41 protein-coding genes and 1 riboswitch (2 of these 42 cut by a window edge) are annotated in these 57,671 nt (G+C 40.0%); of the genes, 30 read left to right on the top strand and 11 right to left on the bottom strand.

What is annotated here, in order from left to right:
* The 19 genes from IGK70_RS13185 to IGK70_RS13095 all read left to right on the top strand — a co-directional run.
* Positions 1-753 carry the 3' portion of a PTS sugar transporter subunit IIC gene (locus IGK70_RS13185; RefSeq protein ID WP_002391542.1) on the top strand. 555 nt of this gene lie to the left of the window's left edge, so only the last 753 of its 1,308 coding nucleotides appear in the window; its start codon lies off the left edge, out of view; it ends in the stop codon at positions 751-753.
* Entirely contained in the window at positions 731-1,960 is a 1,230-nt protein-coding gene (locus IGK70_RS13180; protein WP_002387604.1) for an aminotransferase class I/II-fold pyridoxal phosphate-dependent enzyme, read from the top strand. The genes IGK70_RS13185 and IGK70_RS13180 overlap by 23 nt, the downstream gene beginning before the upstream one ends.
* Positions 1,961-2,264: 304 nt before the next feature.
* Complete coding sequence (locus IGK70_RS13175) at positions 2,265-2,732, top strand: CtsR family transcriptional regulator (RefSeq protein WP_002354715.1); 468 nt, start codon at positions 2,265-2,267, stop codon at positions 2,730-2,732.
* Positions 2,733-2,734: 2 nt separating this feature from the next.
* Positions 2,735-5,230, top strand: a complete 2,496-nt coding sequence (locus IGK70_RS13170; RefSeq protein ID WP_002378875.1) for an ATP-dependent Clp protease ATP-binding subunit — start codon at positions 2,735-2,737, stop codon at positions 5,228-5,230.
* A gap of 133 nt (positions 5,231-5,363) precedes the next feature.
* Positions 5,364-6,398 carry an FUSC family protein gene (locus tag IGK70_RS13165; RefSeq protein WP_002354721.1) on the top strand — a complete coding sequence of 345 codons (1,035 nt, stop codon included), beginning with the start codon at positions 5,364-5,366 and terminating at the stop codon, positions 6,396-6,398.
* A gap of 179 nt (positions 6,399-6,577) precedes the next feature.
* Positions 6,578-7,498 (top strand): peptidase U32 family protein, encoded by a 921-nt coding sequence (locus tag IGK70_RS13160; protein WP_104855528.1) that lies wholly within the window; start codon positions 6,578-6,580, stop codon positions 7,496-7,498.
* A 27-nt stretch (positions 7,499-7,525) separates the two neighbouring features.
* Positions 7,526-8,773 (top strand): peptidase U32 family protein, encoded by a 1,248-nt coding sequence (locus IGK70_RS13155; RefSeq protein WP_002368523.1) that lies wholly within the window; start codon positions 7,526-7,528, stop codon positions 8,771-8,773.
* A gap of 23 nt (positions 8,774-8,796) precedes the next feature.
* A complete protein-coding gene (locus tag IGK70_RS13150) occupies positions 8,797-10,359 on the top strand; it encodes a PucR family transcriptional regulator (protein ID WP_002354724.1) in 1,563 nt (520 codons plus the stop codon).
* Positions 10,360-10,750: 391 nt separating this feature from the next.
* Positions 10,751-12,025 carry a cytosine permease gene (locus IGK70_RS13145; RefSeq protein ID WP_002381011.1) on the top strand — a complete coding sequence of 425 codons (1,275 nt, stop codon included), beginning with the start codon at positions 10,751-10,753 and terminating at the stop codon, positions 12,023-12,025.
* Between the two features lie 19 nt (positions 12,026-12,044).
* A complete protein-coding gene (locus tag IGK70_RS13140; protein WP_002408411.1) occupies positions 12,045-13,139 on the top strand; it encodes a DUF917 domain-containing protein in 1,095 nt (364 codons plus the stop codon).
* Positions 13,140-14,693: a hydantoinase/oxoprolinase N-terminal domain-containing protein gene (locus IGK70_RS13135; RefSeq protein WP_104855529.1), complete on the top strand. Its 1,554-nt coding sequence runs from the start codon at positions 13,140-13,142 to the stop codon at positions 14,691-14,693. It begins immediately after the preceding gene.
* 74 nt (positions 14,694-14,767) lie between these two features.
* Positions 14,768-15,166: a hypothetical protein gene (locus IGK70_RS13130; protein ID WP_002411275.1), complete on the top strand. Its 399-nt coding sequence runs from the start codon at positions 14,768-14,770 to the stop codon at positions 15,164-15,166.
* A gap of 86 nt (positions 15,167-15,252) precedes the next feature.
* Positions 15,253-16,602, top strand: coding sequence for a glutathione-disulfide reductase (gene gor / locus IGK70_RS13125; RefSeq protein ID WP_002354732.1), 1,350 nt, complete (start codon positions 15,253-15,255; stop codon positions 16,600-16,602).
* 197 nt (positions 16,603-16,799) lie between these two features.
* On the top strand, positions 16,800-17,162 hold the full coding sequence (gene folB, locus IGK70_RS13120; RefSeq protein WP_104855530.1) for a dihydroneopterin aldolase: 363 nt from the start codon (positions 16,800-16,802) through the stop codon (positions 17,160-17,162).
* Entirely contained in the window at positions 17,163-17,648 is a 486-nt protein-coding gene (gene folK / locus IGK70_RS13115) for a 2-amino-4-hydroxy-6-hydroxymethyldihydropteridine diphosphokinase (RefSeq protein ID WP_104855531.1), read from the top strand.
* Complete coding sequence (folE, locus tag IGK70_RS13110) at positions 17,642-18,211, top strand: GTP cyclohydrolase I FolE (protein WP_002381007.1); 570 nt, start codon at positions 17,642-17,644, stop codon at positions 18,209-18,211. The genes folK and folE overlap by 7 nt, the downstream gene beginning before the upstream one ends.
* 3 nt (positions 18,212-18,214) lie before the next feature.
* Positions 18,215-18,808, top strand: a complete 594-nt coding sequence (locus IGK70_RS13105; protein WP_002354736.1) for a non-canonical purine NTP pyrophosphatase — start codon at positions 18,215-18,217, stop codon at positions 18,806-18,808.
* Positions 18,801-19,592, top strand: coding sequence for a dihydropteroate synthase (gene folP / locus IGK70_RS13100; RefSeq protein WP_104855532.1), 792 nt, complete (start codon positions 18,801-18,803; stop codon positions 19,590-19,592). The genes IGK70_RS13105 and folP overlap by 8 nt, the downstream gene beginning before the upstream one ends.
* Positions 19,593-20,045: 453 nt before the next feature.
* The gene (locus tag IGK70_RS13095; RefSeq protein WP_438775332.1) at positions 20,046-22,094 is read left to right on the top strand and encodes a hypothetical protein; all 2,049 of its coding nucleotides are present in this window, start codon (positions 20,046-20,048) and stop codon (positions 22,092-22,094) included.
* Positions 22,095-22,683: 589 nt separating this feature from the next.
* Here the strand turns inward: IGK70_RS13095 and IGK70_RS13090 are convergent.
* Positions 22,684-23,418 carry a trypsin-like serine protease gene (locus IGK70_RS13090; protein ID WP_202550955.1) on the bottom strand — a complete coding sequence of 245 codons (735 nt, stop codon included), beginning with the start codon at positions 23,416-23,418 and terminating at the stop codon, positions 22,684-22,686.
* A 276-nt stretch (positions 23,419-23,694) separates the two neighbouring features.
* On the opposite strand from IGK70_RS13090, the gene IGK70_RS13085 reads away from it, so the two are divergent.
* Positions 23,695-25,230 (top strand): Ig-like domain-containing protein, encoded by a 1,536-nt coding sequence (locus IGK70_RS13085; RefSeq protein WP_101008638.1) that lies wholly within the window; start codon positions 23,695-23,697, stop codon positions 25,228-25,230.
* A 700-nt stretch (positions 25,231-25,930) separates the two neighbouring features.
* Here the strand turns inward: IGK70_RS13085 and IGK70_RS13080 are convergent.
* The 4 genes from IGK70_RS13080 to IGK70_RS13065 all read right to left on the bottom strand — a co-directional run bounded on the left by IGK70_RS13080 (position 25,931) and on the right by IGK70_RS13065 (position 30,098).
* The gene (locus IGK70_RS13080) at positions 25,931-26,917 is read right to left on the bottom strand and encodes a polyprenyl synthetase family protein (protein WP_104855533.1); all 987 of its coding nucleotides are present in this window, start codon (positions 26,915-26,917) and stop codon (positions 25,931-25,933) included.
* Between the two features lie 37 nt (positions 26,918-26,954).
* Entirely contained in the window at positions 26,955-27,512 is a 558-nt protein-coding gene (locus IGK70_RS13075; RefSeq protein ID WP_002354743.1) for a Gx transporter family protein, read from the bottom strand.
* Positions 27,513-27,523: 11 nt separating this feature from the next.
* Positions 27,524-27,946: a NusG domain II-containing protein gene (locus IGK70_RS13070; RefSeq protein ID WP_002354745.1), complete on the bottom strand. Its 423-nt coding sequence runs from the start codon at positions 27,944-27,946 to the stop codon at positions 27,524-27,526.
* Between the two features lie 217 nt (positions 27,947-28,163).
* The gene (locus IGK70_RS13065; RefSeq protein WP_104874157.1) at positions 28,164-30,098 is read right to left on the bottom strand and encodes an NAD(P)/FAD-dependent oxidoreductase; all 1,935 of its coding nucleotides are present in this window, start codon (positions 30,096-30,098) and stop codon (positions 28,164-28,166) included.
* A gap of 277 nt (positions 30,099-30,375) precedes the next feature.
* On the opposite strand from IGK70_RS13065, the gene pplA reads away from it, so the two are divergent.
* The 6 genes from pplA to IGK70_RS13035 all read left to right on the top strand — a co-directional run bounded on the left by pplA (position 30,376) and on the right by IGK70_RS13035 (position 41,669).
* Positions 30,376-31,305: an extracellular electron transfer flavoprotein PplA gene (pplA, locus tag IGK70_RS13060; protein WP_002367507.1), complete on the top strand. Its 930-nt coding sequence runs from the start codon at positions 30,376-30,378 to the stop codon at positions 31,303-31,305.
* A 255-nt stretch (positions 31,306-31,560) separates the two neighbouring features.
* The gene (locus IGK70_RS13055; RefSeq protein WP_002354751.1) at positions 31,561-32,628 is read left to right on the top strand and encodes an FAD:protein FMN transferase; all 1,068 of its coding nucleotides are present in this window, start codon (positions 31,561-31,563) and stop codon (positions 32,626-32,628) included.
* 13 nt (positions 32,629-32,641) lie between these two features.
* A complete protein-coding gene (gene menA, locus IGK70_RS13050; RefSeq protein ID WP_002415402.1) occupies positions 32,642-33,589 on the top strand; it encodes a 1,4-dihydroxy-2-naphthoate polyprenyltransferase in 948 nt (315 codons plus the stop codon).
* A 385-nt stretch (positions 33,590-33,974) separates the two neighbouring features.
* The gene (locus IGK70_RS13045; RefSeq protein WP_010826817.1) at positions 33,975-34,358 is read left to right on the top strand and encodes an LPXTG cell wall anchor domain-containing protein; all 384 of its coding nucleotides are present in this window, start codon (positions 33,975-33,977) and stop codon (positions 34,356-34,358) included.
* Positions 34,339-37,407 carry a WxL domain-containing protein gene (locus tag IGK70_RS13040; protein ID WP_104874158.1) on the top strand — a complete coding sequence of 1,023 codons (3,069 nt, stop codon included), beginning with the start codon at positions 34,339-34,341 and terminating at the stop codon, positions 37,405-37,407. Before IGK70_RS13045 ends, IGK70_RS13040 begins: the two co-directional genes overlap by 20 nt.
* A gap of 479 nt (positions 37,408-37,886) precedes the next feature.
* Positions 37,887-41,669, top strand: a complete 3,783-nt coding sequence (locus tag IGK70_RS13035; protein WP_104855534.1) for a WxL domain-containing protein — start codon at positions 37,887-37,889, stop codon at positions 41,667-41,669.
* A 198-nt stretch (positions 41,670-41,867) separates the two neighbouring features.
* Here IGK70_RS13035 and IGK70_RS13030 read toward each other — a convergent pair whose 3' ends face one another.
* Both IGK70_RS13030 and IGK70_RS13025 read right to left on the bottom strand, forming a co-directional pair.
* On the bottom strand, positions 41,868-42,008 hold the full coding sequence (locus tag IGK70_RS13030; RefSeq protein ID WP_104855535.1) for a putative holin-like toxin: 141 nt from the start codon (positions 42,006-42,008) through the stop codon (positions 41,868-41,870).
* 335 nt (positions 42,009-42,343) lie between these two features.
* The gene (locus IGK70_RS13025) at positions 42,344-43,960 is read right to left on the bottom strand and encodes a phosphatase PAP2/LCP family protein (RefSeq protein ID WP_104855536.1); all 1,617 of its coding nucleotides are present in this window, start codon (positions 43,958-43,960) and stop codon (positions 42,344-42,346) included.
* A gap of 91 nt (positions 43,961-44,051) precedes the next feature.
* A riboswitch (M-box (ykoK) riboswitch) is annotated at positions 44,052-44,218 on the bottom strand.
* A 428-nt stretch (positions 44,219-44,646) separates the two neighbouring features.
* Between IGK70_RS13025 and IGK70_RS13020 the strand changes: the two genes are divergently transcribed.
* Entirely contained in the window at positions 44,647-45,285 is a 639-nt protein-coding gene (locus IGK70_RS13020) for a lytic polysaccharide monooxygenase (RefSeq protein ID WP_173961900.1), read from the top strand.
* A gap of 303 nt (positions 45,286-45,588) precedes the next feature.
* Here IGK70_RS13020 and IGK70_RS13015 read toward each other — a convergent pair whose 3' ends face one another.
* Positions 45,589-46,581 (bottom strand): biotin--[acetyl-CoA-carboxylase] ligase, encoded by a 993-nt coding sequence (locus IGK70_RS13015; RefSeq protein WP_002358973.1) that lies wholly within the window; start codon positions 46,579-46,581, stop codon positions 45,589-45,591.
* A gap of 138 nt (positions 46,582-46,719) precedes the next feature.
* Between IGK70_RS13015 and IGK70_RS13010 the strand changes: the two genes are divergently transcribed.
* A complete protein-coding gene (locus IGK70_RS13010; RefSeq protein ID WP_002354768.1) occupies positions 46,720-46,935 on the top strand; it encodes a zinc ribbon domain-containing protein in 216 nt (71 codons plus the stop codon).
* A 125-nt stretch (positions 46,936-47,060) separates the two neighbouring features.
* On the opposite strand, the gene IGK70_RS13005 is transcribed toward IGK70_RS13010, so the two are convergent.
* Together IGK70_RS13005 and IGK70_RS13000 are read right to left on the bottom strand one after the other, a co-directional pair.
* A complete protein-coding gene (locus IGK70_RS13005; protein ID WP_225560886.1) occupies positions 47,061-48,464 on the bottom strand; it encodes a hypothetical protein in 1,404 nt (467 codons plus the stop codon).
* A 235-nt stretch (positions 48,465-48,699) separates the two neighbouring features.
* Positions 48,700-49,428: an ABC transporter ATP-binding protein gene (locus IGK70_RS13000; RefSeq protein WP_002394777.1), complete on the bottom strand. Its 729-nt coding sequence runs from the start codon at positions 49,426-49,428 to the stop codon at positions 48,700-48,702.
* A gap of 451 nt (positions 49,429-49,879) precedes the next feature.
* On the opposite strand from IGK70_RS13000, the gene rpoB reads away from it, so the two are divergent.
* Both rpoB and rpoC read left to right on the top strand, forming a co-directional pair.
* Positions 49,880-53,494 carry a DNA-directed RNA polymerase subunit beta gene (gene rpoB, locus IGK70_RS12995; protein ID WP_002389470.1) on the top strand — a complete coding sequence of 1,205 codons (3,615 nt, stop codon included), beginning with the start codon at positions 49,880-49,882 and terminating at the stop codon, positions 53,492-53,494.
* Positions 53,495-53,660: 166 nt separating this feature from the next.
* Entirely contained in the window at positions 53,661-57,314 is a 3,654-nt protein-coding gene (rpoC, locus tag IGK70_RS12990) for a DNA-directed RNA polymerase subunit beta' (RefSeq protein ID WP_002354777.1), read from the top strand.
* 48 nt (positions 57,315-57,362) lie between these two features.
* On the opposite strand, the gene IGK70_RS12985 is transcribed toward rpoC, so the two are convergent.
* Positions 57,363-57,671: the end of a prepilin peptidase gene (locus tag IGK70_RS12985; protein WP_104855538.1), read on the bottom strand. Its footprint extends 384 nt past the window's final position; only the last 309 of its 693 coding nucleotides appear in the window; its start codon lies beyond the right edge, outside the window; it ends in the stop codon at positions 57,363-57,365.

Below are 57,671 nucleotides of genomic sequence, written 5' to 3'. Positions count from 1 at the left end.
ATTCCTGGGATTTTTGTGGTAGCGGTGGCTTTATTGATTAATGGGATTGGGCTTTCGTTTGCGGATTCCTTCCCACAATTAATTTATGCGGTGATTCAAGCGCCACTGCAAGGTTTAATCGGAACCCCTTTTGCAATTATTATTGTGGCTGGCTTAAATGGACTGTTCTGGTGGTTTGGAATTCATCCAACTGTCATCAATTCCATGCTATATCCTATTTTATATGCGAATGCAGACAAAAACCAAAGCTTAGCGGAATTAGGACAATTAACTGCTCAAAGTGGCAACTTTGGCACGGTCCAAATGCTCGATCAATTTGCTACAATTGGAGGCGCTGGTTGCACGATTGGCTTGGCTATTGCAATGGCCATCGTCGGACATTCGTCTAGAATGAAAGCCATGTCGAAAATTTCGTTTGTTCCAGCATTTTTCAACATTAATGAACCCTTGATTTTTGGACTCCCAGTTATTTTTAACCCTTTATTATTGATTCCGATTGCGGTCGCGCCGATTGTATCGGTCTTGATTGCCTTTCTGTCAATGAAAATTGGGTTCATGCCAATGTTTACAAACATTCAAGCACCATGGGCTACGCCCTTTCTGTTTTCGGGCTTTTTAGTAGGAAAATGGCAAGGTGCAGTGACGCAAGTTTTAGCTGTTGCCGCTAGTGTCGTTATTTATTATCCATTTGTAAAAGCCTTAGATCGACAATATCAAAAAGAAGAAGCCCATGAAGTACCAGAAACATTGTAGAGAAAGAGGAGTGAAGGAAATGCATGTTGAGAATGATGAAAATATTTGCTGTGAAGTGGAAAAAGGAATGGAAAAAATGTATCATCCGATGGTGCCCGAGTTGGTTCAAACCTCTTCCTTTTATTTTCCAACTTACGAAGAATTTATGGCAGCGAGTATAGATGAAAAAAATAATTATGTTTACACACGTGGTACCAACCCCACAACAGAAATTTTAGAGAAAAAAATTGCTCGTTTGGAACGTGGAGAAAAATGTAAAGTTTTTGCCTCAGGAATGGGCGCTATTTCGGCAACGCTGTTTACGTTGCTCCAACAAGGTGATCATGTTTTAATGGTCAACACAATTTATGGAGAATCTGTTTCGTTTGTGCAATATTTAGAGAAATTTGGCGTATCCTTGACCAAAGTAGACGTTGCAGAAACAGAAGAACTTTTTCAATTTGTTCAGGAAAACACCAAAGTCATTTACTTTGAAAGTCCGTCCTCACAAAAGTTTGAACTGCTAGATTTAGAAAAAATAACTGCGTTAGCACAAAAAATTGGCGCATACACTGTCATTGATAACACGTGGGCGTCACCGTTATTTCAGCATCCTTTATGCCATAATGTGGACCTGGTGATTCATTCTTGTTCCAAATATATTGGTGGTCATTCGGATATTGTAGCAGGGGCTGTCATTGGCAAAGCAGCGCTTGTAGATCAAATTTTTGAACATGGTCATCAAGCTTTAGGCGCAGTCAATAGTCCCTTCAATTCTTGGTTAGCGTTACGAGGTATTCGTACCATGCCCGTTCGGTTGGCGCATCAGTCTCAAGCCATCCAAACGGTGCTGTTGGCTTTGCAAAAGGATCCGCGAATCAGCCGCTTATATCATCCTTTTGTAGGAAATCAACAACAACAAGCGTTAGCAGAAAAATATTTAACAGGTTATGGCTCATTGTTTGCGATTGATTTAAAAGATACCGATTTTGAACGTTTGAAAACATTTGTGAACGCATTGACGCTGGTCACAATTGGGGTCAGTTGGGGTGGCTTTGAAAGTTTGGCTTTGCCTGTATTCAAAGGTAATAACTTGGCAGCTGTTCAGAAAAGAGGCTTGTCGCCAGCGCACATTCGCATGTACGTTGGTTTGGAAGAGCCAACATCTATTATCGAAGATATTCAACAAGCCTTGGATCAAGCCTATGGCGAAGAATCGCTTTTGTGAGACATTAAGATAATCAGCTGAACAAAAGCAACTCCTTCGGAAATAAGCCGAAATTCTCCAAAAATTAAAGAACAATTTTCGGAAATTTCTTCTTATTTCTTGGAGCTAAACACTTTTGTCTCAGCCTCTGTGATTCAATAACATATTTTCAATTTTAGGAGGGGAACTTAAGTCAGTTTGACTGAGGTTGCTCCTCCTGTTTTGCATTTTTTTATTAAAGTCAAAGCGTTCCTCTTTATTTAATAGGCAAAGTTCGATATAATAATGGTCAATATTAGTCAAGAGAGAAGAAGGATGGAAGACTATGAGTAATCAAAATACGTCAGATTTAATCGAGGCTTATTTAAAAAAGATTTTAGAAGAAAGTAATAAAATTGAAATCCGTCGGGCGGAAATGGCTAATTTATTTAATTGCGTTCCTTCACAAATTAACTATGTAATTAATACACGTTTTACCATCCAACGAGGCTACGCAGTTGAAAGTAAACGTGGTGGAGGCGGCTATATTCGCATTGTCAAAGTACAAATTTCAGATAACGATCAATTACTAAAACAAATGGATCAATTGATTGGCGCAACCTTAACAGAAAAAGATGCGCTAACATTTATTCAAACATTGTATGAAGAAGAAGTGATTACGAAAAAGGAAGGCAATTTAATGCTAGCTGCTTTAAGTAAAAGCACATTGAATGGTCTGGGGAATCACGAAGATTTTCTAAGAGCTCAAATAATGCGTTCATTTTTAGAGCGCTTGAGCTATGAGGAGGAATAACTATGGATGAACTATTTACAGAAAGTGCGAAAGCCGTACTGGCGATTGCCCAAGAAGAAGCGAAGTATTTTCGTCATCAATCCGTCGGTTCTGAGCATTTATTATTAGCACTCGTTTTAGAACCGAATGGGATTGCCGGAAAAACATTACGACAATTGAATACTGACACAGAAGACATCCGTGAAGAAATTGAGCATTTAAGTGGCTATGGCACCATGCAAAGTCCAATGGGGAATAACAACTTATACTTACCTTATTCACCAAGAGCCAAACAAATCTTTGCCTATGCTGGAGATGAAGCGAAGCGCTTAGGGGCTCAAAAGATTGGTACCGAGCATTTATTATTAGGCTTGTTAAGAGACGAAGAAATTTTAGCGTCTAGAATTTTAGTGAATTTAGGATTAAGTCTATCCAAAATGCGTCAATTATTATTGAAAAAAATGGGCGTTTCCGAACCCAATGGTGCACAACGTCGTCGGAATGGTCAAAATAAAAATGCGCCACAAGGGACGCCAACATTGGATTCTTTAGCGAGGGATTTAACCAAGTTAGCACGAGAACAAAGCTTGGATCCAGTAGTTGGTCGCGGGACCGAAGTTCGTCGTTTGATCCAAATTTTGAGTCGCCGTACCAAAAACAATCCTGTCCTAGTCGGTGAACCAGGTGTTGGGAAAACAGCGATAGCAGAAGGCTTAGCTCAGAAAATTGTCAACCGGGAAGTCCCTGAAGATATGCAAGGCAAACGTTTAATGATGCTAGACATGGGTGCCTTGGTTGCTGGAACCAAATATCGAGGTGAGTTCGAAGATCGCTTGAAAAAAGTTGTCGATGAAATCTATCAAGATGGACAAGTCATTTTATTTATCGACGAATTGCATACCTTGATCGGTGCTGGCGGTGCAGAAGGGGCGATCGATGCTTCAAATATTTTAAAACCTGCTTTAGCACGTGGTGAGTTGCAAACCATTGGTGCGACAACTCTGGATGAATACCAAAAATATATTGAAAAAGATGCCGCTTTGGAACGTCGTTTTGCCCGTATTCAAGTAGCAGAACCAACGCCAGAAGAAGCAGAAGAAATTCTAAAAGGCTTGCGTTCACGCTATGAAAAACATCATGGCGTAGAAATTACAGATGAAGCTCTACATGCGGCGGTTCAATTGTCGATTCGCTATTTAAATGACCGCCAATTACCAGATAAAGCAATTGATTTAATGGACGAATCTGCAGCAAAAGTTCGTTTAGATAAGGCAGATCAACCTTCAGAAATTAATGAATTGCGTACCGAAATTTCTCAATTAATTACGGAAAAAGAAGAGGCCATTCAAAACCAATCATTTGAAAGTGCTGCTCGGATTCGTCAAAAAGAAAAACAAGTGATGGAAAAACTAGAAGAATTGATTGCAGTGAAAGAAAAAAGTCTGTCTGGTTACAGTACACAAGTAACAGAAGAAGACGTGGCTGGAGTCGTTTCACAATGGACAGGCGTTCCTTTGCAGCAGCTAGAGAAGAAAGAAAGCGAACGATTGATGGAATTAGAAACCATTTTACATCAACGGGTCGTTGGCCAAAATGAAGCAGTTGAAGCTGTTTCACGCGCTATCCGTCGTGCGCGTAGTGGCTTGAAAGACCCAGCAAGACCGATTGGTTCCTTCATGTTCTTAGGACCAACTGGGGTTGGGAAAACAGAACTTGCCAAAGCCTTAGCCGAAGCAATGTTTGGCAGCGAAGAAGCCTTGATTCGCGTGGACATGTCTGAGTTTATGGAAAAATACAGTACTAGCCGTTTAATCGGTTCTCCTCCAGGTTATGTCGGCTACGAAGAAGGCGGCCAACTAACTGAAAAAATTCGTCAACGTCCTTATTCCGTTATTTTGCTAGATGAAGTAGAAAAAGCCCATCCAGATGTCTTTAATATTTTATTACAAGTCTTAGATGATGGCCATTTAACGGATGCCAAAGGACGAAAAGTCGATTTCCGTAACACGATTTTAATCATGACCTCCAACTTAGGAGCAACAGCGATTCGTGAAGAAAAACATGTCGGCTTCAATGTGAAAGACATTTCTAAAAATCATGAATTAATGCAAAAACGAATCATGGAAGAATTGAAAAAAGCCTTCCGTCCAGAATTCTTAAACCGAATTGATGAAACGGTTGTATTCCATTCCTTGAAACAAGAGGAAATTCATGAAATCGTAAAAATTATGAGTCAATCTGTCGTGAAACGGATGGCCGAACAAGAGGTTAAAGTGAAAATCACACCAGCTGCAATTGAAGTTATTGGTAAAGTCGGGTTTGATCCAGAATATGGCGCACGTCCAATTCGTCGGGCCTTGCAAAAAGAAGTGGAAGATCGTTTAAGTGAAGCCCTTCTTTCTGGTCAAATTCAGTTAGGGGATAAAGTAACTTTAGGCGCTAGCAAAGGTAAAATCACGTTAAATGTGCGGGCACCAAAAGCACCAAAGACAGAAGCGAAAGAATTACAAACTGTATAGATGAGATGCGAAGTCTGGTATAAAAACCATTTAGGGTTTTTATACCAGGCTTTTCTATTTTCCAGTGGCGATTTCTTTTTGAGAATTGCCAGATTGATTTTTCTGTGCTACGTTAATAAGGAGGGGTGATGGAATGGAACAATCTTTTTTTCGAGAATTACTACATTATCAGCGTCCAAAGGATAATCCTTTTCGACTAGTGTTTGCTGGCTTGGTTATGTTCAGCATTCTTTTTTTGGGCTATATCAATCATCAATTATTGATTTCAAGCTTTGGCTCGTTAGGTATTTTTACTTTTTTATATTATCAGCCGCTACCATTAAAACAGTTAATGACTCGTTTATCTGTGGTCGGTAGTTACCTTTTTTTAGGAAATTTGTTAGGCATGTTATCGACCCATATTGCATGGCTTATTCCCATTGTTGTTGCACTGGTCGGTTTTGGTGGCCGCTTTTTCTTTGAAGTCTACGATATTTCAAAACCAGGGGCCTTCTTTGGTGTGATGGTGACAGCGATGGGTGCCAGTACGAGTATTCCGTTAGCAAAAATTCCGTTCATGAGTGGCTGTATGTTATTAGGTATTGGCTTTTCTATTTTGTTTGCACTAGTGTTGCATTTTACAGAGAAGGAAATCAGTGCCCCGCTAGCTAAGCGATCATTACGGGAACGAATTTATCGGCATCCAGAAGCGCCATTAGATAGCATATATTATAGCTTTGTCTTATTTTTTGCTGTATATATCAGCGAAAGTTTACATTTACAGAATCCGTATTGGTTAGTCGTTTCCTGTGCATCCATTTTACAAGGAGACAATTTACGTGCGATTAAGCAGCGAAATATTCAGCGAATTTTTGGCACAACAATTGGTTTGGTTATTTCCGCTTTTCTGCTTAATTTAGCTTTGACAACTTTTGAATCGATTGTCGTGATTACAATCTTATTTGTGACCGTTGAGTATTTTATTCGTCGTAATTATGGATTGGCACAATTTTTCACAACGCCTATGGCTCTGATGCTTTCATTGCTCGTTCGTCAGCAGTACGTGATAACGTTGATTCAATTCCGCTTTTTAGGGATTGTTTTAGGCAGCTTGTTAGGCTTAGCAGCAGCGTGGCTATTTACCGTTGTAGTAACGTTTTATGAACGAAAATATCACTTGAACGAGTGACCAAAGAATAGATGACCAGTAATTAAAAAAGAACATTTGGTAGGTAAGCGGATGGTGCTTCTCTACCAAAATTTTTTTCGGAAACATTGTGAAAAATGTACGTTTAATACAGATAGGCTCTTTTAAAGTTTGTGAACGTATGATACTATTAAACGGTCATAAAGAAGGAGGCTATATTTATGATTGAACTGATTGCAACTGCAGAATCTGTTGAGCAGGCTGTAGAATTACTCGCAACAGGTGTGGATACATTATATATTGGAGAAGAAACATTCGGGTTGCGTTTGCCCGTATCTTTTACACGAGATGAACAACGCGAGATTGTGAAACGTGCACATGAAATGGGCAAACAAGTGCTAGTTGCAGTAAATGGCATTATGCACCCTGAAAAAATGAAATTAGTCCCAGAGTATCTGACATTTTTAAAAGAAATCAACGTCGATAAAATTACTTTGGGTGATCCAGGTATTGTGTTTATTATGCAGCGAGATGGATTAGAAATTCCTTACGTTTATGATGGCGAAACCTTGGTAACGAGCTCACGTCAAATCAATTTTTGGAGTAAACGAGGAGCCATCGGAGCTGTCCTAGCTCGGGAAGTACCTTTTGAAGAAATGGTAGCAATGGAAGAAAACTTAGCAGTTCCAGCTGAAATTCTTGTCTATGGGGCGACGTGTATTCATCAATCGAAACGCCCATTAATTCAAAATTACTACAATTACACAAAGAACGACAAAGGGGTTACGAAAGACGAAGGGCTGTTTATTTCTGAACCCAAAAAACCAGAAACCCACTATTCCATTTATGAAGATAGTCATGGTACGCATATTTTTGCCAATAACGATGTGAACTTGATGAATGAGTTAACAAACTTGTATGACCATCACTATCGTACATGGAAGCTCGATGGCCTTTACACGCCAGGTGAAAATTTTGTCGCGATTGCTCGCTTATTTGCTGAAGCGAAAGCAGCACTTGAAACGGGAACTTGGTCAGAAGATCAAGCAGCTCATGCAACAGCTGAAATTGAAAAATTACATCCAACAGGTCGTGGCTTAGACAATGGTTTCTTTGATTTAAGTGCCGATGCAATAAAATAAATTGATTCATTTAAGGGGAAGAAGAACATGAAAGTAATGACAGAACGAACATTGAAGCGTCCCGAGGTGTTGGCTCCAGCCGGGACGCTAGAAAAACTAAAAGTCGCAATTCGTTACGGTGCCGATGCCGTTTATATCGGAGGGAATGCCTACGGTCTGCGTAGCCGCGCAGGAAATTTCACGCCAGAAGAAATGGCGGAAGGCGTAGCCTTTGCCCGCGAACATAATGCGAAAGTTTATGTCGCTGCCAATATGGTCACTCATGAAGGAAACCAGGAAGGGGCAGGAGCGTTTTTCAGAGAATTGCGAGACATCGGAATTTCAGCTGTGATTGTTTCCGATCCAGCTTTAATCGAAATTTGTGCGACAGAAGCACCAGGTTTACCTATCCATTTATCGACACAAGCTTCAGCAACCAACTATGAAACATTAGAATTTTGGAAAAATGAAGGCTTAGAACGTGTGGTATTAGCGCGCGAAGTTTCAATGGAGGAAGTTGCAGCGATTCGTGAAAATACGGACATTGAGATTGAAGCCTTTATTCATGGAGCAATGTGTATTTCATATTCAGGACGTTGTACTTTGTCCAATCATATGTCGATGCGGGATGCCAATCGTGGCGGTTGTTCTCAATCTTGTCGCTGGAAATATGAGTTATTTGATATGCCTTTTGGGACAGAACGTCGGAGCAAAACCAGTGAAGGGGAAGTTGAAGAAGAGTTTTCAATGAGCGCCGTAGATATGTCTATGATTGAACATATTCCAGAATTAATTGAAAATGGTGTCGATAGTTTTAAAATTGAAGGCCGCATGAAATCCATTCACTATGTTTCGACAGTCGCTAATGTGTATAAAAAAGCCGTCGATTCTTACATGGAAGACCCTGAAAACTATGTCTGCCAACAAGAGTGGATTGATGAATTATGGAAAGTAGCACAACGTGAATTAGCAACTGGTTTTTATTACAATACACCAAGTGAAAATGAACAATTATTCGGCGAACGTCGTAAAATTCCACAATATAAATTTGTTGGCGAAGTGATTGCGTACAACGAAAAGACGCAAGTCGCGACAATTCGTCAACGGAACCTTTTCAGTGTCGGCGATGAAATTGAATTTTATGGTCCCGGGTTTACCCATTTCCACCAAACCGTTAAAGAGATGTATAATGAAGACGGTGAAGCGATCGATCGGGCACCTAATCCCATGATGTTATTAACAATGGAAGTGACGCAACCTGTTGCAGTCGGCGATATGATTCGTAAGAAAAAATAAACCAGCCAAAAGGAGGAGTAAATATGAGTGTCCGCGTGAATGATTTATTAAAATTACCGTCTTTGCGAGAAGCAACGGTACTTTCTGGTAAAAACCAATTGGACACATCTGTTGCTTCTCTTTCTTTTTTAGAAGTCTCTGATATGTCTTTGTTTTCGGAAAAACTTCACAAAACAAATGAATACCATGCTGGCGAAATTTTGATTGGTTCATTTTGTGCCATTCGTCATGATGTGGTGAAGCAATGTGAAACGATTCGGCATCTCCATGAATTAGGCGAAGTAGGCCTAATCTTGTACTACGTTGGGATTATCGTACCGAAAGTTGCAGAGGAAGTGATTCAATTAGCGGATTCTTTAGGTTTTATTTTAATCCAAATGCCTAAAAATGATCCCACATTACGCTACAACGAAGTCATTTATGAAGTCATGAAATTGTTAGTCAATAAAAATAAAATGGCTTCTTTTGCAACGGACCTCTTGGAAAAAGTTTCCCTTTTGCCTGAACAAAACCGCAGTGTGGAAATGACCTTGAAAATCCTATCCGATTTTTTAAAAGTCAACATTGCGTTAACCACATATACCAATGAAATCATCAGCACCATCAATTGGCCGCGAAGCACGAAATTACCCTTAACCAAGTTACTTTATCAATCACAAGAGAAAGTAGCGCTGGGAGAAACGACCTACTTCATTACCTCGCAAAAACTTCCTCAGAAAGATGGACAAACATTGAAGCTTTACTTCATTCGAGAAGAAGAGCAGTTAACCTCTTTTGAGATGAATCAAGCGGTGGAAGTCGTTCAGATGGCTCTAAATTTATGGGGGAAAAACTATGACGAAGTCAGTGAGTATGCCTTAGTCCAAGCAATCATTAACGACGAAAGTGATAAGATGTACCAATTAGCCAAAAAATTAATGATTGATATTTCTTCTGTCGAAACGATGTGGCTTTTGCCCATTTGGCAACAAGGACAAGAAATCCACGCTATTCAGCAAGATTTGAAAGATTTCCTACGTTACTATTACCAAACAACGATTGTCCAGCAAACAGAAAATTATCTGATTGTTCTCTTAGGTAATTATTTACACAAACAGCCTGAAGCCACGATTAGTAAAGAATACTTGCAAGCCACAGACTATCAGGACTATTTAGGTGAAATCATCCTTTGTCCGAAAGTTCGTAACACGACTGAAGTGCGTGTCAGCTACCAAACCGCTAATCAAGTCGCGCCGTTTTTAAAGCGCGTCTATCCACAAAGAAAAGTGTTATCAATCGCGGAAATTCGTACAGTTCAACAAATGATGACGTGTCTCCAAGCAGGAGAAGAAGCAATCCAACAACGCTTAGCAGTTATCCAACCTCTCTTAAAAGAATCAGAGCAGTTAATGACATTAGGAACGTTTTTACTAGATGCAAGTAGTGATTTTAAAGAATGCGGCGAACGCCTATTTGTTCATAAAAATACGGTCAAATATCGTATCAGTAAAATTAATGAAGCGCTCGGCTATGATATGACCAACGCCGCCGAAGCCTATGAAGTCTATTTGGCGATGATCTTATATCGCTTGGTCACGAATGAATGAAAAAAGCAGACAGAGGTCGGGACAGAAGTGTTTAACTCCGAGAACCAAGTAGGTACTGTTTAACATCTATTTGCTTTGCAAATAGTGTTTCTCAGCAATAAGAAGGAATTTCCGAAAATTGTCATAAAACACAACGAGGAACGAGTTGATGTTGCATGATACCTACCCGGTGTTCTTTAATTTTTGGAGAATTTCGGCTTATTTCCGAAGGAGTTGCTTCTGTTTCCGCCGTTTATCAATTTTTAAGCCTGGGACAAAAATCCAAAGTGATTTTTGTCCCAGGTTCTTGTCTCTTTTTTATTTTTAGCCAAAACTTCCTTGATATTTTTTTCAATTTGAAAAAGACCTATGACTGATTTTTCGTTATAATTGAAAAAATAATTAAGGAGGAATGAGAATGAAATTAAAAAACGAGCAACAACAATCGTGGCTTAGCTTAGCATTTGTTTGGGCGGGCGCAATGATTAGCGTGCCAGGATTAATTATTGGAGGAACGTTAGTTGCAGGCATGCCTTTATGGGAAGCTTTGTTAACAGGATTTATTGGTTATGGTATTATTGTTATTTTAATGATTTTACAAGGAATTCAAAGTTCCGACTTACAAGAACCTTCTGTCAAAGTCGCTTCTCAAGTGTTTGGCATTCAAGGTTCGCAAAAGATTATTTCCATTATTCTAGCGATTGCTTGCTTAGGTTGGTTTGGTTTGCAAGCCAATGTCAGCGGCGGCGCCTTCACGAACTTTTTAAAAATTTACGGCATTGATTTACCTGTGTCGCTTTCTTCCTTAATCTGGGGAATTATTATGCTTATTTCGGCTCTTTATGGCATAAAAATATTGAAAATTCTGAATTATTTTGCGGTTCCTGTGTTAGTTCTGGTTTGTCTTTATGGCTTGGTGGCTTCGTTAAGAAACAACGGTTGGGCGGCTGTTAGTCAATATACCCCTCAAACAGCAGGAAGCTTTATGTCGGGTCTTTCAATGACTGTCGGTTCTTTTGCATTAGGCGCAGTAATTGCTGGAGATTACTCTCAATATGTTTCTTCTCGTAAAGATGTGGTCAAAGCGGCCACCTTAGGGATTTTACCGACAGGCTTGTTGATGATTGGCGTTGGTGCGGTCTTGACCATTGCTTCGAACACCGCAGATATCACGGAAGTTTTTATGAATCTCGGTTTTCCAGTTTTAGGAATTATTGCGCTGATTTTAGCAACTTGGACCACGAATGCCGTGAATGCTTTTTCTGGCGGACTGGCCTTGATTAATGTCTTTGATATTCCAAAAGAAAAAGAAAAAGTCGCTGTCGGTGCGGCCGGCGCCATTGGGACCTTATTAGCAGTTGTGGGGATTTTAAATTACTTTACGCCGATTATGTCCGTCCTTTCTGCGATGGTTCCACCAGTGGCTGGTGTAATGATTGCTGCCTATTGGTTGATTAACAAAGGCGATCGAACCAAATGGCAGCCAACGCCTGGCGTGAATAAATTAGGTGTTTTTTCATGGCTAATTGGTGCTGCAGTGGGGGGCATTCCGGTGATTATGAGTTTCTTTCCCAATGCCCCTCAATTGCCTAACCAACCGCTAATTGGCATTGTTTTATCGTTTGTTATTTATTATTTCGGTGCAAAACGTCAACAGACGAACACCGAATCATTAGAAATGGAATGAAGAAGAGGAGTGTCGGAGAATGCGTTATTTAGATGCAGAAGCAATTGAGAATATAGCTACAGGAGCAGCTTTTTTAGGGACAGGAGGTGGCGGTGATCCCTATATTGGTAAAATGATGGCTTTGTCCGCCATCGAAGAAAACGGACCTGTCAAACTGGTTTCTCCAGAAGAAATTGCCGCGGAGGATTTTTTCCTACCAGCCGCAATGATGGGTGCCCCATCTGTCGCAATTGAAAAATTTCCCAAAGGCGACGAATTCGTCCGTGTCTTTGAGAAGTTAGGAAAATATTTAGACCAAGAAACGATTGCGGGGACCTTTCCAATGGAAGCTGGGGGCGTCAATTCAATGATTCCAATTGTTGTTGCAGCGAAGCTAGGCATTCCCTTGGTGGATTGTGATGGTATGGGTCGGGCCTTTCCAGAATTGCCTATGGTAACGTTCCATTTGAATGGGATGTCAGCGACCCCTATGGCAATTACCGATGAAAAAGGAAATATTGGCATTATGGAAACGATTGATAATACTTGGACAGAACGTCTTGCTCGTGTTCAAACGGTTGAAATGGGCGCCAGTGCTTTAGTGAGCATTTATCCCGCGACAGGCAAACAATTACAAGACTATGGTATTCACAACATCGTGACATTATCAGAAGAAATTGGCAAAGTGATTCGAGGTACCTATGCAGATGAACAAGAAAAACGCCAAGCATTAGTAGAAGTTACGGATGGCTTTGAATTGTTCCAAGGAAAAATTTTAGATGTGGAACGAGAAGTAAAAGGTGGCTTCAATTTGGGACGTGTCAAATTGAGTGGCTTAAACAGTGATGTTGGTTCAGAAGCAGTCGTCCATTTTCAAAATGAAAATTTAATTGCCGAGAAAGATGGTCAGGTAATTGCGATGACGCCTGATTTGATTTGTATGGTAGATTTAGAAACTTTAACGCCTGTGACAACAGAAAGCTTGAAATACGGCAAACGTGTCCAAGTAATGGGCTTGAAAGCGAATGCCGCTTGGCGAACGAAAAAAGGTATCGAAACAGTGGGTCCTCGGTATTTCGGCTACGAAATGGATTATCAACCACTAGAAAACTTAGTAGCGAAGGAGGACAAATAAATGTATAAAATCGGTATCGATGTCGGCGGCACAAATACAGATGCTGTTATTTTAGATCATCAATTAAACTTGATTCATTCAGTGAAAGTTCCAACAACCGATGATATTCAAACAGGGATTGCCGGTGCCTTAAATAAAGTCTTGGCAGAATCAGCAGTGGACCCAACTAAAGTCACACATGCAATGTTGGGCACGACCCAATGTACGAATGCCATTGTTGAGCGAAAAAAATTAGCAAAAGTTGGGGTCCTTCGTTTGGGCTATCCAGCAACCGCTTCGGTCTTGCCTTACACAGCTTGGTCCAAGGATTTAGTGGCCACTCTTTCAGAAACGTATGCTTTAGCACATGGCGGCTACGAATATGATGGACAACCATTGACTGCACTGGACGAAGAAGAATTACGTGGGATTTTGGCCTCTTGGCGAGGAGAAGTAGAGGCAATCGCAGTAATTGGCGTTTTTTCTTCTTTAAAAAATGACCAAGAATTGTTTGTTCAAGCACTTGCGAAAGAAGTGTTAGGGGCAGATGTTCCTGTATCTTGCTCCTCAATGATTGGGTCTGTCGGTTTAATCGAACGGGAAAATGCGACAATTTTGAATGCTGCGTTGCACAAAGTAATTAAAGTGACCAGCGAAGGCTTTGAACAAGCCTTAGAACAAGAAAAAATTCATCACGCCCAAGTGTACTTATGTCAAAATGATGGTACGTTAATGTCGTTAACTTATGCCAAACAGTTTCCTATTTTAACCATTGCTTGTGGACCAACCAATAGTATTCGTGGCGCTTCATACTTAGCTGGCTTGAAAGATGCGGTTGTTTTAGATGTTGGTGGCACAACGTCAGACATTGGCGTGTTAGTGGATGGCTTTCCAAGAGAATCTTCACTGGCCGTTGATGTTGGCGGAGTACGGACCAATTTTAGAATGCCAGATATCGTGTCAATCGGTGTCGGCGGCGGCAGTCTAGTGCGTGAACAACCAGATGGTTCTGTGACAGTTGGCCCCGATAGTGTCGGCTACCGTATTACACAAGAGGCCCTTGTTTTTGGCGGCACACAATTAACGACCACTGATATTGCGGTTCGCTTAGGTCATGCCCAAGTCGGTGATCCTAGCAAAGTGGCTCATTTAGACCAAGCGTTTGCGGAAAAAGTGTACCAAAAAATTGGCGAATTAGTCAGTGAAGCGATTGATCGCATGAAAACCAGTTCCGCAGACGTGACGGTCGTTTTAGTTGGTGGTGGGAGTATTATCATCCCCGAAGAATTGACAGGCGTTAAAGCGCTAATCCGCAACGAAAACGGAGCAGTGGCGAATGCCATCGGTGCCTCTATCGCTCAGATTAGCGGACAATACGAACAAATTTATGTCTATTCAAAAATCCAACGAGACGCGGCGTTGACTGATGCCCAAGAAAAAGCCGTCCAACAAGCTGAACTTGCGGGTGCAGTCCCTGGCACAATCGAGTTAGTCGAGGTGGAAGAAACACCACTCGCCTATCATCCAGAAAATGCAACCCGCTTACGAGTAAAAGTGGTTGGGAATATGTACTAAAAGAAAGGGAATCCTCTGGCATATGAGGGTTTCCTTTTTGTGCTATAGTAAAAGAAAAAGAAGGAGGAATAACTATGGCTAAATTATTCGCCTACCAAATTGGTCAAAACCCTCGTATTCAAACGGACCTTTTGGTAGATCCTCAGCTGTTTGAAGATGAGCATGGCTGTATGGGTGCAGTGGGCTTCGGGTTAGCAGATTGTGTTCAAACCGGAATGTTTACAGATATTGAAGTGATAAAACGGTATCTTCACGAAGCAACCTACGTTTTTATTAATGGTGACTTTGACCGACTAAGTTATTTAGAAATTGGGATTGCACTTTCCTTAGGCAAAACACTTTACGTCATTACAATGAACCCAAACGTAACCAAAGAAGATTTAGGAATTCCCTTCGACAATGCTACGATTGAATTCCTTTCCCCCAGCGCTTTTATGGAACGAATCCATAAAACAGAAGCAGCAGAAAACTAAACAAAAGTAAGTAATACGACTGTCTTTTTTTGCTATTTTTTGCGATAATAAAGGAGAAAGTTCAAATTGAAAGGGAGCCAGAATAAATGAAAACCTATGATTATATTGTTATTGGTGGCGGTAGTGGCGGGATTGCTTCTGCTAACCGCGCAGGAATGCACGGAGCTAACGTCCTTTTAATTGAGGGCAACGAAATTGGTGGGACCTGTGTCAACGTTGGTTGTGTGCCTAAAAAAGTCATGTGGCAAGCCAGCAGCATGATGGAAATGATGGAAAGAGATACAGCAGGCTACGGGTTTGATGTTGAAATCAAAAATTTTAGCTTTAAACAATTAGTTGAAAATCGTGAAAAATATATCGACTTCTTACATGGTGCGTATAATCGTGGTTTAGACAGTAACAACATTGAACGTATCCATGGTTACGCTACGTTTACTGGGGAGCAAACAATTGAAGTCAATGGGACAGAATATACGGCGCCGCACATTTTAATCGCGACAGGTGGTCGTCCGAAAAAACTAGGTATTCCAGGAGAAGAATATGCCTTAGATTCAAACGGCTTCTTTGCATTAGAAGAAATGCCAAAACGTGTGGTCTTTGTCGGTGCAGGTTACATCGCAGCCGAATTAGCAGGAACCTTACATGGCTTAGGCGCAGAAACACATTGGGCCTTCCGTCATGAACGACCATTACGAAGCTTTGATGACATGCTTTCTGAAAAAGTCGTAGAACGCTATCAAGAAATGGGCATGCAAATTCATCCGAATGCAACACCAGCTAAAATTGAAAAAACGGCGCAGAATGAGTACGTTATTACATTTGAAAATGGTGAATCAATTACGACAGATGCCGTGATTTTCGGGACAGGCCGTCAGCCGAACACGGATCAATTAGGCTTAGAAAATACGAAAGTAGCTCTTGATGAAAAAGGCTACGTCAAAGTAGATAAATTCCAAAATACCACGCAAAATGGCATCTACGCAGTCGGCGATGTCATTGGGAAAATCGACTTAACGCCAGTCGCGATTGCCGCTGGTCGGCGCCTGTCTGAACGCTTATTTAACGGACAAACCGATTTATATTTGGATTATAACTTGGTACCAACGGTGGTCTTTACCCATCCACCAGTTGCGACAATTGGCTTGACGGAAAAAGCAGCGCTTGAAGAATATGGTGAAGACCAAGTGAAAATCTATCGCTCTAGCTTTACACCAATGTATTTTGCTTTAGGAGAATACCGTCAAAAATGCGACATGAAATTAATTTGTGTCGGTAAAGAAGAAAAAATTGTCGGTTTGCATGGCATCGGCATCGGTGTTGACGAAATGCTACAAGGCTTTGCAGTCGCTATTAAAATGGGCGCGACCAAAGCAGATTTTGATAATACTGTTGCGATTCATCCAACAGGCTCAGAAGAATTTGTAACAATGCGATAAAAGGCGAATAAACCCCAAAAAAGAGCGTTGCATCAGCAACGCTCTTTTTTGAATACACGAGTTATATTATTTGATTCGTAAAAAGTAATTTTTTATATCATACCAATAACCACTTTTCCATCTTTTAACTACTGACTTTTCCAAGAAATATGCTATGATTAAAAAAATCAGCAAAACAGAGGGTAGGGAGTTAGAGGATGGATAAAATTAGAATTAACAACTTGAAATTTTTCACAAAAAATGGTGTTTTGGCAGAAGAAAAACGTCTAGGACAGCAAGTAGAAATCGACCTTGAAATGCAGTTGTCGCTAGCCGAGGCAGGGCGAACAGATGATGTCACCCAAACCGTCAATTATGCCGAAGTGAATGAATTGATTACCCAACGAGTAAACAATCACTCGTACGATTTAATCGAAGGTTTAGCGAGTGCTATTTTAGATGATATTTCCGCAGATTATCAAGAACAATTGAACAAAATTATCATTAAAATTAGAAAATATAGTGTGCCCATGCCCGGTCTTTTTGACAATATTGAAATTGAAATGGAGCGAGAAGTATAGATGATTGGCTATGTAGCATTAGGTAGTAACGTCGGCGATCCGTACGAAAATTTAGTGAAAGCCCGCAATTATTTAAACGAAGACCCGCAGATTCAGGTCGTGGCTTCTTCAAAACTTTATGAAACGGATCCTTACGGCTATACAGACCAAGATGATTTTTTGAACGCCGTATTGAAAATTGATACTAGCTATACCGCTGAAGAGTTATTGGCTGTTACCCAAGGGATTGAGCAAGTAATGAAACGTAAAAAATTAATTCACTGGGGTCCGCGGATTATTGATATTGATATTTTATTATTAGGGGAACAGTCAGTCACGTTGCCCCACTTACAAGTTCCTCATCAAGAATTAACAAAACGGTCATTTGTTTTGATTCCCTTAAGTGATGTTTACGCAGAGGAACAACTATTGGGCACGCCAATAGCTACGTGGATTCAGCGCAGTGGCAATCAAGAAGAAGTGCGAGTAAGCGAAAAGGAATGGTAGAGATGGAGCAGGAAAAACAAGCGCAAATTGAGCAGGCAGTTACCACAATCTTAGAAGCAGTGGGGGAAGATACTCAACGATCAGGACTCATTGATACCCCCAAACGTGTAGCTAAAATGTATGCAGAAGTTTTTAGTGGCTTAACCGAACCTGAATTTGACGATTATAAATTATTTGATAGCTTAAATGAAGGCGAAATGGTTCTAGTAAAAGATATTGCCTTTTATTCAATGTGTGAACACCATTTATTGCCATTTTATGGAAAAGTACATGTCGCTTATCTGCCAGAAGGTGGCAAAGTATTGGGACTAAGCAAGTTACCAAGATTAGTAGAACATTGTGCCAAACGTCCCACAGTTCAAGAAGATTTAACAGTGACAATTGCCCGCAAACTCCAAGAAAATATTCCCGTCAAAGGCATTGCAGTAGCCATTGAAGCGGAACATATGTGTATGACGATGCGCGGCGTGAAAACACCACAAAGTAGCACCAAAACATTTCAATTTACCGGACTATTTAAAGAACAAGAGTGGAAAAATCAATTTTTAATGGAGATACGTTAGAAAATGGAAATCATTGTTGGCACGAATAACCAAGGTAAGTTAAAAGAAATGCAATCAGGACTTAAGGACCCCGCTATTCAACTTGTCTCTTATCGAAAGTATACAACCAGTCAAGAACAACCTGCAGAAACTGGCACTACGTATGCTGAAAATGCTTATCTAAAAGCTCGCTTTTTCCAACAATTAATTGGCCGCCCAGTGTTAGGTGATGATGGCGGCTTAACGTTAACTGCTTTTCCTGATTTATTAGGTATTCATACAAGCCGCTTTTTCCATTCAGCCAATCCGGAAGAACAGAACCGCGAACTGTTGCACTTATTTGAAGGGCAACAGTCGACCCGAGAGTTAACCTTATCAGCCACGTTGGTCTATGTACTCGATGACGACAAACTGTTGCAAACGGAAGCCACTTTGACTGGTGAATTAGTTGAACCGCGCGGTACAGGTGGTTATGGCTTTGATCCGATTATTTATTTACCGGACCGGGGCAAAACCTTAGCGGAGTTGTCCACGAGTGAACGAATGAAGATAAGTCCTAGAATGCGGGCTTTACGAAAGATGATTCAGCAGATAAAGGAGCAATGTGACAATGATTGATTTAAAAAAGAATTACCAAATTATGGGGATTGTCAACACGACCCCCGACTCTTTTTCTGATGGCGGTAGCTACACAACGGTCGACGTGGCCTATCAACATGCGCTTCATCTACTAGAAGCGCATGTTGATATTTTAGACATTGGCGGCCAATCCACACGTCCTGGCTACGAAGAAGTTTCTCCACAAGTTGAGGCAGACCGAGTATTACCATTAATAAAAAAAATACGTGAGACTTCTCTAGCGCCGATTTCTGTGGATACCTACTATCCCGAAGTAGCAGAAGCCGCGATCCAAGCTGGCGCCACAATGATTAATGACATCAAAGGATTAGACACTCCAGGAATGGCAGAAGTCCTCGCACAATATCCTGAAATCCAAGTTGTGATTATGCATTCCAGAAAACACCAATCCCTTTCTTTAAAAGAAGAGTTACACCAATTTTATACAGAAAAAATTGAACAATGCCAAAAATATGGGCTTTCCTTAGAAAAAATTTGTTTCGATCCAGGGATTGGCTTTCATAAAACTGTCGCAGAAAACCTTCAACTGTTAAAAGATCCTAACGCCTTTCGCTACCAAGATTATCCGTTACTGTACGGCGTTTCTCGCAAACGAACTATTGGCGCTTTAACGAACGAACCAGAACCAGCCAACCGTGATTTTGGCTCAGCCGCTGCTTCCTTGTATGCAGCACAACAAGGCGTAGAAATTTTACGTGTTCATAATGTCCAAGGCTTAAAACAAACATTTGATGTCTGGCGAGCATTGTCGGAGAAGGAGTAAGGGCAGAGCAATAAACTAAACAGACCGACCATCTTTTTTTGATGGTCGGTCTGTTTAGTCTATTGCTAAAATCAGTAATAAAAAATAAACCTGTCATAACTTTTACCGAAGGTTGATTATAATTAAAGATGACGTCTTAAACGTTCGCAACCTAATAAACGGCAGAAACAGAACCAACGCCTTCGGAACTAATTGGTTCTGTCCTGACCTCTTCATGTTTATCGTGTTTATTATGCTAAGTTGAAACGGGAAAGTCGATTGTTAAATAAGCTTTCGTTTTTTAGGTATTTTTAAGAAATATTTTAGAGTAGATACAGCATAGAAATTCTATTACAATTGTCTTTGGATCTTCAAATAATATCAATTGTTATTTAATATTTATTTTATTTTTTACAAGTAAAAGTAAGGAGGTTGTAATCTCAATTGAAAAAACATAACTATTTATTGATTTTATTGTGGATAGTTGGAGGGATCTTTTTAGGAGTTGAAAAAGTAGAGGCTGCTCCTAGACCATTAACAGAACTGGGCTATTTCCATTGGGCAAATCAATCGATTACACCAGCGGCAAACACATTTATTATGCATTACGGCGAAAATACATCCGTCGAACCAATTGAAGGCGAAGTGTATTCAAACTACATGGCAGTTAGTCGAACGACAAATAAAAGTAAAGCATTAGTAAAAAATGTGGGGTTCTATGAAGGAAAAGCAGTTAATTTATTAGTTACATTACAACGGAATAAAAGTAATTTGGATGGAGGATCAATTAGTTTTACTGAAAGCTATTTTTTAGGAATTACGATTAAAGGCGAAATGCTGGTTACCTATGATTTTGTTGATAATTATGGTCAGCCCTTAACGATAAAAACAGCGTTTAATTACTATGGGTTAAATTCAAACAAATATGTTGGCTATAAAAACCCTGGAACGATAATTGATGCCTTATATGCGGAAAATCCTACACATATTCTTTACGATACGTGGGATGGCGGAGACGATGATTATTGGTTATATCTAAAAAACGTTACTGCAGGGGTACCTTGGCGGGACCCTCGCCAGCGTTTTGAAATGACGACCAAAAGTATTTCTACTGTTACGTTTGTAGTCCACAACAATGACACAACGCCGTCATCCATTGTTTACTTTACGGATTTTTTGGCAAAACCAGAATTTCCACCAGCCTACGCAATGGATACTTATTTTGAAAATGCAGAGACGGCTGTTTGTTTAAATGTGCAACAGACCATTCCCAATATTGATCAGTGGACAAAACCTAGTCAAATGGTTGTAAACGTTAACCTGAACCAAGTAAATCAAACAAAGCAATATCAATTTGACAAAGTCTTAGTTACAGACTTTAAAGGAGAAGATTTAACGGATTTATTTACTAGCCAAACAGATGGTGAAAATGTCCAAATTATGACAGAAAATCTGTCAGATAGTCGTCTCTACGATACCGTATTACAATATAAAGTTTACTTGAAATGGCAAGGGACTCAAAATCCAGTCGATACGGCGCTCATTTCAAGTGGAAAATTAGTCTTGCCGTTTAGTGCAAGAACTCTTTTAGATGGAGAAAATTTAGAGGAAACGACTGCTACATCCAGTGTGAATTATGTGGGGAAAGCAACGGCTGTGTTTTTAAATGAACAAGATAATGCTATTCATGAACCAGTCACAAAAGAAGGGATTTTAACCACGCCTTTTGACTTGTCTAATCAGTATCCCGAAATAGCTGGCTATGAACCAATTAAGACCCAACAAGATCAAGGAATGTTTCTTCCAGAGGAGCAAACAATTATTCATCGTTATCGTGAAAAGAAGTTATTACAATTCAAATTGATGGATGAAGAAAATCCGCTATTGGTCTCACGTTTTACAAATCAGCGAGAAGTTACTTTTTCATTTTCCCATGATCCATCAACCAATATAACTCTAATAGCGAAGTGTGGCACGGAAGAAAAAGAATTAAAAAAATATGTAGATGCGCCAGAATCGGTTGTTGATAAAGTTACGTATACTTTTCCTGAACATTGGTTGAATCGAGAGGTTTTCTTTTATATAAAAGATGAGAACAATCAAGAGTCAGAAAAAGACAGTCGGACTCTTCAAAAAGAAGCTGGGCCCAAGCTCATTTTACCTGATACAATCAATTTTGGTGTGAATGAAATTCCCGCAACAGAGACAATGATTTCTTCTATTACAAATAAAGAAATCCGCATTGAAGATACAAGCAAACTTGATAAAAGTCGGTGGACAATTAAAGTAAAAGAAGAACAACCGTTAAAGAACGAAAACGGTGAGTTACTCGACAAAAGAATAAGTTATGGTGAGAAGAATCAGCGTGTTCTAATTAATGCAGATAGCCAACCTATTTTGCAAGGAAGCGGCAACGCTACCGCTAATTTGACCAAACAACTTCAGTTGACGATTTTTCCTTCTGATCCAGTCGGAAGGTATAGTGGAGTATTGCGATGGTCTCTGGAAGATGCGCCAGAATAAAACCTTTGTTTAATAAGAAAAAAGTGTCCAAAGATCTATTAATAGATCTTTGGACACTTTTTTATAGATCTCTCTGGGGCTTCTACTTTTTTAAAGAGAGCGCCTTCTAACAAAGTGCAAATGTGTTATACTACACAAGTAGGAAGTTTATGACGGTGGCAATTTCTCAAAAAAAGGAGGACTGCCAATGTTTTTGCTTGTTTGCTCTTTCCCTAGAAAGGAATAGCAGTGACTGTCTTTGAAGCATTGATGCTTGCGATCGCTTTCGCAACATTAATTGTTAAAATCAGTAATAAAAACAACAAAAAATAAACCCGTCATAATCTTTAGCCAGGATTAACGGGTTTATTTCCGTATCAAAATCAAGCTACCGTCTTAAACGGTCTACCCGAGAGCGTATATCTAGTACGCTCTCTTCGTGTTTATTATACCAAGGTATCACCTAAAAAGCTAGCCGCTAAATCCTCAATAGGATCCAGCCGCTTCTTTAATTCTCTCTTGTCAAAATCATTTTGTGTAATTTCATACGAATTTCAGCTTTCTTATATCGAGAACATAACTGAGTGGCTAAGTATTTTGATATTTTTGTTTAATAGATGTTAGCTTTTATAAACAAATAATTTTCTCCTGTTACTCTGGCACCAATATTTTTAATGCCTATACCATTCTTTGATTTACCAGAAACATGGACCCCAATAATTTGGCCATTACTATTAAAAATCGGGCTTCCTGAATTACCGCCAACAGCATCTGTATCATAAGATATATCTAAATCATCAATATCAAGAATGGTTCCTGTATGATACCATTGTTCTCTTGCTTTATCTGCACCATAACCACTGATGAAAGCAGTTTTTCCAACTTCTGTTGCGTCCGTGATAGAAAAAGTAGGTACGAAGTCGCTAATATTTAAGCCAGAGTTATTTGGTTTCGTTTTAATAATGGCGATATCATATTTATCCATTTTACCACTTGAAAAGTATTGCGGATGAATGATTACTGAATCAATTAAAAATTTTCCATAAGGATATGTTGAACCAGTTCTTCCTGGTGCAACAAAAGACTGTGTGCGCTTTTCGTAATCTGTCAAGAAGTTTTCTGCGACATGAGCAGCTGTTAATAAAGTGTTTTTTCCAACCACGAAAGATGTACCTCTAGAAACCATATTATTTTCAATATACATTTGTGTATAGGCAATACTAGAAAAAGGTGTTTTAGTCGTATCCTCCACTTTCAATCGGTCATCATCCCCAATTATCTTTATAATATTTGGCTCGTTACTTTCTTCATTCGCTTGGGCTGTTACTCCCCAAAAAGTAATCACACACATCAAGGATAGTATGGGTAAAGTAAAAAATTTGTATTTCATCGTGTAGAATCCTTCTTTCTATATCATTTGAAGTTTTATTATATATTAATAAAATGAATATAAATATATTATTTTTATGATTCTTGAGAATTGGTATAAATATTTAATAGTGAGCACACTTTATTTTAATCAATCATAATTAAAAAAAGATGTAAGCAAATATCTTTATTTGAATAATACTTTCATATAGAATGTTAAATTGGTTTTAAATAACTTAACAAGGAGAAAGAGATGAAAAAATTTCGTATATTTTTTGCAATGACATTCTTAGCCGTTTCTTTTTTATTCATAAATAGTCCCAGTGTGGAGGCAGCAAGTTATACTAATAACGATGGAGTAATCAATGTGACATTACAAAATGGCCCGAAATTTACACCTGCCAATAGCATGAAATTTAAGTTTGATTTTGACTTATCTGGAGTATCTATTAAGTCTGGGGATACTTTCGAAATTGACTATCCTGAATCTATTGAATATTGGGGAGATCCTAATTTTAATTTTTATGACGAAGAAGGTAATCTATATGGGACAGGCGTGAATAAAGATGGGAAAATAATAATAACTTTTATTGATACTGTGGAAAATAAAACAGATATCAAAGGTTATTTGAATGCCCAATTTAAGCCAACACCAAATAAAATGTCCTTAGGTAAAAATACATTAACATTTGACTCTAAAAATGGGATTATCCCAATTGAAGTTGAACTTGTCGACTCGATAAAAAATATAAGTAAAAAAGGTACTGTCCAGAAAATGCCGAATGGAGAAAACGGCATTCGTTGGACAATAATTATAAATAGAAATAGCCTTTTTATGAACAATATACAGCTAGAGGATATTATTACTGATCCTGCATTAAAATATGTGCCTGGGACACTTAAAGTATCTGAAGGAATCTGGATAGATGATGTTAAGACGTCTTATAAACGTGTTCGAACTATGACGCCTGACGTTGAATACACAGTTTCTGAGGTAGAAAATGGGATGACTCTCCTTATTCCTTCTTCTGAAACAATGTATGTAGTAGATATGTTTACGAGTGTTTCTAACCCTCAACTTCTAAATACTAAAGGTAGTACTTTTTCGAACAATGCGACTCTTAAGTGGGGAGATGAAAATGGTGAAAGCCAATCAGAAAGTGTACAGTCATTGTTAACTATAAAAAATAATGATACTGGAATTGGTGGAAGTACTACCCCAACTACAAATAGTTCTGATTCAACTACAGAAACTTCTAGTAACTCTGAATCCCAAACGGAAGAAACGAAAAATAATGTATCTTCGAGTGATACTATTTCAAGTCAACCTGAAGTGACAGATAATTCAGTAATAGAAACCTCTGAAAGCATGTCAAACTCGACTTTAGATTCGAATGAACACAATGCCTCTTCTACTTCTTCGGATAGTACTTTGGAAAAAGAGTCAAATATTTCAATAGAATCAACGGATAGCCTAACAGGAGATTCGACTACACTGACGACCACAGACAATAAAAATATAGAAACAAATGACACAGAAATTTCTGATTCATCTGCAACAATTACCAGTGACTTCTCCAACCCATTTGAATCCAACAGAGAACAGAATAGTCAGATGAATCGTAAACTTACTAAGACAGCAAAAGATTCTAAACAAAACGCGAAATCTAAAAAAGCGTTCAAAGAGCACCTTCCTCAAACAGGTCAAGTAGAAAATAAAATGTTTATAATAGTGGGTATTGTTGCTTCTATGTTATCGTTTATTATCCTAACAAAATATAATAAATAAACATAAAAAAGAGCGTGGGACAAAAATCCAAAGTGATTTTTGTCCCACGCTTAAAAATTGATCAACGTCGGGAACAGAACCAACATTATGCGTTACTTCAATCTCAATAAATTCTAAGGTGCTTTCTCGACATACGTCTCGTCACAGCCCAGCCTTCAAAAGAGTTACAGCTCTAAGAGTTGCGATGTTTCACTGTGAAGCATGAGAACAAATGAAATTAACGTACCTACTTGGTGAAGGTCCTTCGGAACTTACAAGGATAAAACTGTGACGAGCCTTTGGAGGAGAAAACAATAAACCAAAATTGACTTTCTCACACAAGCGTTAGGCGTATCTTAATCCTTCCAAGTGTTGAGAATCAAGAAGAACTAAGAAAGTGCTCCTGCGGTTACTCGTCGCAGTTCATTCCTTACAATTGCTCCTGCGGTTACTCGTCGCAATTTGTCCTTTGAAAGTGATGGACAAGACCAACTTGGTTCTCGGAGCTAAACAGTTCTGTCCCGACTTCGAAGTCCAAGAGGCCATGTTCGATCTTCCCTTCACTTACAACTATACGCTTAAAAGAGCAATAGAGGGTAAATTCATCCGTCGATGAATTTACCCTCTAATCTTAGTATGTTCAGTGTTAAGATTATCACTTGTTTGTAAGTGTAAGATAAACTGAGAAGAAAATTCGTTATTATTAGATGACAAGAGAGAATTAATTTTCTCTTGTCAAAATCGTTTGTGTAATTTCATACAATTGTTCTTTCGCCTTAGCCTTTGTTTCAGGAAGTTTGCTGATTTCTTTCAACGCTTTTTCCGTGTAATGAGTGGCTAATTGTTGGGCCTTTTCTACGCCACCTAGTTCATGGACAAGACGATAAATTTCCTGTGTTTCTTCATTGGTCAAGGCTTCTTTTTTCATTAAAAGTGGCAACAAGACTTCACAATTGGCTTCAAGTGCATAAATCAAGGGCAAAGAATACACGCCTTGACGTACGTCTTCTAAGACGGGTTTGCCGATAGCATCGGCAGTTTGTGTATAGTCCAAAATATCATCAATAATTTGAAAAGCCAGTCCGATATTTTCGCCGATTTCACCACAACGTTTGGCAAAGCGTTGGGAGGTGCCACTTTCATAGGCACCGACAAAACAACTTAGCGCAAACAGTTCCGCAGTTTTCCCGGAAATATTTTTTAAATATTGGTCAATCGTTACCTCGAAATTATAGCGATTGTCCATTTGACCAAGCTCACCAGTCAGGACTTTTTCCATACTGCGCGAATTTAATTGAATGCTTTTTAATGAAGAAGAATAATCAGATAAGAGCTTGAAACAGCAAACAAAAAGATAATCGCCTGTATACACGGCTGTGCTATTTCCAAAGCGCGAACGCAATGTTGGCAAGCCACGACGCGTATCGGCTTCGTCGACAATATCGTCGTGAACTAACGTGGCGGTATGCAGTAATTCAATGGAAGCCGCTAACGCTGTCGCCTTTTTAGGGTCCCGCTGTTCACCAAAATAAGAGAACAACAGTTGGTAGGCTGGACGTAGCAATTTGCCGCCAGAATGAATCATGTCATGGACAGCAGCTTGAATCTCTTGATTATCGATTTGAACCGCTTGTTCCATCAAGCGAAGAGTAGTTGTTAATTCTTTTGATAACGTAGGATAGGTATTCCACATAGGATGTATATTCATAAGATGACTCCTTTAATTGTGGCGGACAGGTTTTCAATTAGAAAAATTGACTCCACTTATGTTTCGTTGTTTGTTCATAATTCAGTTGGAATTTTCGTAACGTCTGGACATGTTGTAGTAAATAATTAGCGGCAATCCCAATGGCAATCCCCGAGAGTAACCCAAACAGAGATAAAAATGGTAAGTACAGCATCGGCGCCCACGAATGAGCAAAGAAAGAGGTCGTTAGCAACTGACCAACGTTGTGTAAGAAACCACCAACGGCACTAATCCCGATAATGCTGACCCGTTTTGGCCCCAGCTGCTTGACAAGCAACATGCCGAAATAACTTAATAAGGCACCACTGGCACTATAGAAAAAGGTCGAAAGTGTACCGCCCAGTAATGTCGTTAAAATCAAACGTAAACAGACCAGGAAAAAACTATCACGCTTACGCATGGTGAAAATCGCAATAATAGTAATTAAATTTGCTAGACCGAGCTTTGCCCCAGGAGCAAATGCGAAAGGGTAAGGAATCATATTTTCGATTAAACCAATAATGACCCCTTGGGCAACGAGCATAGCAATATAAATATTCTTGTGTAATTTGCTCATAGTTGTCGTGCTTAATAAATTAAGCTACCGTCTTCACTCCCATCAGAAGCTTCCACGGTGATAAACAAATTGTGGGGTAGACAGGCAATCGGGGTTTCACCAGGTTTGGAAATCCAGCCTCGTCGAACATCCACTAAGTCAGCACAGTTGGCTTCCTTCACGCGGATACGATCACCATCTACTTCAATCAGGTTGTAATCACCGTCTTTTGCTTCGTATTTATATGTATAATGCGGGCCGTCCTTTTTTAAGTCAAAGACTTTGATTACTTTGTTGTCTACTTTCAAGACTGCTTGATACGTAGCCGCTTCTTGACCACGGTTTTGCATGGCAAAAACAACAAGGGGCAGAAAAGAACCAAGAACTAAAATAGCAATAATAATAACGTCCCATGTTTTCAAGCGACTTTTCTTAATGAATTCTTTGATCGTCATTTTCTTCTCTCTCCTTTGGTGTTTTTTTCTTGTCTATCATAACACAGTGAACGGAAAAGAAGTATTCTTTTCCAGTTGAGCCACCATATTATATAAAAGAAAATATGTGGGACAAAAGTCATGCTTGACTGCTGTCCCACATACTAAATCCTATGATAGTCAGCTGGAGACATGTGTCTCAGCTTTTGCTCGTAGTTGTCAATCGATTATCGATTGCTTACTTACCGCCGTATCTAGCTTTCGGGGTACCATACCACGCTTTACCAAGTTTGCGTTGAATCCATGGAATTACCCAGCGGTCTAAACCGACAGCACGGCCTGAACCGTTCATCAAAGCAAAAGCGACAAAGATAAACCAGATATTTACCCAATAGAACATGCCAGATAAACAGAAGGCAATTGTTAAACCAATTGTAGCAGCACTTGATAACCAAGTGAATAAACCAGCAATCAATGCTAAAGCAATACATACTTCAACGATTGTCATGAATTTTTGCATGAACAAAGCAACTTCTTGGTTTGGCATCATAAATTTCATTACGCTTTCGAACCATTTAGGCATGTGATCAAACACTTGCATTGGTGTTTCGCCGTAAGCGTAGCTTAAACCAAAGTGCGCTGCTTGTGTTGCCGCATCGGCACCACCGCTTGCCGCACCACTTGCAGCAGTTGTTGCTGTTTCAGTTGCTTGAGAAGCACCTGTTGTTACTTGTTCTTGTAACCAAGGGAATGGGAAAACGACTTTATCTGTGAACCAAGAACCATCACCAAACCAAGTGCTTGGTTTCAAGTAATCGCCGTTGCCGACAATTTTCTTCATTGATTCGACTAACCAAACCATACCATAGAAGACACGTAGCGGAACACTCCACAAGACATTGCCGTAACGAGACGTATGTCCGCGAGCAACAGAACGATCATCTTTAATATGGAAGATTTCGTGCATAATGTATTGGAACATGTAGTAACCAGAACGAATATCAAAGAAGTATTTCAAGTTAACGATATGTTTCATAATGATGGCTAAGAAACCACTCAAATGAATTTTATCGAATAAGTTGGCAACGCCCCATTTCGCGCCGATGGAAACCATGAATCCTTGGTAGTTTCCTTTAAAGGCGTGTTTTTCGCCGCCTTTAATATCTGCAACGATGTTGGCAGCCGCAGTATGACCTGTTTGTTCAGCTGCTTGAACGATTTGAGGAGTTGGTGTGTTTGGTGTTTCTTCGTAATAAACCAAGTCACCAATGATATAAATGTTTTTGTCTTCGTAGCCTTTTGCTTGCATGTATTCATTCGCAACTAAACGACTACCACGTGCTGCTTCTAAACCAAAGTCAGCGGCATCAGAAGTTGCTTTCACACCAGCTGTCCAGATTAACGTATGCGTTGGTACTTCAGAACCATCTTTTAATTTAATGTGATCTGCTGCAACTTCAACGATTGGTGAGTTCAATAATAATTGAACATTTTTCTTTTCTAGATAACGTTCTGCTTTGGCAGCATCGTTACGAGATAACATGTTTAAGATGGTTGGCATTGCTTCAACAACCATTAATGTAATTTCGTCTGGATCAATTTTGGCATCTTTCGCTAAACGATCTTTCCAGTCGATTAATTCACCGACCATTTCGATCCCAGTAAAACCAGAACCACAGACAACGAATGTTAACATTGCTTTGCGTACTTCAGCATCTGGTTCGATGGCTGCTTTAGCAACGGTTGCTTCAATGTGATGACGAATTTTCACTGCATCATCAAATGACCATAAGGTGAAACCATTTTCTTTCACGCCTGGTGTTCCAAAGTCGTTTGGTTCGCCACCCATACCCAGAATTAACTGGTCAAATGGATAAGAACCTGCTAAAGTTTTCACAACTTTGTTTTCTTTGTCGATCCCAGTAACAGTATCTGTTACCAATTTTACGTTTTTCTTGCGTGAGAACAAACGTTGTAAGTCGTATTGAATTGCTTCTGGTTCAACACGTCCGCCTGCTACTTCATGCAATTCGGTCATCATAGTGTGGTAAGAATGGCGATCAATCAATGTGATTGTTACGTCCGTATCTTTTTTAAATTTCTTTGCTAGAAATTTAGTAGCTGAAACGCCAGCATACCCAGCACCTACAACGACAATATTTTGCTTTGTCATTGACAATCCGCTCCTTAATATTGTAAGTAGTAAAATAGTGATAATGATTAATAAGTACACAATCGACTAACATTATATAAGTATTTCACGAATTTGTCTAATATAAATTTTAATTGTCAACAAATTTACTCCAACGATGAGTTTTTGATGAAAAAAAGACCGAAATGTAAATATTTTTAGGGGATGGTCTTGACAACGTTTTTAAAACCATTATAATGTGTAATGTATCACAAACTTTTGATGTTTGTGAAAATCATGAAAGAAAAGGTGACTATCAATGAAAGTGAATAAATTTGTTAAAGGTTTTGCGGCAATTGCATTATTTAGTTTAGTATTAGCAGGCTGTGGCGCAGACAAGAAAGACAACACAACGAACTCTTCTAGCGCAGCATCTTCAGAAACGAAAAAATCAACTGAATCATCAGCACCAGCGAAAAAAGTTGCCGGTGGCGATTTAAAAGATGGTACGTATAAATTAGAAGAAAAAAATGAAAAAAATGGTTACCGTGCAGTCTTTGAAATGACTGTAAAAGACGGCAAAATCACTGAATCTAAATATGACAACATCAATGCTGACGGCAAATCTAAAACAGAAGACACTAAGTATGAAGAAAGCATGAAAGCAAAATCTGGTGTTGGACCAAAAGAATACATCAAACAATTAAACGATTCTTTTGTTAAAGCACAAAGCGCAAGCGGTGTGGAAGTAGTAACTGGCGCGACTCATTCATCTGAATCATTCCAAAACTACGCACAACAATTAATCCAAGCAGCACAAGCTGGTAACACAGACACAATCGAAATCGACAATGGGGCAACATTGAAAGATGGTACGTACTCATTGAAAGAAAAAAATGACTCAAACGGCTACCACACAACATTCTCAATGACTGTGAAAGATGGTAAAGTGACTGAATCTAACTACGATAATGTGAACGCTGACGGCAAATCTAAAAAAGATGACACTGAATACGAAAGCAAAATGAAAGACGTTACTGGCGTTGGACCAAAAGAATATATCGAAACATTAAACAAAGAATTTGTTAAAGCAATGGGCGAAGAAGACGGCTCACCTGCAGGTGTTGAAGTGGTAACTGGTGCAACACACAGCACACATTCATTCATCAACTACGCACAACAATTAGTGAACGCTGCTGAAAAAGGCGACACAACTGAAATCGTTGTTGACAACATCGTAACAAAATAATTAGAAATAAATGAATCGTGAAGTAGTTCCTGAAATGCTTTTCAGCAATTACTTAGCACCATTGAGGGGTTGGGAAAAAGTCGGTTGGCTGACTTTCCCGCCCCTTTTTCTTCGCTAGTTCTGTCCATCATTTCACAAATTTTTTTCACAGAAATTTGTGAATTTCCAAGAGAAAGACTTTTCATTTTTTCCAAAAAAGGCTACTATGCAAGAGAACTTATTTTTTAATTAAAGAAGGAAAGAAGAGGGAATCCTATGAAAAAGAAACTTCTGCTCATGGTGAGTGTTCTAGCAGTGCTGTTTGTGGCAGCTGCTTGTTCCTCAAAACCAGAAGCGAAAATTAATACAGAACCATACTCTGACCGTCAAACAATGCTTGGTACCTACGTTCAAATTCGCATCTACGATGATGGCAAAGAAGACGTCTTACCGAAAGCTTTTGCCCGTGTCAAAGAACTAGGCGATAAAATCACCGTCAACCAACCAGGTTCAGAAATTGATGAAATCAACCAAGAAGCAGGCGTGAAACCAGTCAAAGTCTCAGATGACCTGTATCCTTTGTTGAAAAAAGCCTATGAATATAGCAAAGACTCCCGCGGCGGCTTTGACATGGCAATTGGCCCAATCACCTCTATGTGGCACATTGGCTTCGATGATGCCCGCAAACCAAGCCAAGCCGAAATTGATCAAGCCTTGAAACTTGTCGATTACACGAAAGTCAAATTCAACGACAAAGAGCAAACCGTTTACCTTGAAGAAAAAGGCATGCAATTGGATTTAGGCGCAATTGCCAAAGGCTTCATTACCGATGAAGTCGTGAAAGTTCTGAAAGATAACGGCGTCACTACCGCTATTGTCGATTTAGGCGGGAATGTTTACGTCTTAGGACATAGCCCACGTGGCAAAGACATGGACTGGACAGTCGGGATTCAAGATCCGAATAAAGCTCGCAACACTGTTTTAGGTCAAGTCAAAGAAAGCAACAAAACCTTAGTCACATCAGGAATTTATGAACGCTACTTAAAAGTCGATGGCAAAACGTACCACCATCTCTTCGATCGTGAAACCGGCTATCCGTTTGATAACGACATCGCGGGTGTCACCATTATCACCGACAAATCCATCGATGGTGATGGTCTCTCAACAGCCGTCTTCTCAATGGGCGTCAAAAAAGGACTAGAATATGTCGAAAGTCTGAAAGGAACCGATGCCATTTTCGTCACAAAAGACGACAAAGTCTACATCAGCAAAGATATCGAAGGCAACTTTGAAATCGGCAAAGACTCTGGCTATACGATGGGGAATCGGGCCGATTTGAAATAAGGAGCGACTAAAAATGTCTTTAAATGTGTTTTTAAAAGTAGTGGAAATTCAGACGAAGCTTGCCAGTCTCTTTCCCTTTATCATCGGGGTCTTGTTTTCAATGACCTATTTCGGGGAAGTTCAGTGGGGCAACACGCTGGTTTTCTTCATTGGCATGGTGGTCTTTGATATGGCCACCACTGCCATTAATAATTACATGGACTTCAAAAAAGCTAAATCAGACGTCTATAAATATGAAGAAAATATTATCGGACAATCAGGCGTTTCACCACAACTAGTTCGCAACATGATTTTCGCCATGATTGCCTTCACTGCCGTTGTGGGTGCGTACTTAACGGTTCAAACCGGTTGGCTCTTCCTTGTGTTAGGCGGGATTTGCTGCTTCATCGGGATTTTCTACACTTATGGACCGATTCCGTTATCCCGCATGCCCTTGGGAGAAATTTTCAGTGGCTTCACGATGGGCTTAGGCATCTTCGTCTTAACCGTTTACTTGAACGTCGTCACCAAGCCGCCGTTTTACTTAACGGTTGATTTCGCCAGTGGCGCCTTTCGCTTAGACGGCAATCTCTGGGCGGTGCTTGCGATTGTCGTGGCTTCCTTGCCCTTGGTCTGTTCGATTGCTAACATCATGCTCGCCAATAATTTACGGGACTTAGATACGGATATTGAGAACCACCGTTATACGTTAGTCTATTACATCGGGCGCCCAGCAGGGATTGTCCTGTTTCAAGTATTAGCGTTAGCTGGTTATCTGGTGATTTTATTCGGCTTCATTAGTGGTATTTATCAATGGCCCGTGTTAATCACGTTTGCCACTCTGCCAGTCATTTGGAAAAATATTCAAACGTTTAAACAAGAATTGCCGCAGCCGAAAAGTTTCCGCCATTCCATTAAGAACTTAATGGTTTTCAATGGCACCTATGCCTTAGGGCTATTAATCAGTGCCCTGATTGGTTAAACTCTAAAAAAATGCGCAGAATGCGAAAAAAATCTTGTTTTTTTTCAAGAAGTTTCTTCAAAATAGTTAAGAAAAGCTCAAAATGTTAGTAGTCAATACTAACATTTTGAGCTTTTCTCGTTAAAAAGAACAAAAAATTAAACTTTGAAAGAGTGGTTTCAGAGAAAAACAGGTGGGAAACAACATTCCTGTTGGTCGATAATTAAATAACATGCCTGTAAACGCTGTTCTGTCACTATATTTCAAAAAATTCGCATGGGGTGCGTAAAAATCGTCAATTTCTCAAAGGGATTTCTTTGTTATTATAGAGGTATGAAAAAAGGTTGTTTGAGCATTCGATAAACACCAGCTCAAATCTGTTGTTGATTTAAAAGGAGGTTTTAAAATGAAAAAAAAGCGTTATTTAATTATTGCGTGCCTACTATTTTCCCCTAGTTTTTTTATAAATGTTGAAGCATCTGATGGTGGTTCTAGTTCGGTGGGGGTGGAATTCTATCGAAAAAATCCAGCGAAAGTCGCTCCCCAAAAGCCCTCGCCGAAAACAGATGCGCCAGCCGCTAGTCCGCAGGGGAAAGCAAAGGGACAAGCTGGCACTCCACAAGGAGGTCATTCAGGTGGTGGTTCGGCACAAGCCACCACGACTGGCTCGCAGCTCCCTAGCACAGGGAGCAAGAGTCAGGTAAATCTTAGCATTCTCGGCTTAGCCTTAATTGGCCTTGTGGGAATGGTACATAGAAAGAAGGGGCAGCATGAAACAGATCAAGTTTAGACACTTAGCAACATTGGGATTATGTTGCTCGTTATTAGCCAATTCATTCACAGGAATTACGGCTATTGCCGAAACTGTGACGATTGAAAGTAGTCCGACGGCCGAAACAGTGGCAAGTGAAGCCACAACAGAAACAGAGAAAAAAACAAAAGTAGAACAAACAGAACAAACAAAAGAAGCAAAAAATCAACAAGAGCATAAAGAAACGGAAGCTACATCGCAGGATACCTCAGAAGAAGACAATCAAAAAGAAGTCGCGCAACCAACCGAGGCTACAACGTCACCCTTAGAGGAAACCCTACCCAAAATCGAGTCAAGAGGGATTCCGTTAAAAACAGTTGTTTATCCGAAAGTTCAGTATGATTTTGTGGATGAAACTGGTGCACCTTTTACAACACCTTTATCATTTTTTACTGGAAACTATCAAGCACATAGAGGTGGTACAGGTGGGGAGATAGTTACATTACCTGCACCTTATAATAAACTATCGGCTCAGATAAATGGTACGGGGTCCTATATTTTAAGTATTAATAACAGTACGGGGGTTCCCTTGACTCCGCAAATGTTAGAAAAGTATGGCCCTGGTGGAACAACTCCTAATAATAAGTATTATGTAACATTTAGACTAGATAAATTAAGTATTGCCACATCCTTGAAGTTTGTGGACAGCATTAAGTATGAGTTTACAGGCAGTTACTGGAGTGCTTATCGGTACAAAGGATACCATCTAATAACAGGCATTTTTGACAATAGTATCGAGAAAGGGGAAGCAGTTCCACTCAATGAAACAAATAGTAAAGGAAATGTAGATATGACGTTCAAAAAAAATGCGTCGGGCTTTTTTGAAATCATACGACCAAATACCTTGGCAATATCAAGTGGTGACCATGTAGGTTCAGATTATGCGTTTATTTCGTTATATGGCTTTGATGGGACAAATACAATTAAATCAAAAATGATTTATAAAGTCACTCGGAAACAAGTCACTGAAAAATTTGTCGATGGAGCGGGGGTGGCCATTACACCACCCACAGGTTTCACTCAGAATAAGAAAACACCGATGACAAGTAACAATTTTACTTATACCAGTGCCAAAGCGTTACCAGACACTTACCAAGCTAACGGCAAAACCTACAAATTCAAAGGCTGGTACAAAGGGAAAACCAAACCAACAACTTTAAAAACTACGAAAACACCAAGTTATGCTGTCACGTATGATGGTAATGATGATTTAAATGTGGTGTATGAGGAAGCCAACTTCCCAGAAGTAACCTATCAATTTGGCTTCGTGAATGAAGCAGGAAAATTAGTAAATCCTGGCGATATTAATATCACCTACGATTACAAAAGTATTGCTTATAGAAGAGGAACTGGAGGAGCAGATGCTACTGTTTCTTTTGGTACCATTGCCACCAATCAAAGTGCCACAACAGTAGGCGACTTAAAAAATGTTACACTATCAGCAACATCTATAGCTCGTCCTTCTGAATCAGGATGGAATGGAGATGCATATTCTAATTTCTCAATCAAACTTCCAAGGTACTATCAATCATTAAACCTTTACGATAAAACAGGCAAGATTAATCCAAGCTATCCATTACCAGTATATACTAGGAATTATAGTAACATTGCTGACGAGGTTCTGACTGAAGCATCAGTAATTAATTGGCTAACAGTAACACAAAGATCCGATCAGAGTTATACGCCAAAAGAGACCTATTCAGTGGTGGATCCTAGTGTAAAATACCCAGAATTTTTACGTAGATCAATTAATAGTGTCGATATTGTTTCTGGAAGGTTAGTATATGTGTCTCTTAGTGGTCCAGTTTACTATCACTTAACTAATCGCAAGGTCACTGAGAATTTTGTTGATGCCACTGGTGCGAAAATCACGCCACCAACTGGTTTCACCCAAGGCAACCAGATTTCGATGACCAGCGACACCTTCAAGTACACGAGTGCAAAAGCTTTACCAGCTAGTTATTCAGCAGATGGCAAAACCTACGTCTTCCAAGGCTGGTACAAAGGCAAAACGAAACCGAATACGTTGACCACCAGCACTACGCCAACGTATAACACAACGTTTGATGACAATGACGATATGACAGCAGTCTACAAAGAAGCGAGCATCAGCGCTAACTTAACGATGCGTGGTGCAGTCGATGTCATTGACAATGGCGCAACCATGGAATATTGGGAAGTGCTCCTAAAAAATACTGGAGAAGCACCTTTAACTTCAATTAAGATTAAACCAACCGCTGACTGGGAGTCTGGAATTAGTACACCCACGGAACTGTTTATTTTAGGTACTGGTCAAAATACGAAAGTTCGACCAATTACGAAAGAACAGTGGGAAACAGGTTTTGAGATTCCTTTAGACAGTAGTCTTCCTGTTGGGGGACAACTAACGATTAATCTTATAGGAACCAAAGTTACAGGACAACCAAACCAAGTGCTCAAAGCCGCTGTGGAAGTGTCAGGGAACTTCAATAAACTGACTGCATCAGATACTGTTCGGATTAGAGATTTAGATCAAGAAATAAAGGAACCAACGGAACCAACGGGAGAAGGATTTATCAGTGTACCAACTTTCGATTTTGGTCAAGTTGGCGTTGCTAGCGCTACGAAGCAACATGGCTTGAAGAAAGCCGCTGATTACTATGGCAATGGCACCCGCAATCCCTATGTCCGAATTAACAAAACCCAACCGAATTGGAGTTTAACGGCACAACTGTCGCAACCAAAATCAGCGGCGGACAGCCTACCAACAGCGACCCGCTTATTGTTAGGTGCGGCTCCTGTGTCAAGTTTCTCTAATTACAATCAACCAACAGAGTTGAAAAACACGGTCGGCACTACGAGTGCAATTAACTTAACTGCAAATAACGCGGCCACCAGCATTATTGCCAATCAGCAATTCACTGGCAGTGATGTCTATCAACTGGACTTTGTGTTTGATACCATCAAACTAGAAGTACCAGCTAACCAAGGAATGTCTGGTCAACAATACCAAGCCGCAGTTACGTGGAATTTAGTAACTGGCCCGTAAAAATAAAAAATACTCGAGCTTCAGAAAAAGAGGAGGCTCGAGTATTTTTTATTGATAGTCTGATTATGGTCATTGTGCCATAATAGAAACGCAAAGAGAGCGGTTAAGAAGGGTAACAATAATTAGTCTTTTTGAAATGACTGTGCAGTCATTTCTTTTTACTTGCTTTTTAATAGTAAAGAAATTGTGAGAAAAGCTCAAAATGTTAGTGTTTGTGACTGACATTCTGAGCTTTTTGTGGCGAATATTAAGGAATTTCGCAGGAGATTAAGAGAAAAATGGTGATTTTTCCCTGGAACTCAGGCGTTTTTTCGAAAAAAAAGGCTCTTCCACCTTGGTATAACAGGAATCGTTGGAAAAATCGACTAACCGTATTAAAATTTGAAATTTCAAGGAACGACTTTTTTGATAGAATAATATAGAAAATAAAAAGCTGTACATAGACTAATAAAAAATATACATACTAAAAGGAGAATAGCATGAATCAAAAAGTAAAAAAAGTATTCGTAACCGCTTTGTGTTGTTCCTTATTAATAAGTTCACTTAATGGTATTTCAGCAGTCGCTGAAACCATGGCGGCCCCAGATGTTCAGGGAGAGGACCACCAAACAGCAGTCCCATCAGAGGGGGTTCAAGGACGGGCGTCTGCTTCTTTTCCAGAGGCAGATACGGAAGCAGGCGTGCCGCCAGCTGATGAAGAGCTACCAGAACAGACTGAACAAGTAGTCGGGCAAGCAGAAACGCCAGAGACGAGTCCAATACCAGTCAATACACCAGAATCACTGCGTGCGCAGCGAGCAGTGCAGACAGTCGATATTCCAGAGAAGACGTACAAAATGTCGTTTTTAGATGAAAGTGGTCGTTTTATTGATCCGGCGAAAGTTTCGATTACTGGGGATATTATGAAGTTTACTATGCAAGGCGCTTTGACGAAAGTTGGGGCCGTGGCCACTAATAACGTGGGAACGACAAAGCAAATGACGGTGCCGAAAGTAGCTTTGTCTGGGGATACAGCGACAGAGAGTTATGAGTTTTCTGGCATCCAAAATGAAAAGATTACTTTGCCACGGTTCTATAATGTTCCAAAAGTCACGCCCAGTGCGAATTACACTGGGCAAGTCTACCCGATGGCAGTGACGAAACAGCTATCTCTGACGGGGGAAGTATCGAATGAGGAAACCACAGGCGCAAGGCTGAACATGTTTGAATCAAGTACACCTAATCAGTTTATTTTTTCTCGTTCTAAGTGGACCAATGATCCAGCGGAAAATATGTTTGCCCGTGGCTTTAATATGGCTACTGCAGGCGGTACACCTGCTTATCTGACTACGGATGATCACATTTATTATTATGTACCTAACAAACGGGTGAACATTTATTATAATGACATGACACCGAACGGCTTACCAGCGTATCCGACAGGGTACAATGCCACGTTGTCAAAAACGGTGATTGATTCTGAAAATTTTCACTATAAAGCACCAATCGCTTTTCCAGAATTCTTTAGTTCTGGCAATCGTCATTTTCAGTTTAAAGGGTGGTACAAAGGGGCATCGAGACCAGCGGACCCGAAAGCAGTCAAGTTAGAAACCTCGCTGACACCAGAATTTGATGTGACCTATGATGGGGCCGACAATCTCTATATTTTCTATGATGAAGTGCAAGAAATGACCAGCATTTTTCCTGAAGTGAAGTACAATTTTGGGTTTGTGGATGAAAAAGGGGCTCTGATTTCACCAACGAACGTCGAGATCCAAACGAATCTAACAACTGTCGTGAACGAAACGGCACAGAATGTGGGGACAGCTACAGGTGTCAATGTAGATAATTTAAAGCAGTTAACTGTTCCAAGTCAAACGTTAACTTACGTACCTAAATTTAAACAGGCTTCTTCTGGAACAACCAATTTTCGTTTAACCCTACCCAAGCGCTATAAAACTCCTACAGTCACGCCAGGTTCATTTTATACTGGTTCAACCACAGCCTATCCCGTGGCAACAACAATGCTAAGATATGTGAATGGGAATGCCGATGAACGGATAATAACCGATGGCTCTCGTTATCGTTTGTATAATTCAACGACTCCTCATAGCTATCAGATGTTTGGAAGTTATTGGGAACAAGATAGTACCAAAACGGTATTTAGTGCAGCTTTAAGTATGGCAACGACGGAAGCGCAGTCTACTTATTTTACGACAGATGATACGATGTATTATTACTTAGAAAATCGCCGTATTACTGAACACTTTGTGGACGACAGTGGTGCAGAAATCACGCCGCCAACTGGCTTTACGCAAGGAAAGAAAACCATTATTGATCGTGATGACTTCACTTATACAAGTAATCAAGCCTTGCCATCTATCTACAAGACAGAGGATAAGACGTATCAGTTAAAGGGGTGGTACAAAGGGAAAATCAAACCGACAACTTTAAAGGAAAGTGAGACACCAAGTTATCCTGTCACTTATGATGACCAAGATGATTTAACGGTTGTTTATGAAGAAATTGCGCAAGTCCAGGAAAGTGAGCTTCGTTTTGGTTTTGTCGATGAAGAAGGGAATTTACTTGACCCCAAAGATTTTGAGGTCACGAGTACGTTAACGTATGATTTTATGGACGAAATTACGGTTCCTGTTCCTTTGACGGCAGAGGATATAACAGATTATAAAGTGTTAAAAACACCTGCGAAAGATTTTATTAAAACGGATCATGAGAGTTTTTATGGATTGAGTGATACCAAAATTAGGATTCCAAAATACTATAAAGGAATCACCAGTGAAGCGCCTGCTTTATTAGAAAATAAATATCCAGTTGCAAAAATTAATCGGATTAATCTGCAAACAGGTAGGATGCAAGAAAGTTTAGCACCTAACGCAATGTACTATGATACAAATGTCAACAATGGTAATAATACTTGGACGCTCCTTCAGAGCCCGCTCGCTGATTCGGAAGGTGAGAAGGTCTTTTCTGTCATCAGTCATGCGGCCATTAGAAAAAAAGGTGATTCAGAATATAGTTATCAAGCAACAGTTGATCTTCCGTTGTTTTATTATGTCACGAATCGGCGAGTCACAGAACATTTTGTGGACGACAGTGGCACAGAAATCACGCCACCAAATGGTTTTACGCAAGGGAATCAGCTGATAATGGATAGTGAAGACTATACCTACACCTCTGCAAAAGCCTTGCCGAGAACCTACCAAGCTGGGGCTAAAACGTATGTCTTCCAGGGCTGGTTTAAAGGCAAAAATAAACCAGCAACATTAAAAACGACAATGACACCAAGCTTTACACCAACATTTGATGATGATGACGATATGACGGCGGTGTATCAAGAAGCGATTCCTACCGCAGAATTAGCTTTAACAGGCGCTGTTGAAGTGATTGAAAACGACGCAACAATGGATCACTGGGAAGTATTACTGAAGAACACAGGCGAAGCACCATTAACTACCATTAAAATCAAGCCAACGGCAACATGGGTAGCTGGTATCAGCGCACCCAATGCGGTAGCTGTTCAAGGGACTGGCCAAAATACGAAAGATATTCCCGTTAAGAAAGAACAATGGGCGACAGATGCAGGTGTGACAATCACGCTGGATCAGCCTTTACCAGCCGGCGGTCAATTAAAAATGAACTTATTAGGAACGACCGTTACAGGCAAACCAGGCCAAGTTTTAACCGCTGAAGTCTCCGTGACGGGCAACTTTGGCAGTTTAACTGCCAAAGATACGGTCCGTATTAAGGATTTAGATCAAGAAGTCACGAGTCCTGACGGTGATGGTTTCATCAGCACGCCAACGTTTGATTTTGGTAAATTACCGATTTCAGGAAGTAAGCAACAATATGGCTTGAAGAAAGCTGCAGATTACTACGGTAATGGTACACGGAATCCGTTTTTACGACTGAATACTAGTCAAGATAATTGGAGTTTAACAGCGCAACTGTCGCAACCAAAATCAGTGGCGGATAGCTTGCCAACAACGACTCGTTTGTTGCTAGGTACTGCCGATGCTACCAGCTTTGCCGATTACAACCAACCGACAGAAAGCAGTACACCAATTGGCAAGACCAGCACTGTGACTTTAACTGCCGACAATACCGCAACATCTGTTGTCGCAAACCAACAATTCACAGGTAGTGATGTCTATCAGCTGGACTTTATGTTTGATAACATCAAATTAGAAGTGCCAGCCAACCAAGGAATGGCTAGTCAACAATACCAAGCCGCAGTCACGTGGAATTTAGTGACTGGCCCATAAAATAAAAATGCCCGAGCCTCTTATTTTTCTAAGGCTCGGGCATTTTTATTGATGGTCTTTTGAGGGTCGTTGTGCTATCATGGTAATGAAAAGAGAGATATGCGCTAACATACCTCTCTAGTGTAGAGCCGTTACTAACGGTGACAAAATTTTAAAGATTTTGAAATGACCGTCTAACTAGGCAAAGTTAAACAGCGGTCATTTCTTTTTGTCTTCTTTAAGCAATTTCACAATCAGTGCAATCAAAGCAATGGTAAACATACCAAAACTTAGGATCGTCTGAATTGTTTCATATGCTGACAAAAGGCCTACTCCTTTCATAGATTTCAGTACTTGCATTCATAAGCACCACCACCGAAAGGGAAAGTCTCTGCTCCTACGCTTCTCACTTTGTTGCGATTCTCGTCGCAAAGCGCATGTTCCTTTGCGCTTGCCTCCGTGTTAACTTATCTACACTTAGATTATACCATGTGGAACAAAAAAATAATTAGTTTCCAATATATTTTTTTAGGTAATTGTGCTATAATGGTAATGAAAAGAGAGCTATGCGCTAACATACCTCTCTGATGTAGAGCCGTTACTAACGGTGACAAAAATTAATATTTTTGAAATGACCGTCTAACTAGCCAAAGTAAGCAGCGCCCCTTTCATTAAGGGGCGCTGCTTTTTAGTGGTTATTGTGATTGTTCAGTGTCTTTCGTAGAGAGGTTCATTTGTTCTTTGATGGCATTTTCGACACGTTGGCGTTCACTTTCTTCAACCAGCTGATAAGAAATACCTTCAATCCCTGTCACGCCATCGCCAGTGTAATCGTAGCCTTTCAATTGATCGGTTTCAATCGTTTTTAGTGCGGGGGTGTATTTTTTTAGCATCGCCATCATTTGATCAAAGGACAAGTCGGTTTCACCATGTTCGCCGATTACATCCAGAATTTCTTGATATTTTAGCAAGCTGTTAAAAGAAAGTAGCTTGTTGGTTAATTCGATTAAAACTTCTCGTTGGCGGCGTTGACGACCATAGTCACCTTCGGGGTCTTCGTAACGCATGCGCGCGTATTGTAAAGCTTCCCAGCCACCTAAATGCTGTTTGCCTTTCGGATAATGAATCCCTTCAGCGTCAAAAGCAAAGGCGTTGTCGACAGTGACGCCGCCCACCGCATCGCCAAGGTCCTTCATAGCATCCATATCAATTGAAAAGTAATGATTGATTGGGATGTGCAAGACATTTTCAACCGTTTTAATTTGCATATCGGCACCACCGAAAACGTGGGCCGCATTGATTTTATTGTATTCGCCATTGGTGCCAGCCATTTCCACATAGTAGTCACGCGGGATGCTGGTGATGGTAGTTTTTTGTAATTGATTATTCACTGTAACCACCATTAAGGCGTTGGAGCGGTAATCGGTTTTGCGTTTTGAGTCATTCGCAATCCCCATAATTAAGAAACTAACCGGTTCACCTTTGGCTAAATCGGGACTCTTCGTGGAAGATTTTCTTGGTTTATACATGGTGTTCGCTGTTTTTTGCAAATTGCGATACATGCTGACGCCGTAAGCCGAAACAGAAAGTGTGCCTAAAAATAAAAGGGTTAAACTGAAGACCACGAATAAACTTTTTCTTTTACGAGAATGGCGGCGCCGGCGTTGTGTCGGTACTTCTGCTTCCTCTGGTTCAGGTGCCGGCAAATAACGTTGAACAATTTGAAATGAAAAATTGACCCAGCTATAACTTAGGAGCATCCCAGCGATAACATCACTAGGATAATGAACGCGTAAGATTAAACGACCTAACACAATCAAAACTAAATAAGTAAGTAAGAAAATTTTGATGCCTTTGGTTTTTTCGACATGAAGATAGGCCAAAATGATCAAAATCGTATAGACCAGCGCCATTGCTAATAATGAATGTCCGCTGGGAAAGCTAGCAGAGCTTCGATCAGCTAAAGCGCCTAGGTTTGGTCGAGCCCGACCCACCACATGTTTAAAAACGCTCCCTAAAAAGCCGACAGCTAATAGGTTACTGACAGCCCAAAAGGCTAGAATTTTTTCTTTTTTGCGTAAAAGGTACACCATCAATAATAAGAAGAATAGCAGCATTGGTCCAATCGTGGCTGTTTTTGCTAACAGATTGACCGCTGTTAAAAGTGGGGCATTTAATTGCCATTTGATGTGATAAATAGCTTCGTCCATTTGTTGAAACCAATTTGGACTAGCCGCCACTAACAAAGTGAGGAAAGTAAAACCAAGCGTTGTTAGGGCATAAAGTGGAAATTTTTTATTCGATGTTTGCATGAGAATCCCTTTCTTTTTCCCTTGAAAGAGTAGACTAAGCCAGCATCGATCGTAAATAAGCGCTTGCGACTAAACAGGACACAGCAAGCCAATCGGTTCTCATCGTCTGAGCTTTAGCACTATCCAACGTAAAGATTTCTCTTAGCTATTTTTAGAAGAGCCTTAATTCGACCATTCCTGTTTTACACATTGGTGTCTTTCGACATTTCTGCGCAATAGCCTATGTTTGGATAGGAGCCTCACCTAACAAGGTTATTTTATCTAACGCTAGAAGTATAGAATTTATGCAGCGGTTCTCACAATGAAGTTTAAGAAAATTTATTGTTTTTTAAATAAATTTAAAGGTGTGGGGAAGTGAAGCAGTTAAAAAAACAGTACTTGAGCATTCTAAAAAAAGAGTGGGCAAGGCTGTTCTCGGTTAATCGCTATAAATAGTTGGTGTTCAATAGTGATAAATTAAAAAACAAACATTTTTTATAAGAGTGCTATAAGTTTTTCTCAGTAAAAAAGGCGGACAGTTGCTATTGAATTGCTAGTTCATTTAAAATAAATATGTCGACAATAATTGTGCACAAAGTTGATGGTCGCTATCGAAAAAGTAAAAATGATGTTGTGGAGATTTTACGTTTCAGTTGATTAAGATTACATGTTTTTTGAAGGGTTTTGCTTATAAGGGAGCGATATACATGAAAAAAATGATGTTATTCATAATTGCAGTAGGCGCAACGATGATCAGTGTTTTTGCTTTAGGAGATGCACAGCAGAGTTATGCACACGGCTATGTTGATAGCCCAGTCAGTCGAGTCAAAAATGCGGAAGCAAACGGATTTGGATGGGGACCTGGTCAAGACAGCTCACAGCCAGAAATTATCACGACACCCCAAGGAATTGAAGCGCCAACTAAATTATTAGACACGGGTCAATTAAATGGAAGGTTGCCTTCAGCTGGATTAGCAATCTATTCCAAACTAGATGAACAAACAGCCACTCGTTGGGTAAAAAGTAATATAACAACAGGAGAGAATAATTTTAAATGGGTGATGACGGCAAAACATAAGACCAATCGTTTTAGATACTATATGACGAAACCTGGATGGAATCCTAATGCACCATTAACGATGGACGAAATGGAACTGATTGGCATAGTAGGGCAACCAATCGGTCAAGATTTACCTCCTGGTCAAGGATTTATGGTCAATGATACAGAAACACACAGAATAAATATTCCCGCTGATAGGAAAGGATACCATGTTATTTATGCCGTTTGGGATATCAATGACACGATTAATTCATTTTATCAAGCGATAGATGTTAATGTTCAATAATCAGGTATCAAGATAATGCGGCTGAGACAAAAGTGCTTAGCACCAAGAACCAAGTAGGTTCTGTTCAACACTTCCAAAGGCTCAAATACATCGAGTAATCGCAGATGTCATCTATTTACTTTGCAAATAGTATTTCTCAACACTTAAGAAGGCTAAACTGCGACGAATGCTCACATGAGAAAGCCAATAAGAAGAAATTTCCGAAGGGGCTGCTTTTGTTCAGCTGATTATCTTCAGAAGTAGCAAGTGGGACATCAGTCAAAACGACTGATGTCCCACTTGCTTTTTTCTAAACTTCCCCACTTATCCTCGACGCCATTCACCAATCTGGTCCAAACTAATTTCTCCAGAAGACAACGTTTTGGCCGTGCCATCAGGCAACTGGACAATCAATTCTCCATTTCCATTAATGGTTGTCGCAACGCCGCGGAAGTCTTGCCCGTTTTGGGTAAAAGCGACGTCTTTGCCAATCACAAAGGAGCGTTGTCGGTATTCTTCTAAAAAGTCTTTCGTTGAACGTTCGTCTAAAATTTGATAAAAATGATTCCAAATGTTGGCGACTAATTCATTTCGCGTCGCTGTCGGTTCACCATCTGGGAAAAGAGAAGTCACTTTCTGCCGAATGTCCTCAGGAAATTCGGTTTCTGTAATTGAAAAATTAATCCCCATGCCGATGATAACATTAGAAATCTGCCCTGTTTCCACATTGCTCATGGCTTCCGACAAAATCCCGCAAACTTTTTTGCCATTTAAATAAAGGTCGTTGACCCATTTAATTTCTGTGTGAACGCCTGCCAGAGCATCCATTGCTCGAGCGACCGCTACGGCCATAATCACAGTATATTGAGCGATTTCTTCAAAATTTTGGTTCGGTTGAAGCACCATGCTCATGTAAATCCCTTTACCTGGCGTAGCGAAAAACGGTCGGCCGAACCTGCCCCGCGGCATTTCTTGCATGTCAGCAACAATCAATGTATTGTCGGGCGTCTGGTCTAAAATCGCCCGCTTAGCATCGGTCATGGTAGATTCAGATGTTTCTAGGACGGTAATTGTTAAAGGCGGTGTTTGTGGCCATAATGCCAACTGAATGCCTTCTGCAGAAAGGACATCTGATTTTTCAAGGCGATATCCCTTGTTTTGCACGCTAGTAATTTGATAGCCATCTTTTTTCAATTCATTAATCGCTTTCCAAATAGCTGTGCGAGATAAGGATAGACGTTGTGCCATTTCTTCGCCCGAAAGGAATGCGGGCGTTTGTTTCATCAATAAAGTTAGGACTTGGCTTTTTGTCGACATATTTTTTCCTCCGATTCATTATGCTTATTGTAGCGGAAAGGAAAAGGCTTGGTCAACTAGTGAAAAAATCCATCTTAGGATGGAGGAAAATGAAGCAGGCGTTTGCTATACTTCTTTTATTGAAAAGGAGTGAGGGGAATGGAAAAGCAACAATATGTTTGTGAGAAATGTGGCAACATGCACTATGTGTCGGACCAATTTCAAGCAACAGGTGGGAACTTTGCGAAAATTTTTGATGTTCAAAATAAAAAATTTATTACAATTAGCTGTACCCAATGCGGCTACACCGAACTTTACCGCAGCCAAACAAGCGGCGGCATGAATGTCCTAGACTTTTTATTAGGTGGCGGTTAGTCAAAAACGAATGCATCTTTGCATTCGTTTTTTTGTGTGAATAGAAGATAGGGGAAAAGGCGTAATTATTTATTACGCCTTTTTTCATTAGTTTTTGTAGGGAAATCACTAATAAAAGAATCCTATTATTTTATTTTAAAAGTTTTCGGGGCTTTATGGTAGATGATTAGCAACCCGATAGCGACATATACAATGCTAAGAATGGATACGCAAATGACATAGAAAAAACCTGTAAATTTAACGTACGTATTCATATAAGCAAAAAAGTAAAAAATCCACGTAATGACTTTATATAGCGGGTTTTTCACGGTCATATCCACCGTGAAAGGTTGAAGTAGATAGTAAATAAACAATTCGTGAAAAGAAAAGAGAAAGCTCAAGGCTACTAATAATAACAATAAGGTACCAAAAAATTGCCAACTTAAATAAAAATCATTCAGTATTTGTAACAAGAGGAATAATAGAAAAATTCCCAAAACAACCAAACTGTTATATTTAAATATTTGCCTTAATCGATAGACGAAGCCACTTAAAATAGTTCTTTGTTCTCGATAAAAAGGATAATAGAGCATGGAAGAATCACAATTGACAAACAACATTTGCACGACTTGTTTACCAAAAGAAAGAAAATACATTAATATAAATAGTAATGGTAAAAGTTGGATTGTTTCAGTTTCACTAATGTACCCGCGAATGTTCGCTAGTCGCAGTCCAATAAGACTGATAACCAGCAAGGTAAAGCTGATGAACAAATAGCGAATTTTTTTGTTAAACACTTGACGATAACGGCTAAACAACAAGGCGTTTAAATATTCCGTGCCAACTAACTTATCCACTTGTTGATCTTTGTTCACTTGTAGCTGTTTTTGCATTTTGAGACCTTGACCAATATACTGGTCTTGCTCAGGTTTTTGAGTTGTGAGCGCATCATAAAAGGATAACGACTGTATAATTATTTTGTCAATAAATGCCGTCTGTTTAGGGTAGGTCCACGCAGCTTTCATGCCCCAGAAAGCTAAAACTAGCCAGATGGGTAAGGAAAGCCAACTGGTGTAGAGTTTGGTCAAAGGAGCCACGAGGCCAAAATAGTACAAACTAAAGAGGAGCATTAAAAATAACCCAGTAGCAATTCCGCCAATCCAACGGCGAGTAGCTTTGCTGTGATTGAACATATAGAGCCATCGACAGAAAATAAACAACCAAAAGTTACCAGCTAAATAGGAAAGTGGAAGAATTAAGGCTAGGGACAAATTGCTAGCAATTAAGCTGTACAGTAAGCCAGCAAAAAAATAAAAGCACGTATTTTTGAAAAGCTCAATAAATTTTTGACCTAAAATAAATCGATGACGTGATAAGCTAAACTCTGTATAAAAATCAATTGCGGTTTTATTAAGAGTCACTGAAAAATGATTGTAAAAGCCTAAAATGAGGACGACGAAGACAAACCACAGAAACGCACTTTGCGCCAACATCGGTTGATTAATTTGAGAAAAAAGATTGGCAGACTGACTTCCTTTAAAAAAATTCATTAGGAATATCTGAAGCAGGGCGACTGCTACGAAAATGACAATCTTCATAAAAAAAGAAGTGGAAACTTTCAGAACGGTTAGGAAAATGCCTAAAACATTTTTCAAATCATAGGCAGAGTAAACCCGTTCGCTAATAAATTTCTTTATGCCAGGTAGTTTTCGCAAAAAGTAGAGGAACCCGTTCAGCGTTTTAATTAATTTGTAATTGAAAAATTGCCAATCTTCTTTGAAGAAACTAACGAAGTGGTTCATCGCCTAATGCCTCCTTATCCAACAATAACTGTACAACTTCCTGCTCAAAATCAGGTTCATGAATGCGATTAGCTGGCAGGGCCTGTAATTTCCCATGGTGCAACAATACGACTTCGTCACATAAATCCTGTGCTAATTGGAGAATATGTGTTGAAAAAATAATCACTGAGTTAGATTTCATACGAATTATCAGTTCTTTCATTTCATGAGCTGCCACTACATCAAAGGATGTTAACGGTTCGTCCAATAATAATACGGGCGGCTGGACCATCAAAGACACCAACATTTGGACCTTATTTTGCATGCCGTGTGAAAAATCTTTTAGTAAACGATGGTGATCTTCACTAGCAATCCCAATAGTCAGTAAGTACTCTTCTGGCAACTGTAAGTCGTTGATTTTTTCACGGTTAATGTCTATGAAGAAACGAACAAATTCATAAGCCGTCATAAATGCTGGTAAATGAGGCGTTGTATAAACAAACCCAATTTCGGTATTATCGTAGTTTAGATTCTGTCTGCCATCCTCTTCCAAATAAATTTGACCACTGTCGAGTGAAAGATTTCGAGAAATACAGTTAAATAAAGTTGTCTTACCTGCGCCATTCCGGCCGAGTAGTCCATAAATCTTCCCTTTTTGAAATTGGAAACTAGCCCCATCGAAAATAACCTTTTCTTCAAACTTTTTCGTAATCATTTCAATTACTAAGTTCATTTTCTCACCTCCTATTAATAATAAGTTTACTAAACTCTAACTTTTTTTGATAGCAAAATATTAAAAAGTTGCTTATTTTAATTTTGATGGTCAAGTCCAGAAAAAAATCATCTTATAGCTACTAGAAACCCTTTACAAAAAAACTCCTTTTTATGAAAAAGAAAACCTTAAAGAAACCCTTGACTTTTCTAGACAAAGGTAGTAAAATCTATAGAGCAAAAACTATCTGAAAGTGACGAAGCAGGAGCGAAATATTGTCCGTTCCGGTTTTTTATAGGAAAACAAAAGTAGAAACGCCAGAAAATTTTTCGGAAGCATGTTCTATTTTTGGTTTTTTTTTGCTTAAAAACTGCAAAAAATGCTTTTTGTTACATATATTTAATATATGTAACGTAAATGTAATTTTTCGGATCGGTGTTTTGATAGACTTATAACTAGAGGGGTGAAGAGCTTGGCTGGACACGTAGTAAAATACGGAAAGCATCGCGAACGTAGAAGTTTCGCACGTATCAGTGAAGTATTGGAATTACCAAATTTAATTGAAATCCAAACAGACTCTTATCAATGGTTTTTAGATGAGGGACTTCGTGAAATGTTTGAAGACATTTTACCAATTGATGATTTCCAAGGAAACTTATCCTTAGAATTTGTTGACTATGAATTAAAAGAACCAAAGTACACAGTAGAAGAAGCCCGCGCACATGATGCCAACTATTCTGCGCCATTACATGTAACATTACGTTTAACCAACCGTGAAACAGGTGAAATTAAATCCCAAGAAGTCTTCTTCGGCGATTTCCCATTAATGACAGAAATGGGTACCTTCATCATCAACGGGGCAGAACGTGTTATCGTTTCCCAATTAGTTCGTTCTCCAGGTGTTTATTTCCATGGAAAAGTGGACAAAAACGGCAAAGAAGGTTTTGGCTCAACAGTCATTCCTAACCGTGGTGCATGGTTAGAAATGGAAACAGATGCGAAAGACATTTCTTATGTTCGGATTGACCGCACACGTAAAATTCCTTTAACTGTGTTAGTTCGTGCTTTAGGTTTCGGTTCAGATGATACCATCTTCGAAATTTTCGGCGACAGCGAAAGCTTACGCAACACAATTGAAAAAGATTTACACAAAAACGCAAGTGATTCTCGTACAGAAGAAGGCTTGAAAGACATTTATGAACGTCTTCGCCCAGGCGAACCAAAAACAGCAGATAGCTCACGTAGCTTGTTAACTGCACGTTTCTTTGATCCAAAACGTTATGATTTGGCAAACGTTGGTCGCTACAAAGTTAACAAAAAATTAGACTTAAAAACACGTCTATTAAACTTAACCTTAGCTGAAACGCTAGTTGATCCAGAAACTGGTGAAATCATTGTCGAAAAAGGCACGGTTTTAACACACCAAATCATGGAAACATTAGGCGAATACATTGACAACGGCTTAAACAGTGTAACTTACTATCCAAGTGAAGATGCGGTAGTAACTGAACCAATGACGATTCAAGTGATTCAAGTTCTTTCACCAAAAGATCCTGAACGTATCGTGAATGTGATTGGTAACGGCTATCCAGACGATAGCGTAAAAACAGTTCGTCCAGCAGATATCGTTGCTTCAATGAGCTACTTCTTCAACTTAATGGAAGATATCGGCAATGTCGATGACATCGACCACTTAGGTAATCGTCGTATCCGTTCAGTAGGCGAATTATTACAAAACCAATTCCGTATTGGCTTAGCCCGTATGGAACGTGTGGTTCGTGAAAGAATGTCTATTCAAGACACAGAAACATTGACACCACAACAATTAATTAACATCCGTCCAGTGGTAGCAAGTATCAAAGAATTCTTTGGTTCTTCACAGTTATCACAGTTCATGGACCAAACAAACCCATTAGGTGAGTTAACCCATAAACGTCGTCTATCAGCCTTAGGGCCTGGTGGTTTGACTCGTGACCGTGCCGGTTATGAAGTTCGTGACGTTCACTACTCTCACTATGGTCGTATGTGTCCAATTGAAACGCCTGAGGGACCAAATATCGGGTTGATCAATAGCTTATCTAGTTATGCGAAAGTGAATAAATTTGGTTTCATCGAAACGCCTTATCGCCGTGTTGATCGTGCGACAGGCCGTGTTACTGATCAAGTAGATTACTTAACAGCAGACATCGAAGACCATTATATCGTAGCGCAAGCGAACTCACTTTTAAATGAAGATGGCACATTTGCCAATGATGTTGTTATGGCGCGTCTACAAAGTGAAAACTTAGAAGTTGCCGTAGACAAAGTTGACTACATGGACGTTTCACCAAAACAAGTAGTCGCAGTCGCAACAGCATGTATTCCTTTCTTAGAAAACGATGACTCCAACCGTGCCTTGATGGGTGCCAACATGCAGCGTCAAGCGGTGCCGTTAATTCAACCACGCTCTCCGTGGGTAGGTACAGGTATGGAATATAAATCAGCCCATGACTCAGGTGCTGCTTTACTATGTAAACATGACGGTGTCGTAGAATTCGTCGATGCAAAAGAAATTCGCGTTCGTCGCGACAATGGCGCATTAGACAAATATATGGTTACTAAATTCCGTCGTTCTAACTCAGGAACAAGCTACAACCAACGCCCAATTGTTCACTTAGGTGAAAAAGTTGAAAAAGGCGATACTTTAGCGGATGGGCCTTCTATGGAAGAAGGCGAAATGGCTTTAGGGCAAAACGTCTTAGTTGCCTTCATGACATGGGAAGGTTACAACTACGAGGATGCCATTATCATGAGCCGTCGTTTAGTTAAAGACGATGTTTACACTTCTGTGCATATTGAAGAATATGAATCAGAAGCACGTGATACAAAATTAGGACCTGAAGAAATTACCCGTGAAATTCCAAACGTTGGGGAAGACGCGTTGAAAGACTTAGACGAAATGGGGATTATCCGCATTGGTGCTGAAGTTCAAGATGGCGACTTACTAGTTGGGAAAGTCACACCTAAAGGGGTTACAGAATTATCTGCAGAAGAACGTTTATTACACGCAATCTTCGGGGAAAAAGCCCGCGAAGTTCGTGATACGTCTCTCCGTGTACCTCACGGTGGCGGCGGTATCGTTCATGATGTGAAAATCTTTACTCGTGAAGCTGGCGATGAATTATCACCAGGTGTCAACATGTTAGTTCGTGTCTATATCGTTCAAAAACGTAAAATTCACGAAGGAGATAAAATGGCGGGACGTCACGGAAATAAAGGGGTTGTTTCCCGTATTATGCCGGAAGAAGATATGCCATTCTTACCTGACGGAACACCTGTTGATATCATGTTGAACCCATTAGGGGTACCTTCTCGTATGAATATCGGACAAGTACTTGAATTACACTTAGGTATGGCTGCTCGCCAATTAGGTATTCACGTCGCAACACCTGTTTTCGATGGGGCAACCGATGAAGACGTTTGGGAAACTGTTCGTGAAGCTGGTATGGCTAGCGATGCTAAAACAGTTCTTTACGATGGACGTACAGGTGAACCATTTGATAACCGTATTTCCGTTGGTGTCATGTATATGATTAAATTAGCCCACATGGTTGATGACAAATTGCATGCTCGTTCAATCGGACCTTACTCTCTTGTTACGCAACAACCGTTGGGTGGTAAAGCTCAATTCGGTGGACAACGTTTCGGGGAAATGGAAGTTTGGGCACTGGAAGCTTACGGTGCTGCTTACACATTACAAGAAATCTTAACTTACAAATCTGATGACGTTGTCGGACGTGTGAAAACATACGAAGCCATCGTTAAAGGTGAACCAATTCCAAAACCAGGTGTGCCTGAATCATTCCGAGTATTAGTGAAAGAATTACAATCACTTGGTTTAGACATGCGTGTCTTGGACATTGAGGAAGCTGAGATTGAGTTACGCGATATGGACGATGACGATGATGATTTAATCACCGTTGACGCACTAACCAAATTTGCGGAACAACAATCAGCGAAACAGCTGGAAAAAGAAGCAGAATCAGTCGTGAAAGAAGAAGCACAAGACGTTGTTCAAGAAATTGAAACAGCCGAAGACAGAGACTAATTTGTCGCTACCACTCTGATGAGTTGATTCAACTGCGACTTTGTTGCAACTGCGCAAGCCATTACTTGTTCCAAGTGTCGTCAGACCTTCTTTCAAGTGATGCTTGCCATTTGCTAACAAGTTGCTGACTCAGCTTCTCTAAATAAGGAAATGGAGGGAATTCCTTTTGATCGATGTAAATAAATTCGAAAGTATGCAAATAGGGCTTGCTTCACCAGAAAAGATCAGAAGTTGGTCTTATGGGGAAGTTAAAAAACCCGAAACAATTAACTACCGTACATTAAAACCCGAACGTGAAGGGTTATTCTGTGAACGCATTTTTGGTCCAACCAAAGACTGGGAATGTGCTTGTGGTAAATATAAACGTATCCGTTATAAAGGTATTGTCTGTGACCGTTGTGGCGTTGAAGTCACTCGTTCAAAAGTACGTCGTGAACGTATGGGACATATTGAATTAGCCGCACCAGTTTCACATATCTGGTACTTTAAAGGAATTCCATCTCGGATGGGTCTTGTTTTAGACATGAGCCCTCGTGCATTGGAAGAAGTCATTTATTTTGCTTCATACGTTGTCATCGAACCAGGTGACACAACATTAGAGAAAAAACAATTGTTAACGGAACGCGAATATCGTGAAAAACGTGAACAATATGGCCAAGCCTTCAAAGCTGCTATGGGTGCCGAAGCCGTGAAACAATTATTAGATAACGTCGATTTAGATGGCGAAGTTGCGCAATTAAAAGAAGAATTGAAAACAGCTTCTGGTCAAAAACGGACACGTGCCATCCGTCGTTTAGACATCTTAGAAGCCTTCCGTGCTTCAGGTAACCAACCAAGCTGGATGGTAATGGATGTTATCCCAGTTATTCCACCAGATTTACGTCCGATGGTTCAATTGGAAGGTGGTCGTTTTGCAACAAGTGACTTAAACGACTTATACCGCCGTGTTATCAACCGTAACAACCGTCTAAAACGTTTATTAGACTTAAATGCACCAAGCATCATTGTTCAAAACGAAAAACGGATGTTACAAGAAGCGGTCGATGCTTTAATCGATAATGGTCGTCGTGGCCGTCCAGTTACTGGACCAGGTAACCGTCCATTGAAATCTCTTTCTCACATGTTGAAAGGGAAACAAGGTCGTTTCCGTCAAAACTTACTAGGTAAACGTGTTGACTATTCTGGTCGTTCCGTAATCGTCGTTGGTCCGTTCTTAAAAATGTACCAATGTGGTTTACCAAAAGAAATGGCGATTGAATTATTCAAACCATTTGTAATGCGTGAATTAGTACAACGTGAAATTGCGACAAACATTAAAAATGCGAAACGTAAAATCGAACGTGGCGAAGATGAAGTTTGGGATATCTTAGAAGAAGTTATCCAAGAACACCCAGTTTTACTTAACCGGGCACCTACGTTGCATAGATTAGGGATCCAAGCTTTCGAACCTGTTCTTGTTGAAGGTCGTGCGATTCGTCTTCACCCATTAGTTTGTGAAGCCTACAATGCCGATTTCGATGGAGACCAAATGGCGGTTCACGTGCCTCTAAACGAAGAAGCACAAGCAGAAGCTCGTATGTTAATGCTTGCTGCCCAAAATATCTTGAACCCGAAAGATGGTAAACCAGTTGTTACACCATCTCAAGATATGGTCTTAGGTAACTACTATCTAACAATGGAAGAAGAAGGCCGTGAAGGGGAAGGTATGATCTTCCGCGACATGAACGAAGCTGTTTTAGCATGGCAAAATGGCTACGTGCATTTACACTCACGGATTGGGGTTCAAACAACACTTTTAGGTGACAAACCATTTACTGATTGGCAAAAAGAACGAATCTTAATCACCACAGTTGGTAAGATCATCTTTAACGAAATCATGCCTGTTGAGTTCCCTTACTTGAACGAACCAACAGACTATAACTTAACTGTTCAAACACCAGATAAATACTTCGTAGAAGCTGGTACAGACATTCCTGCACATATTAAAGAGCAAGAATTAGTTTTACCATTCAAGAAGAAAAATCTTGGAAATATCATTGCTGAAGTCTTCAAGAGATTCCACATTACGGAAACCTCTAAAATGCTTGACCGCATGAAAGACTTAGGTTACAAACACTCAACTTATGCTGGGATGACGGTAGGGATTGCCGATATCATGGTTCTTCATGAAAAACAAGCAATCATTGATGCTGCCCACAAACAAGTTGAAACAATTACTAAACAATTCCGTCGTGGTTTAATTACTGATGATGAACGTTATGAACGTGTAATCGGCGTTTGGAACGGTGCCAAAGACGAAATCCAACAAAAACTGATCGAGAGTATGGAAGCTCGTAACCCAATCTTCATGATGTCTGACTCTGGAGCCCGTGGTAACATCTCCAACTTTACACAGTTAGCTGGTATGCGTGGTTTGATGGCCGCTCCGAATGGACGAATCATGGAATTACCAATCATCTCAAACTTCCGTGAAGGACTTTCTGTCTTAGAAATGTTTATCTCAACTCACGGGGCTCGTAAAGGGATGACCGATACGGCCTTGAAGACAGCCGATTCAGGTTACTTAACACGTCGTTTAGTTGATGTTGCCCAAGACGTAATCATTCGTGAAGACGACTGTGGCACTGACCGTGGTCTTGAAATCGAAGCCATTCGTGAAGGTAACGAAATTATCGAACCATTAGACGAACGTCTATTAGGTCGTTATACACGTAAATCAGTTGTTCATCCAGAAACTGGTGCAATCATCATTGGTGCGGATCAATTAATCACTGAAGATCTTGCCAGAGAAATCGTGGACGCTGGTATTGAAAAAGTAACCATCCGTTCTGTCTTTACATGTAACACAAAACATGGTGTATGTAAGCACTGTTACGGACGTAACCTAGCAACTGGTTCTGACGTTGAAGTCGGAGAAGCAGTTGGTACAATCGCCGCTCAATCAATCGGGGAACCTGGTACACAGTTAACCATGCGTACGTTCCATACCGGTGGGGTTGCCGGTGACGATATCACTCAAGGTTTACCTCGTATCCAAGAAATCTTTGAAGCACGTAATCCGAAAGGGCAAGCAGTGATTACAGAAGTAACCGGTGAAGTTATCGATATTTCTGAAGATCCTGCCACACGTCAAAAAGAAGTAACCATCAAAGGAAAAACAGATACACGTACCTATACTGTCCCTTACACTGCACGTATGAAAGTTGCTGAAGGCGACATCATCCACCGTGGTGCACCGTTGACAGAAGGTTCAATTGATCCAAAACAATTATTACAAGTTCGTGATGTTTTATCTGTTGAAAACTACCTATTACGTGAAGTACAACGTGTTTACCGTATGCAAGGGGTAGAAATCGGCGACAAACATATCGAAGTAATGGTTCGTCAAATGTTACGTAAAATCCGCGTAATGGATCCAGGTGACACTGAAATCCTTCCAGGAACATTAATGGACATCGCAGAATTTAAAGACCGTAACTACGACACATTAGTTGCTGGTGGCGTCCCTGCTACTAGTCGTCCAGTCTTACTTGGTATTACCAAAGCGTCATTGGAAACAAACAGCTTCTTATCTGCTGCATCCTTCCAAGAAACAACACGCGTGTTAACAGATGCTGCTATCCGTGGCAAAAAAGATCCATTACTTGGATTGAAAGAAAATGTTATCATTGGTAAAATCATCCCAGCTGGTACTGGTATGGCTCGTTACCGTAACATGGAACCAAAAGAAGTTGGCGTAGCTAGCGAAAACGTTTATAGTATTTCAGACATTGAAGCACAAATGGCTGCTGAAGATGCGATGAAAAACATCAATAAATAAACCCTAAAAAGCCGCAAGGAGCATGCTCCTTGCGGCTTTTTTTATTTGCTATAACCAACTGATTGTGAGTAAACCCAAACTTAAAAAGGGGACAAAAGGAAGTTTCTGTTCAACTGGATACCCCCAAAATTTACAGCTGTAGCCATAGATTAGGCCATAACTACTGGCAAAAAATAGCAACATCAGCAACTGAGGTACCTGTAAAAAACAGCCCCACAAACCCAGTAACAAAAGATCCCCTCGCCCCATGGCTTCCGGAAAATAATGTAAGACGGCTCGGAAAAAACAAAAACAAAAAAGACCAGTCAGTAAGTAAAACGAATGCTGACCCGCCACTTTCAGCAAGCAAAGCACAAA

The organism is Enterococcus sp. DIV0358 (assembly GCF_051713465.1).
Lineage (GTDB): Bacteria > Bacillota > Bacilli > Lactobacillales > Enterococcaceae > Enterococcus > Enterococcus faecalis.
Note: the sequence above shows the minus strand (reverse complement) of the source record. Positions and strands in the feature narration are given on the sequence as shown.

What these genes read in the sequence shown, in the direction of transcription:
- IGK70_RS13075 (WP_002354743.1), bottom strand. Translation starts at nt 27,512, where the DNA reads ATGAGCAAATTACACAAGAATATTTATATTGCTATGCTCGTTGCCCAA.
- IGK70_RS13010 (WP_002354768.1), top strand. Translation starts at nt 46,720, where the DNA reads ATGGAAAAGCAACAATATGTTTGTGAGAAATGTGGCAACATGCACTAT.
- menA (WP_002415402.1), top strand. Translation starts at nt 32,642, where the DNA reads ATGTCTTTAAATGTGTTTTTAAAAGTAGTGGAAATTCAGACGAAGCTT.
- IGK70_RS13065 (WP_104874157.1), bottom strand. Translation starts at nt 30,098, where the DNA reads ATGACAAAGCAAAATATTGTCGTTGTAGGTGCTGGGTATGCTGGCGTT.
- IGK70_RS13150 (WP_002354724.1), top strand. Translation starts at nt 8,797, where the DNA reads ATGAGTGTCCGCGTGAATGATTTATTAAAATTACCGTCTTTGCGAGAA.
- folP (WP_104855532.1), top strand. Translation starts at nt 18,801, where the DNA reads ATGATTGATTTAAAAAAGAATTACCAAATTATGGGGATTGTCAACACG.
- IGK70_RS13000 (WP_002394777.1), bottom strand. Translation starts at nt 49,428, where the DNA reads ATGAACTTAGTAATTGAAATGATTACGAAAAAGTTTGAAGAAAAGGTT.
- IGK70_RS13180 (WP_002387604.1), top strand. Translation starts at nt 731, where the DNA reads ATGAAGTACCAGAAACATTGTAGAGAAAGAGGAGTGAAGGAAATGCAT.
- IGK70_RS13005 (WP_225560886.1), bottom strand. Translation starts at nt 48,464, where the DNA reads ATGAATTTTTTTAAAGGAAGTCAGTCTGCCAATCTTTTTTCTCAAATT.
- IGK70_RS13135 (WP_104855529.1), top strand. Translation starts at nt 13,140, where the DNA reads ATGTATAAAATCGGTATCGATGTCGGCGGCACAAATACAGATGCTGTT.
- IGK70_RS13045 (WP_010826817.1), top strand. Translation starts at nt 33,975, where the DNA reads ATGAAAAAAAAGCGTTATTTAATTATTGCGTGCCTACTATTTTCCCCT.
- IGK70_RS13040 (WP_104874158.1), top strand. Translation starts at nt 34,339, where the DNA reads ATGAAACAGATCAAGTTTAGACACTTAGCAACATTGGGATTATGTTGC.
- IGK70_RS13080 (WP_104855533.1), bottom strand. Translation starts at nt 26,917, where the DNA reads ATGAATATACATCCTATGTGGAATACCTATCCTACGTTATCAAAAGAA.
- folB (WP_104855530.1), top strand. Translation starts at nt 16,800, where the DNA reads ATGGATAAAATTAGAATTAACAACTTGAAATTTTTCACAAAAAATGGT.
- IGK70_RS13085 (WP_101008638.1), top strand. Translation starts at nt 23,695, where the DNA reads ATGAAAAAATTTCGTATATTTTTTGCAATGACATTCTTAGCCGTTTCT.
- IGK70_RS13175 (WP_002354715.1), top strand. Translation starts at nt 2,265, where the DNA reads ATGAGTAATCAAAATACGTCAGATTTAATCGAGGCTTATTTAAAAAAG.
- IGK70_RS13155 (WP_002368523.1), top strand. Translation starts at nt 7,526, where the DNA reads ATGAAAGTAATGACAGAACGAACATTGAAGCGTCCCGAGGTGTTGGCT.
- IGK70_RS13035 (WP_104855534.1), top strand. Translation starts at nt 37,887, where the DNA reads ATGAATCAAAAAGTAAAAAAAGTATTCGTAACCGCTTTGTGTTGTTCC.
- IGK70_RS13030 (WP_104855535.1), bottom strand. Translation starts at nt 42,008, where the DNA reads ATGCAAGTACTGAAATCTATGAAAGGAGTAGGCCTTTTGTCAGCATAT.
- folE (WP_002381007.1), top strand. Translation starts at nt 17,642, where the DNA reads ATGGTAGAGATGGAGCAGGAAAAACAAGCGCAAATTGAGCAGGCAGTT.
- IGK70_RS13160 (WP_104855528.1), top strand. Translation starts at nt 6,578, where the DNA reads ATGATTGAACTGATTGCAACTGCAGAATCTGTTGAGCAGGCTGTAGAA.
- IGK70_RS13145 (WP_002381011.1), top strand. Translation starts at nt 10,751, where the DNA reads ATGAGAATGAAATTAAAAAACGAGCAACAACAATCGTGGCTTAGCTTA.
- IGK70_RS13015 (WP_002358973.1), bottom strand. Translation starts at nt 46,581, where the DNA reads ATGTCGACAAAAAGCCAAGTCCTAACTTTATTGATGAAACAAACGCCC.
- IGK70_RS13020 (WP_173961900.1), top strand. Translation starts at nt 44,647, where the DNA reads ATGAAAAAAATGATGTTATTCATAATTGCAGTAGGCGCAACGATGATC.
- IGK70_RS13140 (WP_002408411.1), top strand. Translation starts at nt 12,045, where the DNA reads ATGCGTTATTTAGATGCAGAAGCAATTGAGAATATAGCTACAGGAGCA.
- folK (WP_104855531.1), top strand. Translation starts at nt 17,163, where the DNA reads ATGATTGGCTATGTAGCATTAGGTAGTAACGTCGGCGATCCGTACGAA.
- IGK70_RS13165 (WP_002354721.1), top strand. Translation starts at nt 5,364, where the DNA reads ATGGAACAATCTTTTTTTCGAGAATTACTACATTATCAGCGTCCAAAG.
- IGK70_RS13105 (WP_002354736.1), top strand. Translation starts at nt 18,215, where the DNA reads ATGGAAATCATTGTTGGCACGAATAACCAAGGTAAGTTAAAAGAAATG.
- IGK70_RS13025 (WP_104855536.1), bottom strand. Translation starts at nt 43,960, where the DNA reads ATGCAAACATCGAATAAAAAATTTCCACTTTATGCCCTAACAACGCTT.
- IGK70_RS13170 (WP_002378875.1), top strand. Translation starts at nt 2,735, where the DNA reads ATGGATGAACTATTTACAGAAAGTGCGAAAGCCGTACTGGCGATTGCC.
- IGK70_RS13070 (WP_002354745.1), bottom strand. Translation starts at nt 27,946, where the DNA reads ATGACGATCAAAGAATTCATTAAGAAAAGTCGCTTGAAAACATGGGAC.
- IGK70_RS13130 (WP_002411275.1), top strand. Translation starts at nt 14,768, where the DNA reads ATGGCTAAATTATTCGCCTACCAAATTGGTCAAAACCCTCGTATTCAA.
- gor (WP_002354732.1), top strand. Translation starts at nt 15,253, where the DNA reads ATGAAAACCTATGATTATATTGTTATTGGTGGCGGTAGTGGCGGGATT.
- IGK70_RS13055 (WP_002354751.1), top strand. Translation starts at nt 31,561, where the DNA reads ATGAAAAAGAAACTTCTGCTCATGGTGAGTGTTCTAGCAGTGCTGTTT.
- pplA (WP_002367507.1), top strand. Translation starts at nt 30,376, where the DNA reads ATGAAAGTGAATAAATTTGTTAAAGGTTTTGCGGCAATTGCATTATTT.